A 56,052-nucleotide genomic window follows, 5' to 3' on the forward strand; every position below is an offset into this window, starting at 1 on the left:
TCGGCGCCTGGGTGGGCATGCAGCTCCTGATGCGGCGTCCGGAAACGGACGGATTCATCTCGGTCTCGCCCCCGACCAACGCCTACGATTTCAGCTTCCTGGCCCCCTGCCCGGCCTCGGGCCTGATCCTGCACGGCCAGAACGACACCGTGGTCCCGCCCATCGACGTGGAACGCGTGGTCTCCAAGCTGCGGACCCAGAAGGGCATCGTCATCGACTACGACGTGGTCGAGGGCGCCAGCCACTTCTGGATGGAAAACCTGCCCGACGTCGAAAAGCGGGTCGGCGACTATCTCGACAAGCGCCTGGAATCCAACCCGGCTTGAGGCCGGTCGCTTGGCCACGCCCGACGACGCGGTCCGCGCCCGCCGGCGCCTGACCAACAAGCTGATCGCAGCCCATGACGCGGCGCGCCTGCGCCCGTTCTTTGCGCCGGACGTCAAGCTGATCGTGGGCGATGGCGAACTGATCCTGGGCGTCGCCGCCGTGATCCAGGCCTTCGCGGCCCAGTTCGCCGAGCCGGACTTCGTCACCTATGTCCGCGAGACCGCGTCGGTCGAGGTGGACGCCGACGCCGCGCGCGCCGCCGAACATGGCCGCTGGACCGGGCGCTGGAAGGATCGCGAGATGGGCGGGACCTATCTGGCCGTCTGGCGCAAGGTCACCGGCCAGTGGGTCATCGAGAGCGAGCTCTACGTCACCCTCGCCTGAGTAGATGGGCCTAGAACCTGCGCCGGTGGGTCCGGTGCAAGGCCGACACCACGAGCCCAGCGAAGGCGGCTGACCGGCGCGCTGCGTTGGGGTCGGGGGCAAGGCCCGCAACGCTCGCGCCCTCTGGAGTGGTCAGCCGCCAGGACCAGGCCTCGCCTTCTAGAGCGAGGCGGAGACCGTCTGGGGTGGGGAGAAGCGGCCTGTCCATTGGACCATCGTGCCGCCCGGCCATGCAGCCGGTCCGGCGGCCGGTGTCGAGATTCCGTGCAGAGGCTAGCGTTCGGCCCGCGGAAGGCTGACCCGGAAGGCCGCCCCCGAGCCGGCATCAACCAGCTCAACGCGTCCCAGGCTGGCCTGCAGCAGCGAGCGGGCGATGGGTAGGCCCAGACCGGTGCCTCCCGACGCCCGGCGACTGGTGAAGAACGGCTCGAACAGGCGCTCGCGATCGGCCTCCGGCACGCCGGGGCCGTCGTCGGAGACCGTCAGCACGACCTCGTCGCCCTCCAGGGCGCTGGTGAGCCAGGCGCGGGTCGCGCCCGCCTGACGGGCGTTCTGCAGCAGGATGGTGAGCACGCTCTCGACCGTGGTGGCCGGCGCCGCCACCGGCGGCACGTCGCGCGGCGCCGCAACCTCGATGGCGAAGTCGGGCCGGGTCTGGCCGTCGACGGCGCGGCGGATGGGCTCGGCCAGGTCGGTGGCCACGCCCGCCTCCGGCGTGGCCATGTCGGCCCGGGCCAGGTCCAGCAGGCGGGTCACCAGCTGCGACAGCCGCTCGGAGTCGCCGGCGATGTTGTCCAGGAACCGCTGCCGCTCGTCCGGCGACATGGTCTCGTAGTGGTCCTGCAGCAGCTCGACCGCCCCGGTGATGCCGGCCAGCGGCGTCTTGAACTCGTGGCTCACGGCGGCGGCGAAATCGCGCAGATAGCCTGAGCGTCGGTCAATGGCCTCGGCCATCACCCGGAAGTCGGCGTAGAGGTCGCGGATCTCGATGGCGGCGGTGCGCGGCGTGCGCGGTATGCGACCGTCGCCCTGGGCCACGCGGCGGGTCGCGGCGCTGAGCGTCAGGATCGGCCCCGTGACCCCACGCGCGATGAGGCCCGCCATGATCATCACCATCCCGAGGATCACTGCGCCGGCTAGGGCGTACTTGCCGCGATCCTCATAGAGCCCCCGGAACAGGGCCCGGGGCGAGCGCGACAGCAGCAGCACGCCCTGGGTCCGCCCCGCAACGACGATGGGCCGGGCGTGGTGCAGCCGGATGCCCGACGCCTTGCTCAGCCACTCGAAGCTGGCGACAGGTCGGTAGTCGCCGTTCACGCGCAGCACCGTCCGCGGCCGCCCCGCCAGCGCCGTCTGCACCTCGGGCAGCCGGGAGAAGTCCCCGCCCCGCCCCGGTCCGGCCACGGCGATGCCCCGCCGGTCCAGCATGATCACCGAGGCCAGCGTCGTGCGGGTCGTGCGGTCGATGATGGGGGTGATCCGGCGCGCGACCACCAGGGCGTCCGGATCGGGCGCCCTGCGGGCCGGGCGTGGCGGCGGGCGTTCGCCCAGCACCGGGCCGCCGCTGAGATCGATGGTGGTGAATTCGGGCCGGTAGTAGCCGTCGGGCGGTTTCACCGGCCGCGGAACGGGCGGCGGCGCGCCCGGCCAATCCACCGAGGCGACCGCGGCCAGCGCGGCGCCCTGGGCCACCAACTCGGCCTCCGTCTGGCGCACCAGGGTGTTCTCGAAGACCCGCAGCGCGATGGCCCCGATCGCCGGCATCACGGCGGCAAAAAGCAGGACGCCGAACAGGATCACCTGCAGGCGCAGCTTCGGCCAGAACGGCGCGATCAGGTCCTTGAGCCGCTCGATCACGCGCTTCAGGTGGTCGGCGGCGCGGGCTGACCCTGGCAGGGCCCCAGGCGGTAGCCGACGCCCGCGCGGGTCTCGACGACGTCATGGCCGCCCAGCACGGCGAACTTGCCCCGCAGGTTGCGCACGTGGCTGTCGATGGTGCGGTCGGTGATCGCGAAGCCGGGGCCGTGAAGCCGGTCGATGATCGCGTCGCGGCTGAACACCCTGGCGGGCCCGCTCATCAGGATCTTGAGAATGCCAAACTCGGTCACGGTCAGCGGAACCTCGACGCCCGACCAGCGGGCGATCCAGCTGTCGCCGTCCAGAGTGAGGCGGCCGTGGCTGAGCGCCGCGGCGGCGGGCTCGGCGGGCTTGGATGCGCGGGCGCGGCGCAGGATGGCCTGGACGCGGGCGACCACTTCGCGGGGACTGAACGGCTTCACGACATAGTCGTCGCCGCCCAGCTCGATGCCCAGCACCCGGTCGATCTCGTCGTCGCGCGACGACAGGAACAGGATCGGCAGGTCGCCCTTGGCGCGCAGCCGACGGCAGACCTCCAGTCCGTCCAGCTTGGGCATGTTGATGTCGAGGACCACCAGGTCGGGGGCCAGCTCGGCGACGGCGCTCAGCGCCGCCTCTCCGTCCTCGGCCTCGCGGGCGCTGAGGCCGGCCTTCTCCAGGGCGAAGACCAGGAGCTGGCGGATATGGGGATCGTCGTCGACGACGAGGACCTGAGGCATGAAGGTCATGTTCCGGGGTTCGCAGCTGGGGTCAATGGAAGGGTTGCGAACAGGCGCCCGCCGCGTCAGCGGCCACCGCAATCGTCGTGAGTATCGGCCGTCGCGCGCGCATCGGCGGAAGTCCCCTGTTCGAGGCGACTTTCAGGCCCGGGCGGTGTCGGCGATAGGTGAGCGGCGCGCTGAGGCGAAGCTGTTCATGTGCAGATTTCGTGCAGCCGTTCAGCGCGGTGGCAGGCTGTAGCCGACCGCCGCCCCCGGACCCACCGGCAGGTCGAGCGCCACCCATGCCGCCGTCAGCGCCATGCCGCCGATGTAGAATGACGCGGCCAGCGGCAGCATCAGCGCCAGCATCGTCCCCTGCCCGAAGCCCGGAACCCACCGACGGCAGAACGTCAGGGTGAGGACGAAGTAGGGGTTCATCGGCGAGATCAGGTTCGTCACCACGTCGCCGATCCGGTAGGCCGCCGTGGTCATCTCGGGCGAGATGTCGAGCAACATCAGCATCGGCACCACCACCGGCGCCACCGCACTCCACTTGGCCGACGCCGACGAGATCAGGAAGTCCAGCCAGGCCGACATGGTCGTCAGGATCGGCAGCAGCAGCGCCGGGGGCGCATTGAGGGCGCGAAGCTGCTCGGCGCCGCGGATGGCGGTTATCGGCCCCAGGTTGGACCAGCCGAACATCGCGACGAAGTGCGCCGCGAAGAACATCAGCACGATGTAGGGCAGCAGCGGCTCGAGCCCCTCCACCATCGACCGGACTATGTCGCGGTGGGACCGGATCGCTCCGACGGCGGCGCCATAGGCCCAGCCGCTCGCGAAGAACAGCAAGGCCAGGCCGCCTGCGAGGCTGCGGAACAGGGGCGTCATCCGAGCCGCCCCGACCGCACTCTCGTCTAGCAGCGGGGTGAAGCCCGGCCAGACGGCGAGGCCGACCATCAGGCCGACCACGGCCAGGGCCGCGAGGCCGGCCGCGATCAGGCCCCGGCGCTCATCCGACGCGAGCGGGCCGACGTCCAACGGCTCGCCCTCCGCCGTCCATTCGCCCAGGCGCGGGGCCATGATCCGCTCGCCCACCAGCCAGACCAAGCCCGTGCAGATCAGCGTCAGGACCGCGGCGAACCACCAGTTGCCCAGCGGGTTCATCGTGTAATCGGGCACGAGTAGGCGCGCGCCGACCTCGGTGATCGTCAGCAGCAGCACGTCGACCTGCCCCGGCAGCAGGTTGCCCGCCAGGCCCACGGCGACGCCCGCGAAGCCCACCAGCAGGCCCAGCACCGGATGGCGTCCGGCGGCGGCGAATACCAAGCCGGCCAGCGGCACGTAGACGAGGAAGCCCGCGTCGACGGTGTGGCAGGTCATGCAGCCGACCAGGAAGATGACGGGGACCAGCACGCGCCGACTGACGCCAAGCAGGCTGGCGCGGATCAGCGCGGCCATCAGCCCGCTGCGCTCGGCCACGGTGGCGCCCAGCATGATGGTCAGCGCGATCCCGAATGGCGCGAACCCGGTGTAGGTCCGCGGCATCTCGACGAAGAGTCGCTCGATGTTCGCCGCGCTGAAGAGGCTCTGTGCGACCAGGGTCTCGCCGGTGGCGGGGTTGACGGCCGACCATCCCTGGGCCGCGCCGAGGCCCGAGATAGCCGCCAGAGCGACGATCAGCCCGATGAAGATGAAGACGGGATCCGGCAACGCGTTGCCGACCCGCTCGACCACGTCGAGCAGGTCACGACGCCTCGGCCCCGCCGGCACATCCCCCATACCTGCATGTCAGCACGCGGGGTCGCGGGCGTCCATGCGCAAGCGTGGCTTTAGGTGTTGAGTTCGAGCCCCTTGAGCGATCCTTCGGCGCGCCAATCCTCGAGCACCTTGGCGAAGGCCACCGGACCGGCGCCGTATGAGGTGTTCTTCTTGTTCATGAGCTCGACCTTCCCCTCGTTGTTGTAATAACCGGGGGTGCATTCCTTGAGGAACGCGTCGCGCATCACCGACAGCTTCACGATCGTGTCGACCCAGGCGCTTTCGGCCTCGGCCGACGCCTCCAGGGTGCGGACCTGGCGATCCAGGGCATGCCGAACGATGTAGGCCAGGTGCTGGGACTGCTCGTTCAGCATGTGTGGGAAGTTGGCCGAGAACCCGGACTGTCCGGTCGAGACGACGAACAGGTTGGGGAAGCCGCGGACGTGGAAGCCGTGGAAGGTCTCCATGCCGTTCGCCCACTTGCCCGACAGGGTCTGCCCGTCCTTGCCGTAGACCTGATAGCCCGCGCGGCGGGCGTAGTCGGTGCCCACCTCGAAGCCGGTGGCGTAGATCAGGCAGTCGACCTCGTACTCCTGGCCGTTGGCCACGATCCCGGTTTCGGTGATCCGGTCGACGCCACGACCCTGCGTGTCGATGAGGTGGACGTTCGGGCGATTGAACGTCGCCAGATACTCGTCGTGGAAGCACGGCCGCTTACAGAACTGGTTGTACCAGGGCTTCAGCGCCTCGGCGACGGCGGGGTCCTTGACCTCCTGGTCCACACGGGCGCGGACCTGCTCCATCTTCTTGAAGTCGGCCAGTTGCATCAGGGCCGCCGGGTTATCCACCGGCTCGCCCCGCTCGGCCTTGCGGCGGGCGAGCAGCAGGATGTTGCCGATGATGTCGGTCCAGCCGTCGTTGACCAGATCCTCTTCGGCGAAGCCGCCCGAGACCAGGATGTTGAAGTTGTCCATCCGGTGCTGATGCCAGCCCGGCTGCAGGGTGGCGGCCCAGTTCGGATCCGTGGGCCGGTCGTTGCGCACGTCGATCGACGACGGCGTGCGCTGGAAGACGTAGAGTTCCTTGGCCCATTCGCCCAGGTGCGGCACGCACTGAACGGCGGTCGCGCCCGTGCCGATGATGCCGACGCGCTTGTCCTTCAGATTGACCAGGCCGCCCAGCGAGTCGCCGCCGGTGTAGTCGTAGTCCCAGCGGCTGGTGTGGAAGCTGTGGTGCTTGAAGCTCTCGACGCCCGGGATGCCAGGCAGCTTGGGCCGGTGCAGCGGGCCGTTGGCCATGATCACGAACTTCGCCTTCATGGCGTCGCCGCGGTTGGTCTCGATGATCCAGCGCGCCGCGTCGGCGTCCCAGCGGACGGCCTTCACCTCGGTCTGCAGACAGGCGTTGCGATAGAGGTCGTACTTCTCGGCGATCTTGCGGCTGTACTGCATGATCTCGGGCGCGCGGGAGTACTTCCGCTCGGGCATGAAGCCCACTTCTTCCAGCAGCGGCAGGTAGACGTAGCTCTCGATGTCGCAGGCCGCGCCGGGATAGCGGTTCCAGTACCAGGTGCCGCCGAAGTCGCCGCCCTTCTCGATCACCCGCAGGTCCTGGACGCCGGCCTCGCGCAGCCGCGCGCCGGCCAGGAGCCCGCCGAACCCGCCGCCGATGATCACCACCTCGGTGTCGTCGGTGATAGGCGCGCGCTCGATCTTCGCGACGTAGGGGTCTTCCAGGTAGTGCGCGAACTGCCCGGCGATCTCGACGTACTGCTCGTTGCCCTCGCTGCGGACCCGGCGGTCCCGCTCGGCGCGATACTTCTCGAGGAGCGCGTTGGGGTCGAAGCCCAGGTCGTCAGCGCCCGAGATTTCCGGCTTGTCGTCCGCCATAGCATCCTCCCGCATTCCTTATCGGCGTTCAGCGTGCCGAACATCCGTTTGACCGACAAGTATGACCTTGGGTCACGTCTCCCCCCCCTTCATGGGGAGGGTGGCGAGGCGAAGCCGAGACGGGTGTGGAAGTCACGATCCTCCCCAAGATCAGCACTCCGGCCCCCACTGCCTCACCCTGACCGCTGCGCGGTCTGTCCCTCCCCATGAAGGGGAGGGAAATCACCTCTTGCGGCTGGCCAGGTAGTCCAGCGCGGTCAAGGCCTGGGCCCGCACGCCGACCTCCAGCGCGCCTTCGTCCATCACATTGAAGAACGGCGAGTGGTTCACCCCCTTCGGGAAGCCGATGCCCAGGTCGTAGAACACGCCCGGGACCTTCAGCTGGTAGTAAGAGAAGTCCTCGGCGCCCGTGATGAAGTCGATGTCGTCCTTCACCTTGCCCCTGGCGGCGCGGCTGAGGGTGGACTTCATCTTTGCGGTCAGCGCCGGGTCGTTGCTGGTCACCGGATTGGGGGTGCCCCATTCCATCCGGCCCGAGCCGCCGTAGCGCGCGGCGATGCTCTCGACGGCCTTCTCGGCGCGGGCGATGACGTCCTTGCGCAGCTCAGGATCGAACGTGCGCAGGGTGCCCGACAGCTCGAAGTCGTCGGGAATGATGTTGTAGCGGACGCCCCCGTGCACCGTGGCCACCGTCAGGATGGTGGGCGTGCGCGTCACATTGATCTGGCGCGCAGCGATCTGGTTGAAGGCCAGCACGATCTCGGCCTGCATCGAGGCGATGTCGATGCCCGACCAGGGGTTGGCGCCATGGGTCTGCCGGCCCTTCAGCTTGATCTGCCAGCGGTCGGACGCGGCCATCATCGGACCCGGCCGCCACATCAGCAGGCCGGGCTCGCCAGGCACCACGTGCAGGCCGAAGACCGCATCGACCTTCGGATTATCGAGGGCGCCCTCCTTGATCATCAGCGGCGCACCGCCCTCCTCGCCGACGGGCGGGCCCTCCTCGGCCGGCTGGAAGAGGAAGACGACCGTCCCGGGGATCTGGTCCTTCATCTTGGCCAGGACTTCCGCCGCGCCCATCAGGATCGCGACGTGGGCGTCGTGGCCACAGGCGTGGGCTACCGAGACCGTCGCGCCGTTGTAGGTCGCGGTGACCTTGGAGGCGAAGGGGACGCCTGTGTCTTCCTTCACCGGAAGCCCGTCCATATCGGCGCGCAGAGCCACCACGCCGCCCGGCTTGCCGCCCTTGAGGACGCCCACGACGCCGGTCTTGGCGACGCCCGTGCGCACCTCGATCCCCAGGCTGCGCAGATGGTCGGCCACCAGCTTGGCGGTCCGCACCTCGCTGTTGCCCAGTTCCGGATGCTCGTGGATGTCGCGCCGCCAGGCGACGACCTTGGGCTGGAGCGCCTTGGCCGCGTCGAACACGGGCTTGTCAAAGGACTGGGCGCCCGCCGGCGCCGCAGCGGCCATCGCCACGACGGCGACCGCCGCCATCCACATATGCTTGCCCATGGAACTGCCCCTCAAGGTCTGATGATGCGCCCGCCGGTCGTGGGACTGGCCACGCCCGTTGTGCTCGGGAAGGTGATGGGCAGCCCGCGCTTCACACGGGCGCCCAGGAAGGCGAAGGCCTCGGCCTCGATGGCGTCGCCGCGCCAGCCATGGTCCTCGGCCGGCCGCACGGGGGCCGACAGGCGCTCGGCCAGCGCCTTCATGATCTCGGGATTGTGGCGTCCGCCGCCCGTGACGATCACCTGGTTCGGCTGGCCGCCCAGGGCTTCGAAGCCCAGCTTCACGGCCTCGGCCGTGAAGGCGACGAGGGTCGCCGCGGCGTCCTCGAGCTGCAGCGCCTCCAGCGGCTCCAGAGAAAAGTCGTGCCGGTCCAGCGACTTCGGCGGCGCCCCCTGGAAGTACGGATGCGCCAGCAACGCACGCACCACGCCCTCGTCGGCGCGCCCCACGCTGGCGTACTTGCCGCCGGCGTCGTAGCGCCCCGCCCCGCGCGCCTGAACCAGCAGGTCGAGCATGCCGTTGCCGGGGCCTGTGTCGAAGGCGGTGAAGTCGTCGCCGCCGGCCCACCAGGTCACGTTGGCCACGCCGCCGATGTTCAGCACCGCCAGCGGCGGCGAAAGCTTCGAATACCTTGCCCTCACCACGTGATAGACGGCGGCCAAGGGCGCGCCCTCCCCGCCCGCCGCGACGTCGGCGATTCGGAAGTCGCAGGCCACCGGCCGCCCGCAAAGCTTGGCCAGCATGCCGGCGTCACCCAGCTGGACTGTGCGACCGACCACGCCGTCTCTTGGCCGCTCATGCAGCACCGTCTGGCCATGCATCGCCACGAGGTCGAGGTCGGGCCACGCCAGGCCGTTCTCCTGCAGGAAGGCCTCGGCGGCGGCGAAATGCTCCTCGGCCACCATCTCGGCGGCGTGCAGGAAGATCGGCGGTTCGGGCGCGCCGCGCTCCCAGGCCAGCGCCTGGCGGGTCGCGGCCTGGACGACGTCGCGCGTGGCGTCGGTCAGCTTGCGCTCGCCCGCCGGCCCGAAACCGAAGATCGTCTCGCCATCGGTGTCGAGCACGGCCATGTCGACCGCGTCGAGCGACGTCCCCGTCATGAATCCCAGCACGAGCATGGCCGACTTGACTGCCATGTCCGCGAACCGCTAGCTAGCCCGCGATGATCGGACCTGCCGCCCGCACTGGCCGCTATTACCGCCTGCCCCTCTAGCAGGCGTCCGATCCCACGCGCCTGCCACCCTGGCCGGCGCGCCTTCCCAAATCCGAAGACCGCCGGCTCTCCTCAAGTCACCCGGAGCCTGCCATGTCCCTCGATATTGCGTCCCTCGCTGTGCTAGAGCGCCCCGCGCCTGGCCCTGATGCGCCCGACCAAGAGATTCCAACTGCGATGACCGAGACCGCGTTCAAGTCCGACTTCCTGAAGGTCCTGCAGGAGCGCGGCTACATCCACCAGATCACCCATCCGGCCGAGTTGGACGAGCTCGCGGCGAATGGTGTCGTCACCGCCTACATCGGGTTCGACGCCACGGCGCCGTCGCTGCACGTGGGCTCGCTGATCCAGATCATGATGCTGAAGCGTCTGCAGGAGACCGGCCACAAGCCGATCGTGCTGATGGGCGGCGGCACCACCAAGATCGGCGACCCGACCGACAAGGACCAGTCGCGCCCCCTGCTCACCGAGGCCCAGATCCAGGCCAATATCGCCTCGATCAAGACCGTGTTCGCCAAGTTCCTGACCTTCGGCGACGGCCCCACCGATGCTGTGATGGTCGACAACGACGAGTGGCTGTCGAAGTTCGGCTACGTGGAGTTCCTGCGCGACTACGGCGTGCACTTCACCGTCAACCGCATGCTGGCGTTCGACAGCGTCAAGGCACGGCTCGAGCGCGAGCAGCCGATGACGTTCCTCGAGTTCAACTACATGCTGATGCAGTCGGTGGACTTCCTGGAACTGGCCCGCAAGCGCGGCTGCGTGCTGCAGATGGGCGGCTCGGACCAGTGGGGCAACATCGTCAACGGCGTGGAGCTGATCCGCCGCGTCGAGGGCAAGCCCTCGTTCGGCCTGACCACGCCGCTTCTCTCGACAGCGTCGGGCCAGAAGATGGGCAAGACGGTGGGCGGGGCCGTGTGGCTGAACGCCGACATGCGCAGCCCCTACGACTACTGGCAGTTCTGGCGGAACACCGAGGACGCCGACGTGGGCCGCTTCATGCGCCTGTTCACCGACCTGCCGCTCGACGAGATCGCGCGCTTGGAGAAGCTGCCGGGCGCCGAGATCAACGAGGCCAAGAAGGTGCTGGCCAACGCCGCCACGACGATGCTGCACGGCGCGGCCGAGGCCGAGAAGGCCGCGGCCGCGGCGCAGGCGGCCTTCGAACAGGGCGCGCTGTCGGCCGACCTGCCGACCGTCGAGGTGGCGACCGGCCTGCTCGAGGCCGGCGTCCAGCTGGCCGATCTGGCGGTCACCGCGGGGCTGGCCGGCTCCAAGGGCGAGGCCCGTCGCCTCGCCCAAGGCGGCGGCCTGCGCGTGAACGACAAGGCCGAGCCGGACGCCAACCGCACGATCACGTCCGCCGATCTGGCGAACGGCGTCGTGAAACTGTCGGCCGGCAAGAAGAAGATCGTGCTTGTGAAGCCAGTGTGACGCCCTTCCCTCCCTTGATGGGGAGGGACAGGCCGCGCCAGCGGCCAGGGTGAGGTAGTAGGGGCCGGGACGCAGGCGTGTGGGATGATCGGCACTCCCTCACCCTGCTCGCCTCCGGCGAGCTGTCCCTCCCCATCAAGGGAGGGAAAAGGAGACGCGATGACGACCGTGACCGAAGGGGCCGCCGCGCCCGACTTCAACCTCGAGACCCCGGACGGGCCGGTGCGCCTGGCCGACTTCGCCGGCAAGATGGTGGTGCTCTATTTCTACCCCAAGGACGACACCTCGGGCTGCACCAAGGAAGCCCAGGAGTTCACGGCGCTCGCGTCCGAGTTCGCCAAGGCGGGCGTGACGGTGGTGGGCGTGTCCAAGGACAGCGTCGCCTCGCACAAGAAGTTCGCCGCCAAGTACGACCTGGGCGTCAAGCTGGGGTCGGACCCTGAGGGCGTCGTGATCGAGGCCTACGGCTCGTGGGTCGAGAAGAGTCTCTATGGCCGCAAGTACATGGGCATCGATCGCTCCACCTTCCTGATCCAGGACGGCAAGATCGCGAAGGTCTGGCGCAAGGTCCGCGTGCCCAACCACGCCCAACAGGTTCTGGATGCCGCAAAAGCGCTCTGAAGCGTGGCTGTAACCGATAAACGATGTTCACCTGCGGCCGCTGGTCGCTTTGGGGTCGATTGGCCCCTTAACCACCTTGCATGCCCGAAAAAAGTCGTCGCATATCGCGGCCACCGAGGGATGGGGACTCCGGCGGCAGTATGAAGAGCTTCACGCAGCTTCGGCGCTCGCTTGTAGAGCTATTTCCTGAGCGGCACCTCTACGTCCGCTCGGGCGGGGCCATGAAGGCCTTCGTTCTCACCACCAAGAAGCAGATGGTCCTGGCCGGCGGCGTCGCCGCGAGCGCGCTCTGGATGGGCGTCTGCACCGCCGCGATGCTGGTCAATCTGATGTCGGCGTCGGCCGCCGACCGCGAGATCGCCAAGCTCAAGTCCCAGTCCGAGCGCTACGTGGCCGACCGCCAGGCCCGGCTGGACAGCGCGATGGCCCGCCTGAACGCGGCCAGCGGCTCGAACACCGACATGGCCGCCTCGATGGAGAAGCGCCACGCGGCCCTGGCCCTGCTGCTCACCGACATGAAGGGCGCGCCCGGCGCGGCCGAGGCCCTGACGCCCGCCATCACCCGCGCCCTGGCCCAGGCCGACGCCAGCCCGGTTCGTCGGGTGGAACAGGTACGGATCGGCCAGGAACAACTGCTGGAAGCGGCCGACTCTTTCGCCAAGAGCCGCGCCGACCGCCTCCGCATCGCCTTCCGCATGGCGGGCCTCTCGCCGTCGACGTTCGTCGACCGCGGCGCCGCCCTCGGCGGGCCGTTGATCGAATCGAAGGATCCCCGCGCCCTGGCCGCCGTGCTGGACGTGGACGAGGACTTCGCCATCCGCATCCATCGCGCCGCCCGCGACCTGAACGAAGCCGAGTCCCTCGCCGAGGCGGTCGACGACCTGCCGCTGGCCCGACCCACCGCCGGCGGTCCGCAGACCAGCGGCTTCGGCGTCCGCTTCGACCCATTCACCCGCCGACCGGCCTATCACTCGGGCCTGGACTTCTCGGGCGCCCACGCCACGCCGATCTATGCGACCGGCCCGGGCGTGGTGGCCTACGTCGGCCGCCGGTCAGGCTACGGCAACGTTGTCGAGATCGATCACGGGCGCGGCCTCAAGACCCGCTACGCTCACCTCTCCGGCTTCTCCGTCAGCCCAGGCCAACGCATCGGCGTCGGACAGCGCATCGCGGCGATGGGGTCGACCGGGCGATCCACTGGGACCCACCTCCACTATGAGGTATGGGTGAACGGACGGGCCCAGAACCCGGGCCGTTTCCTCAAGGCCGGGCAGTATGTTCTCCAGAACGACTAAGGACGCCGCTCCCGAAGCCCCATCCCAGCCGCGCAAGCTGTCGGCCGCCTCGCTGGTGGCCGAAGACGTCCGCATCACGGGCAATCTCGAGACCGCCGGCGATCTGCACCTGGACGGCACGGTGGACGGCGACCTGCGCGTGGGCCTGCTGGTGATCGGCGAGACGGGCAGCGTCTCGGGCGCGATCCACGCTGACGCCGTCGAGGTCCGCGGACGCGTCACAGGCGTGATCTGCGCGCGCCGCGTCAAGCTGTGGTCGACCGCCCGCGTGGACGGCGACATCAGCCACACCGAACTCTCCATCGAAGCCGGCGCCCACTTCGAAGGCCGCAGCCTGGCGCTGGTCCCGCCCGTCCAGCAGGCGCTGGAAGGCCCCGCCGCGCTCAGCGTCGCGGCGGAGTAGCTACTCCCGCGTCGCGCCCACCCGCTGCGCCAGCGCGGCGCCCATGAACTGATCCAGGTCGCCGTCGAGCACCCCTTGCGTGTCCGAGGTCTCCACCTCGGTGCGCAGGTCCTTCACCATCTGGTACGGCTGCAGGACGTAGCTGCGGATCTGGTGGCCCCAGCCGATGTCGGTCTTCTGGTCTTCCACCGCCTGGGCCGCGGCCTCGCGCTTGGCCAGCTCGGCCTCGTAGAGCCGGGCCTTCAGCTGCTTCCAGGCCTGGTCGCGGTTCTGGTGCTGCGAGCGCTGGTTCTGGCAAGCCACGACGATGCCGGTCGGGATGTGCGTCAGGCGGACCGCCGAGTCCGTCTTGTTGACGTGCTGGCCGCCCGCGCCCGAGGCCCGGTAGGTGTCGGTGCGCACGTCGGACGGGTTGATCTCGATCTCGATGGTGTCGTCCACCACCGGATAGACCCACACCGACGCGAAGCTGGTGTGGCGCTTGGCGGCGGCGTCGAACGGCGAGATGCGGACGAGGCGGTGGACCCCGCCCTCGGTCTTCAGCCAGCCGTAGGCGTTCGTGCCCTTGATCTGCAAGGTGACCGACTTGATCCCGGCCTGTTCGCCCGAGGTCTCTTCCAGGAAGTCGACCTCCATGCCGTGCGCGTTGGCCCAGCGGGTGTACATGCGCAGCAGCATGCCGGCCCAGTCGTTGGACTCGGTGCCGCCGGCGCCGGAGTTGATTTCCACGAAGGCGTCGTTGCCGTCGGCTTCGCCCGAGAGCAGCGCCTCGAGTTCGGCGCGGCTGGCGCGCTCCTTGATCGCCTTAAGCTGTGCGATGGCCTCGGCGTAGCTGTCCTCGTCGCCCTCGTCCTCGGCCATCTCGGCATAGCCGATGGCGTCGGTGAGGTCGCGCTCCAGCGACTGCACGGCCTCGACCTGGGCGGCCAGGCGCGAGCGCTCGCGGCTCACGACCTGGGCCTCGGACGGCCGGTCCCACAGGCTCGGGTCCTCGACCCGGGCGTTCAGTTCGTCGAGTTTGCGGAGGGCAGGTTCCCAGTCAAAGACGCCTCCTGAGCAGTTCGATCGACTGCTCGATGTCGGCCTTGGCGGCCTCGACATCCGCTCTCATGGAGAGACTCCCAAAACGTGAGCCGCGGGCTCTAGCCTGCGCTGCCCGTCAGCACAAGCGGCCCGCCGCCATCTTCGCCGCCGTGGGCGCCTCATGATTCAACCGCCGAGAGCGCGGAGATCCGCAGAGCGGCCATGCGGTCCGGGTCTCTCGGCATGTCTCCGCGCGCTCCGCGGTTTCGATAGCGACGCCCAAGCGACCTCAGAACAGGTCGGACAGGTCGTCCTTCTTCTTCGGCGGCGGCGGGGGCGGCGCGACGGCCGCGGCGGCGTTGGGCGCGCCGGTCACCTGGCCGTTGCCGAACACCTTGTCGTAGGGCTGCGGACCCGAGGGCGTCCCGGCGGCGCCCAGTCCCACGGTCGAGGCCGCCGGCTCGGTGCCCGGCCGGAACGCCTCGCGGATGCCCCGGATCGAGGCGTACTTCGCGTTCGACGGCGCCTTGAACGGCTCGGCCGGCTTGTCCTTCAGCGCCTCGGTCATGAATTCGGTGAAGATCGGCACGGCGGCGACGCTGCCGGTCTCGTTGTTCCCCAGGCTGCGGTTGTCGTCGAAGCCGATGTAGACGCCCACGACGAGGCGCGGCGAGAAGCCCATGAACCAGGCCGAACGGTAGTCGTTGGTGGTGCCGGTCTTGCCGCCCAGGGGCTTGCCGATGGACGAGGCCTGGGTCGCGGTGCCGCGCAGCACGACGCCTTCCAGGAACGAGGTGACCTGATAGGCGGTGATCGGATCCATGACCTGCTCGCCGCCACGCGGAATCCGCGGGCTCTCGCCGCCGGTGAAGCCACTGGTGCAACGGTCGCACTCGCGACGGTCGGCGCGCCAGATCACCTTGCCGTTGCGGTCCTCGACCACCTCGATCAGGCGGGGCTGCACCATCTTGCCGCCGTTGACGAAGGTCGAGTACGCGCCGGCCATCCGGTAAACCGTGGTCTCGCCCGACCCCAGGGCCATGGCCAGGACCTTGTCCATCTTCTTGGTCACGCCCATCCGGATCGCGAGATCCGAGATCTTGGTCATGCCGACGCTCTGGGCCAGGCGCACGGTCATGGTGTTGCGCGACAGCTCGAGACCCCGGCGCAAGGTGAGCGCGCCGTAGTAGTCGCGGCTGTAGTTCTCGGGGCTCCAGGACTGACCGCCGAAGCCCTTCAGGGTGATCGGCGCATCCATCACCGTGCTGGCCGGCGTGTAGCCACTCTCCAGGGCCGCGGCGTAGACGATCGGCTTGAACGACGAGCCGGGCTGGCGCAGCGCCTGGGTCGCGCGGTTGAAGCTGGACAGCGAGAACGAGTACCCGCCCACCATCGAGACCACCCGGCCGGAGTACGGCTCCATCGCCACCAGCGCGCCGTTCACCGCCGGCACCTGCTTCAGCCGCCACGGGCCTCCGTCCTTGGCGGGTTCGACGAACACCAGGTCGCCGACGCCGATGCCCTTCCCGGCCCGGGCCCAGCTGATGTCCTGGCCCGCGATCTGGCCTTCGTCGCCCTCGATCGTGCGCACCCGCACGGCTCCGCCCGCGACGCTCACCACCACCGAACGCTTCCAGTCCTGGCGCTCGCGCGGCTTGGTGGTCTTGCGCGCGACATCCTCCCAGCCGTCCAGCGTGGTGACGTGGCCGAAGGCGCCGCGCCAGCCGTGACGGCGGTCGTAGGTCTCCAGCCCGTTCATCAGCGCCTGCTTGGCCGCGCTCTGCAGGCGCGGGTCCAGCGTGGTGCGCATATAGTAGCCGCCGGCGTTCAGCCGCTCGTCGCCCAGCTCCTCCATGTTGAGGGCGATGCGCCGCACCTCCTCCACGAAGTAGTCGGCGTCGCGGTACTGCGAGCGGGACGGCGCCGGCTGGACCGTCAGCGGTTCCTTCATTGCCGCATCCGCCTCGGCGCGGGTCACCCAGCCCAGATCGGCCATCTGGTCGATCACCCAGTTGCGGCGCCCGATGGCGGCCCCGGTGCGGCGGATCGGATGGTAGTTGTCCGGCCCCTTGGGCAGGGCGGCCAGATAGGCGCTCTCGGCCAGGGTGAGCTCGCTCAGCGACTTGCCGAAGTAGTTGTAAGCGGCCGCGCCAACGCCATACGAGCGGTAGCCCAGCCAGATCTCGTTCATGTACAGCTCGAGGATCCGCTCCTTGGAGAGCGTCTGTTCGAGCTGGGAGGCCAGGATCGCCTCCTTCAGCTTGCGACCGATGGTCTGGTCGCTGGTCAGCAGGATGTTCTTGGCCACCTGCTGGGTGATGGTCGAACCGCCTTCCAGGCGCCGACCCTGCGCCAGGTTGATGACGTTCTTGGCCATCGCTCGGCCGAAGCCGCCGACGTCGACGCCGCCGTGTTGGAAGAACCCATGATCCTCGGCGGCCAGAAACGCCTGGGCCGTCTGGGCCGGAATGGCCTCGTAGGGCACGAAGATTCGGCGTTCACGCGAGAACTCGCCGATCAGAGTGCCGTCCCAGGCGTAGGCGCGGGTCGCGGTGGGCGGATGATAGTCCACCAGGTCGCCCGCATCGGGCATGTCGTGGAACAGCCACGCCGCATAGACGCCCATGGCCACGGCGGCGACGGCAATGAAGCTCAGCACCGCAATTCCGGCGATACCGAACCACCGCGGGGGGCTGGCCCGCTCGGGATTAGGCCGTTCCGGACTGCTGGGGGACGTCAAAACTGGGATCGGGCTCTCGGCGCTAGACCTGTCGTCTAGCCTGTGTCGTCGCGGGCGCCAACGGCCCGGCGACGATCCGCGTCAGCGCGACGCGACCTTCATGGGTTCGCCGAAGTGCGCGTCGATGGCCTGGGACACCGCCCGCATCAGCCGCGTGCGCGCCGCGGGATCGCGCAGCCGGGCCTCGTCCTCGGGATTGTTGACGAAGCCCATCTCGAGCAGCACGGCCGGAACGTCGGGGGCCAGCAACACCATGAACCCCGCGTCGCGGTGGCTGCGACGCAGCATGGGCGCCTTGCCCTCGATGTTGGCCACGAGCGTCTGGGCGAACACCGCCGAGCGGTTCCGCGTGGCCCGCTGGGTCAGGTCGAAGAGGATGTCGCGCACACCCTGATCGCCGGCCAGGCTGGCCTTCATGAACCAGTCGTCGCGGCTGACGAACCTGGTGGCCCGCGACGAGGCCTTGTCCGACAGCGTGTAGACCGAAGCGCCCTTGAGGTTGGTCTCGGGCGCCGAGTCCGAATGCAGCGAGATGAACAGATCGGCGTTGGCGCGCTGCGCCACGCGCACGCGGGTTTCCAGCGGCACGTAGACGTCGGTGGAACGGGTCAGCACGACCTTGTAGCGGCCCGAGCGGCCCAGCTGATCGGCCAGGGTCAGGGCGGCGGCGAGGTTGACATCCTTCTCATAGCCCATGGCGCCCTTGGCGCCGGCGTCGCGGCCCCCATGGCCGGCGTCGATCACCACCACCTTCTTCAGCGGCAGCGCGGGCTTCTTCACGGGCAGGAACTGAGCGCGGATCGCCGGCGACGGCTGGATCTTGGTCGGCGCAGAGGTCATCACCGCGCCCGGCGCGGCCGGCGCAGCGGACGCCACGTCGATCACATAACGATAGCTGGTCACGCCGTCGGCGGGCGGCAGCAGGAATCGGCGCTTGACCGACGCCGGGCCCGCCAGGTCCATCTGCAGCAGCGCCCCGCCCTGCCCCTTCTCGACCGTCCAGGCCTTCACGACGCCGCGGCCGGCGCCCTGCTGGGCCACGACGGTGTCGACGCCGTTCAGCAGCACCGCCACGCGGCGGTCCGCGGTCCCGTCGGACAGCACCTTGGCGCTGGTGACCCCGTCGAGTTCGATGACGAGCCGGGTTTCACGGGAGTCTCCCCCCATGCGAACCTTGAGCAGGCCCACGTTCTCGGTGGCGGCATGACCCACGGCGAAGACGGCGAGACCAACGGCCACGACGGCGCCGGCGACCAGCGCCCGCCCCCGCATCCGACCTGTCTCGCGCTTGTTGCCCCGCACCGTCCTAAAGCCTCGAAAAGACGAAGATTCGCAGAAAGCGATCGCAGACGCCATATAGAGGCGCGGCCCGTGGACAAAGGGTTAACGAGGTGTTGCGGCCCCGCACACCTCTTCTCTCCCATAACGCGAGCACTGGCTTTCCTTTTGACGCCCAGTGTTGCAATGTCCGGCCGCGCCGCGCCGGAGCGCCCGTATCGGGCCCGAACGCGACGCGCCATAACCAACCGGCGTCGGCTCCGGCCGTGTACTCGGCAGCGACGCCCCCTCCGATCCGCGCCCCTCGGGACACGGCCTAGGAACACACCCGATGAGCTGCGCAGCTCGAGCCACCTTTGGCCCCAAGGCCGACCGAGACGCCGTTTCCGGCGCGCTCGCAGGTCACGCGCGCGCTCGTCCCATTTGCCGGCAGCGCCGGGCTTCAAACGCCCCCGCGCGCCGCGGAGAGACTTATGCCCAAGACGATGTTGATCGACGCAGCCCACGCGGAAGAGACGCGTGTGGTGGTCGTCGACGGGAACCGCGTTGAAGAGTTCGATTTCGAGAGCCAGAACAGAAAGCAGCTCCGGGGGAACATCTACCTCGCCAAGGTGACGCGCGTTGAGCCGTCCCTGCAGGCGGCTTTCGTCGAGTATGGCGGCAATCGCCATGGCTTCCTGGCCTTCAACGAAATCCACCCCGACTACTACCAGATCCCCCTCGCCGACCGCGAAGCGCTGCTGCGCGAAGAGGCCGAGGACCATGACGACGACGAGCGCCCCGCCCGCGGCCGTCGCGGCAGCCGCAATGGCGACGCCGAGGCGGAAGCGCATGGCGACGACGACGATGACACCGAAGCCCTGGGCTCGGACGACGACGACGACGTCATGGAAGAAGAGCTGGCGCGCCGCCGTCGCCGGCTGATGCGCCGCTACAAGATCCAGGAAGTGATCCGCCGCCGGCAGATCATGCTGGTCCAGGTCGTCAAGGAAGAGCGTGGCAACAAGGGCGCCGCCCTCACCACCTACCTGTCGCTGGCCGGCCGCTACGGCGTGCTGATGCCCAACACCGCCCGTGGCGGCGGCATCAGCCGCAAGATCGACACGGCCACCGACCGCAAGCGCCTGAAGGGCGTGGTCGCCAGCCTGGCCGTGCCGCAGGGCATGGGCCTGATCGTGCGCACCGCCGGCGCCAAGCGCACCAAGGCCGAGATCAAGCGCGACTACGACTATCTGCTGCGCCTCTGGGAGAATATCCGCGAGACGACGCTGCACTCGATCGCGCCCGCGCTGATCTACGAGGAAGAAGACCTCGTGAAGCGCACGATCCGCGACCTCTACGACAAGGATATCGACGAGGTCTGGGTCGAGGGCGAGGCCGGCTACAAGGAAGCCCGCGACTTCATGCGCATGCTGATGCCGTCGCAGGCCAAGAAGGTGATGGCCTATCGCGAGCCGACGCCGCTGTTCGTGAAGCACCGGGTCGAGGACCACCTCAGCCAGATCTACTCGCCCACCGTGCCGCTGCGCTCCGGCGGCTACCTGGTGATCAACCAGACCGAGGCGCTGGTCGCCATCGACGTGAACTCGGGCCGCTCGACGCGTGAGCGCAACATCGAGGCCACGGCGCTCAAGACCAACCTGGAAGCGGCCGAAGAGGCCTGCCGCCAGCTGCGCCTGCGCGACCTCGCCGGCCTGATCGTCATCGACTTCATCGACATGGATGAGTCGAAGAACAACCGCGCCGTCGAGAAGAAGCTGAAGGACGCGCTGAAGGACGATCGCGCCCGGGTCCAGATGGGCAAGATCAGCCCGTTCGGCCTGATGGAGATCAGCCGCCAGCGTCGCCGCACCGGCGTTCTGGAAGGCACCACCCACGTCTGCGAGCACTGCGCGGGCACCGGCCGGGTCCGCTCGGTCGAGTCGAGCGCGCTCGCATCCCTGCGGGCGCTGGAGATCGAAGCCCTCAAGGGCGGCGGCGAAGCGGTCCTGCGGGTTCCGCGGGCCGTCGGCCTCTACATCCTCAACGAGAAGCGCGCGCATCTGGCGCGGTTGCACGCGGCGCTGGGCCTGTTCGTCACGATTGTCATCGAAGACGAGATGTCGCACGCCGAGCACGTCATCGAGCGCACCTCGATGGAAACGCGGCCCGACCACGTCCCGCCCGCCGTCACGTCCGCCCAGGCCTATCAGCCGCTGACCGACGACGACGAGTTCGACGACGAAGCGGTCGATGAGGACGAAGACGAAGACGAAGAGGACGTCGAAGACGATCTCGAGCGCGAAGACACCGACGACGACGCAGCCCATGCGCGCAATCCGCGCGAGGAGCGTGGCCGTGACGACGACGAGGGCGCCCGCCGCGGCCGCCGGCGTCGGCGTCGAGGGCGTCGCGATGGCGAAGAGCGTCCGGAACGCACCAGCGAGCCCCGTGGGGATCGCGAGCCGCGCCCGGCTCGCGCCGAGAGCGACGAGGACCGCGAAAGCCGCCGCCGCCGCCGTGGCCGCCGCGGCGGCCGCCGGTCGCGCGACGAGTCCCGTCCGGTCGACGCGTTCTCGTGGGTGCGCCCCTGGGTGCCCTACGGCGACGATCCCTTCGTCTGGTACGACCCCGCGGAGGATCTGAAGCCGATCGCACCGTCGTCGGTCGAGCCGCCCCGCGCCGAGGCCGCTCCGGTCGCAGCCGAGGTCGCCGCCGCTTCACCGCAGGTGAAGGCTCGCGCCGCGGACGAGGACGACATCTGGGTGGAACTGCCCGAGGTCGAGGAAAAGCCGAAGCGCAGCCGCCGCAGCCGCAGCCGTGGCCGTGGACGCAGCGAGGAGGCTGCGGCCGTGGCCGAAGAGGTCCCGCCGCCGCCTGAGCCGGAGCCCGAAGCCGAAGTCGCGGTCGTCGAGACCGTGGCCGAAGCCCCGCCGGCCAAGCCGAAGCGTTCGCGCAGCCGCAAGGCCGCGGCTCCCGCAGCTGAGGCCGTCGCCGAGGCCCCCGCGCCCGAGGCGGTCGCCGAAGTGATCGAGGTCGCTGCGCCCGCCGCGGCCGAACCCGCTCCGGAACCCGAGCCTGCGCCTGCGCCCAAGGCGCCGGATCCGGCCGAGATCAGCGGCCCCGCGCCGACGCCGCGCAGAGGGTGGTGGCGACGCGGGTAACGGATTAGCATCCGGCCGGATCGGGGGGTGTCGGACTTAAGAGTGTCGAGCATGAATTCCCCTTTCCGGTCGGTTTCGCGTCTGGCGCTGACGGCGGCGCTCGCCGTCGGCTTCGCCATCGCGGCGAGCCCGGCCGCGGCCCAGTCGTTGATCCGTGACACCGAGATCGAGGAAATCCTGGCTCGTGACGCCGAGCCGATCCTGAAAGCCGCCGGCATCGACGCGAAGAGCGTCGAGATCGTGCTGATCGGCTCGAAGGAGTTGAACGCCTTCGCCGGTCCGCGGGTGATGGGTTTCAACACCGGCCTGATCCTGGAATCCGACGACCCCAACGAACTGCAGGGCGTCATCGCCCACGAAGTCGGTCACCTCGCCGCCGGGCACTCCGCCCGGCGCGGCGAGATGAGCTCGGCGGGCATGAAGCCTTTCCTGCTGACCATGGGCCTGGGCGTCCTGGCCGCGCTCGCGGGCTCGCCCGAGGCGGCGGCCGGCCTCGCCGGAAGCGCCAGCTACTTCGGGACACTTGGGGCCCTGGGCTACAGCCGCGAACAGGAAGGCCGCGCCGACCAGGCGGGGGCCGCCCTGCTCGACAAGGCCGGCCTGTCGGGCAAGGGCCTGGCCGAGTTCTTCGACAACTTCCGCTACCAGGAGGTCTTCGACGAGGCCCGGCGCTTCGCCTACTTCCGCAGCCACCCGATCTCGTCCGACCGGATCGAGTCCCTGCGCCGCAAGGTCGAGGTCCAGCCCAACTACAACAAGAAGGACAGCCCCGAGGCGATGGCCGAGCACGCGGTCATGAAGGCCAAGCTGGACGGCTTCCTGAACCCCGGCGTCGCAATCACCAAGTACGACGAGAAGGCCACCGACTATCCGTCGCGCTACGCCCGGGCCATCGCCTACTACCAGCTGAAGGAGCCCGACCGGGCCCTGAAGCTGGTCGACGCCCTCCTCCAGGAGCAGCCGACCAATCCCTACCTCTGGGAGCTCAAGGGCCAGATCCTGTTCGAGTTCGGCCGGACCGAGGAAGCCGAGACGCCCCAGCGCAAGTCGGTCGAGCTGAAGCCCGAGGCCCCGCTCCTGCGGGTCAACCTGGGCCAGACCCTGATCGCGCTCGACGACAAGAAGAAGGTGCTGGAGGGCGTGGCCGAGCTGAAGCGGGCCCTGACCCACGAGGAAGACAACGCCGTTGCCTGGCGCCTGCTGGCCGAGGCGCACGACAAGCTGGGCGAGGACGGCCTCGCCCGCCTGGCCACTGCCGAGTACAACTTCTACATCGGCGACAAGCGCCAGGCCCGCGTGTTCGCCATGCGCGCCCGCGAGATGCTGGCGCGGGGCACGCCCGAGTGGCGGCGCGCCACCGACATCGTGCTGGTCGCCGAGCCCACCCGCGAAGACCTGCGCGACCTCGCCCGCGAGGGTTCGGTGGCCGACAACCGGCGGTGAGCGCCCAAGCCTGTTCCTATCGGAACAGGCTTTGAACCCAAGTAAATGTGAGCGCGTCTTGGAACGGAAAACCGGCAACCACTTTTCCGCGACGCGCTCGCCCCTCAGACCTATCTGGACCCGATGAAGCGCTACGCCCCCCTCGCCGTCGCCATGACGGCCGCCCTCGCCCTTTCCGCCTGCCAGAAACAAGCCGACGCCGAGTTCGGCGCGAAGGTGCGCGCCTATCTGCTGGAACACCCCGAGGTTCTGGAGGAGATGGCGCTCAAGTTGCGCGAGAAGCAGACCCTGGCCGCCGCCAAGGCCAGCGCGGCCACGGTCAACAAATACCGCCAGCAACTCGAGCGCGACCCCCGCGACGTGGTGATCAACCCGAACGGCGAGTTCACCGTCGTCGAGTTCTTCGACTACCGCTGTGGCTACTGCAAGGTCGTGGCGCCAGAGATGGTCACGCTGATGCAGGAAAATCCGGACGTCCGCTTCGTCTTCAAGGAATTCCCGATCTTCGGCGAGGTCTCCGAGACCGCCGCCAGGATCGCGCTGACCGCCGAAGGCAAGACCAAGGGCCTGCAGCTCTACAAGGCCTTGATGGAGGATCGCGGCCTGGACGAGGCGGCGCTGGACCGTCACATGATAGAGGTCGGCCTGGATCCGGCGGCGGCGCGCAAGGCCGCCGCCAGCCCGGCGATCACCGAACAGCTCGACGACGTCCGCACCCTCGCCCAGGCGCTGGGCCTGCAGGGCACCCCGGCGTTCATCATCGGCGACTATGTGATTCCCGGGGCCGACCTCGACGCCGTGAAGGCGGCCATCGCCAAGGTGAAGGGCCAGAATCTGAAACGGCCCCCCGCCACGGCCCCAGGCTCCCCGACGTAAAGATCGGCCTCTGGTAGACTGCTTCGCGAAGAACCTCTCAGGGGAGTACGATGAGCGAACGGGTCGTGGTGATCGGGGCCGGAATGGCCGGGCTCTGGACGGCGATGGCGCTGGCCGGGCCGGATCGCGAGATCGTGGTGCTGGATCGCGACCCGCCGCCTCCCGAAGGCGGCGCCGATGCGGCCTTCGACGACTGGCAGCGCCGCGGCGTCGGGCACCTGCGCCATAGCCACGCGTTCCTGGCCCGCCTGCGCACCATCGTCCGCGACCGCCATCCGGCCCTGCTGGACGCCCTGCTGGCCGCCGGCTGCCGCGAACTGGGCTTCGAGGGCGGCCTGACGCCCAAGCACAAGGAAAACTACGTCCCGGCGCCCATCGACGCCGACCTGGCCATCCTGACCAGCCGTCGCACGACGCTGGAACTGGTGATGCGCCGCTACGCCGAGGGCCTGCCCGGCGTGACCATGCGGCCGCAGACCTTCGTGAAGGACCTAATCGTCGAGGCCGGCGCGCCGCCCCGCGTCACCGGGGTGCGCCTCGAGGACGGAAGCGAGCTGTCGGCCGATATCGTCGTGGACGCCGCGGGCCGCACCTCCAGCGCGCCTGATCACCTGGCGGCGGCCGGCGTGACCATTCCTGAGCAGTTCGAGCCCTGCGGAGTCATCTACTTCACGCGCCACTACCGCCTGAACCCCGGCTGCGAGGAGCCGCCGCGCACGCGGGCGGGCGCCACGGGCGACCTGGGCTACCTCAAGTTCGGGGTCTTCCCGGCCGACAACGGCTGCTTCTCGATCACGCTCTGCGCCCCCGAGGTTGAAGAAGAGATGCGCAAGGCGATCGTCGATCCCGAGATTTTCGACGCCATCTGCCGCGAACTCCCGGGCGTCGCGCCCTGGATCGATCCCGAGCGCGCCAAGCCCACCAGCAAGGTGTTCGGCATGGGCCAGCTGCAGAGCCGCTGGCGCGAGCTGACGCCAGGCGGCAAGCCCACCGTGCTGGGCTTCTATCCTGTGGGCGACAGCGTGGTGCGGACCAACCCGCTCTACGGACGCGGCTGCTCGTTCGCGGCGGTCAGCGCCTACCTGCTGGCCGACGCCCTGGCGGCGGCCCAACATCCGGCGGCGCGCCTTGCGGTCTATCGCGACGGTCTCGAGCGCGAGCTGCGGCCCTACTACGACGTGATGCGCAAGGCCGACCAGGGCGCCATCAAGCGCGCCCGCGCCGCCCTCCTGCCCGCCGGCAAGCCCAGCCTGCGCAGCAAGGTGATGCGGAGCTTCCTGGAGGACGGCGTCGCCATCGCCATCCGCGAGGATGTGGAGCTGATGCGCGCCTTCCTGAAGGGCTTCCACATGCTGGAGCACCCCGAGGCGTGGCTGAAGAAGCCGGCCAACCTGGCGCGGATCATGAAGGTCTGGGCCCGCGGCAAGGCCCGGAACGCCGACCTCTACCCGGCCAAGGGCGGCCCGGATCGCGAAGAGATGTTCGAAAAGGTGGGCGTCTCGGCGAACGCCGACCGCGAACGGCTGCAAGCCGCCGCGTAATCTTCCTCTCCCACTCCGTGGGAAAGGAAGCGGCTCGGCTTGACCGCCCTGACGTAAGGGGCGTTCCCTCCCTCCCGAAGACTTCCCCGGGAGGAACGAGATGTCGGACTACAAGCTCTTGATCAACGGCGCCCTGGTGAACGGCGACGCTATGCTCGACGTGGTGAACCCGGCCACCGAGGCGGTGTTCGCCACCTGCGCCCGCGCCTCGAAGGCCCAGCTGGACCAGGCCGTCGCCGCCGCGCAGGCCGCCTTCCCGGCCTGGAGCAAGACCTCGATCGACGAGCGTCGCGCCCTGCTGCTCAAGATCGCCGACGCCATCCAGGCCAACCTCAACGACCTCGCCCGCCTGCTGGTCCAGGAACAGGGCAAGCCGCTGCAGGACGCCATGGGCGAGATCTTCGGCGCCGCGGCCTTCTTCCGCTACTTCACGACGCTCAGCCTGGATGCCCGCGTGGTCAGCGACGACGCCACCAGCCGCGTCGAGGTGCGTCGCAGGCCCCTGGGCGTCGTGGGCTGCATCGTGCCGTGGAACTTCCCGATGATCCTGATGGCGTTCAAGGTCCCCGCGGCCCTGCTCGCCGGCAACACGGTGATCGTGAAGCCCGCGCCGACCACGCCGCTGACTGCCCTGAAGCTGGGCGAGATCATCAAGGACATCGTCCCGCCGGGCGTCGTGAACATCATCGCCGACAACAACGAGCTGGGCGGCGAGATGACCAAGCATCCGGGCATCCGCAAGATCAGCTTCACCGGCTCGACCGAGACCGGCAAGAAGGTGATGGCCAGCGCCGCCGACGCGCTGAAGCGCATCTCGCTCGAGCTGGGCGGCAACGACGCCCTGATCGTGCTGGACGACGTCGACCTCAAGGAAACGGCCCCCAAGGTTCTGGGCGCGGCCATGCAGAACGCCGGCCAGGTCTGCATCGCGGCCAAGCGCATCTACGTCCACGAGAGCATGTACGACGCGATGTGCGATGAGCTGGCCCGCTTGGCCGGCGAGATGGTGGTGGGCGACGGCCTGGAACAGGGGACCCAGATGGGCCCGCTGCAGAACAAGGCCCAGTTCGAGAAGGTGCTGGGCTTCATCGAGAGCGCCAAGAAGGACGGCAAGGTCATCGCCGGCGGAGGCCGCAAGGGCGACAAGGGCTATTTCATCGAGCCCACCATCGTCCGCGACATCACCGACGGCGCCAAGCTGGTCGACGAGGAGCAGTTCGGCCCGGTCATGCCGGTGATCAAGTACTCCGACCCGGCCGAAGCGGTGGCCCGCGCCAACGCCTCGATCTACGGCCTGGGCGGCTCGATCTGGGCCAAGGACACCGAGAAGGCCTGGAGCCTGGCCGAGCAGATGGAGTCCGGCTCGGTGTGGGTGAACAAGCACGCCGACCTGCAGCCCCACCTCCCCTTCGGCGGCTCGAAGTTCTCGGGCATCGGCTCCGAACTGGGCGAGGAAGGCCTGAAGGAGTTCACCCAGGTCCAGGTCCTGAACATGGCCCGCTAAGGGCCCAGGCGGGCGGCGCTGCAGGCGCCGCCCTCCGCTGCCGCCACACCGTTGTCAGCAGCCCCGCCCTAGTGTCTCGCCCACGGCAGACATGAGGGAGACCCGCCGATGCTCACCGGACGTTGCCACTGCGGCGCGATCACCTACGAGATGGGCGAACAGACAGTCCATCACACCCTGTGCCACTGCACGGACTGCCGCCGCTCGGCGGGCGCGCCCATGGTGGCCTGGGGCATGGTCCCGGCGGACCAGATCACCATCCATGGCGCGCCGCACGTCTACGCCTCGTCCGAACACGGCCGCCGCCACTTCTGCCCCGCCTGCGGCACGGGTCTCTTCTACACGAACGACGAGATCTTCCCTGGCCTCATCGACGTCCAGACCGCCACCCTCGACGACCCCGCCGCCCTGCAACCCACCGCCCACATCCAGGTCGCCGAACGCATCGCCTGGATGGCGACCGCCCACGGCCTCCCCGCCTTCGACCGCTATCCGGGCTGAGCGTGCGGCTCGGTCAGGGTCCCGGGGCTTCGGAGGCGGACACCGGGGCGGACCCTCGGAGCTCCGGGTCGAGCGGCCTATCGCCGCCGCCGCTGCGCCACCATCGGATGCAGGAGACCGCCGTGATAGGTCACCACCCCGCACATCCGGTCTGCCGCGCCTGAGAGCGCTGCGTTGTAGATAACGTCGCCCTCGCGCGATCCCACGACCATCCGCACCGTCTGGCCGCTGACGGTGAGGCTTCGCACCACGACCGGCGCGGTCCGCACGGGTGTCAGGGTCCCGGCATACTGCCCGTCGAGCCGGCCGACCGTCAGCAGGCCGAAGCTCGGGATGCCGCCCACGTCCATATAGACGTCCCACAATCCGGTCAGGTCCGGTTCGCCGGCAGGCGCCGCGGCGCTGGGGCCGCAGGTCGTCTTCAGGACCGTCGCGTCCTGCGCCAAGGCCGCGGCGGGAAGCGCGGTGACGAGCATGAGGGCGCAGGCAAAGAGTTGGTTTCGCATCTGATCTCCGATGGGGTTGCAGTCGCCCCGTCTCGATCAGCTCCTCCGGCCGGCGACAACGGCCCATTCCGCCAATGCCATTGGCGGGCCCAGGATTTGCGGCAATGCCACACGCCGCCTGGGGCCGTCGCGTCGACATCGCCTCCCGGGCCCGGTCAGGCGTCGCGCGTCTCCAGGCCCGAGCGGACGGCCGCGAGATAGGTTCTGCCCACCGGCACCGTCAGGCCGCCGGCGAGATCGATGAGTGTCTGGTGTCCCTCGCGGCGCAACCCCGCGACCGCCTCGCGGGCGACCCACCAGCGCCGGTGCGCCTGAAGGCCGAGCTGCGACGGGAGCAGTTGTATGGCCTCGCTGAGCTGCATGGAGACGAGCGCCGAACCGCGGCGGGTGTGGACCATCACGTAGTGATCCTGCGCCTCGAGGGCCACCAGGTCGCGGCCCAGCCGCTCGGGAACCCGCGCGAAGAACCGGTCGACGTTCAGGTCTTCCGCCGGCGGCGCGGGCCGGGCCTGCGCCAGCGAAGGCCACGACGCGATGCCGCTGATGACCAACTGGACCGACGCGACCGAGGCGTAGAGCGACACCAGCTCTCGCGGCGGCGTCGACCGGGCAAAGACCATATCGAGCGCCCAGGCCACGACGAACATCATCGGCAGGGTCGACACCAGTCCCACGATCACGATCGCCGCCACGATCGGCAGGCGCGCGAACGGCCGCGCCGGACGAAGGAACTGCAGGGTGGCGACCGCCAGTCCGTAGCCCACCGCCACGAGCGCGAACCAGAAGGCGTAGCGTGCGGGCGCCGCCAGCGACTGGAACGAGCCGAACGGCCCCGCGAATCCCAGGAACGTCCCCAGCGCGATCGCTCCGTAGGCGCTGGCGAAGCGCGGAGAGGTCCAGGCTCGAAGGAAGGTCGATGACATCTTACGCCCTGACAGAGGCGACCGAAGGACCTTAGATCAGCCCGCTCAGCGGAGACGACGGATCCGCGTACATCCGCTTGCCCATGCGGCCCGCCAGGAAGGCCTCGCGCCCGGCGATCACCGCGTGCTTCATGGCGACCGCCATGCGGATCGGGTCCTTGGCCTCGGCGATGGCCGTGTTCATCAGCACCGCGTCGCAGCCCAGCTCCATGGCCACCACCGCGTCCGAGGCCGTGCCGACGCCGGCGTCCACCAGCACCGGCACCTTCGTCTGCTCGATGATCAGGCCCAGGTTCAGCATGTTCTGGATACCGCGGCCCGAGCCGATCGGGGCCGCCGCCGGCATGATCGCCGCGGCGCCCGCGTCCTCCAGCTTCTTGGCGTAGACCGGGTCGTCCGAGCAGTAGACCATCACCTGGAAGCCGTCGGCGATGAGCAGCTTCAGCGCCCGCAGGGTCTCTTCCATGTCGGGCAACAGGTGCGCCGTTTGCGACAGCACCTCCAGCTTCACCAAGTCCCAGCCGCCCGCCTCGCGCGCCAGGCGCAGGGTGCGGACCGCGTCCTCACCGGTGAAGCAACCCGCAGTATTGGGCAGATACGTGAAGCGCTCGGGCTTCACATAGTCGGCCAGCATCGGCTGGTTGGGATCGCTCAGGTTCACCCGGCGCAGCGCCACGGTGACGATCTCGGCCCCGGCCGCCTCGGCGGCGGCGGCGTTCTGAGCGTAGTCCTTGTACTTGCCCGTGCCCACGATCAGGCGCGAGGTGAAGGTGCGGCCGGCGACCGTCCAGGTTTCGTTCGAATTGTGGGTCGAGCCGTCCACGTCAGCCGCCTCCGATGAAAGCTACGATCTCGATCCGGTCGCCGTCGGCTACCGGGGTCTTCTGATAGGCCGACCGGGGCACGATCTCCAGGTTTCGCTCGACCGCCACCTTCTTCGTATCCAGCCCCAGCGCCGCCACCAGGCCCGCCACGTCGGAAACACCCGAAAAGGCCCGGCTTTCCCCGTTGATCGTCAGTTGCACGCGTATGCTCCGTTCGCCTTGCTTGTGACCTTGGCCGGGGCCCGTTACAAGGGCCCGGAATCGCGCGGCGGAGCCGAATGCCGAAACCGATCTATGTGCTGAGCGGGCCGAACCTCAATCTCCTGGGGACCCGCGAGCCCGAGATTTACGGACATCAGACCCTGGACGACGTTCGTGGCCTCTGCGAGGCGCGCGCGAAGTCCAAGGGCTATGACGTCGTGTTCCGTCAGTCCAACCATGAGGGGCAACTCGTGGACTGGATCCAGGAGGCCCGTGAAAAGGCCTCGGCCCTCGTGCTGAACCCGGCGGCCTACGGCCACACCTCCATCGCCATTCTCGACGCCCTGAAGATGCTCGCCATCCCCATCGTCGAGTGCCACCTCTCGAACCCGGCCGCCCGCGAGGCGTTCCGTCGGGAGACCTATGTTTCGCTGGCCGCCACCGGGGTCGTCTCCGGCTTCGGGGCAGCGAGCTATGAACTGGCCGTCGAGGCCGCCGCGGGCCTTGTGGCCCGCTGAACCGAAGCAAGAACGGCGGGCCTCGCGGCCCGCTGGCACAGACTGAAAGACAAGGGCTGAACCATGCCGACCTCTTCCAAGGCGCCCGCCGATCCGTTCGACGCCCGCCTCGTGCGCAAGCTGGCCGACATCCTCACCGAAACCGGCCTCTCCGAGATCGAGGTCGAGCAGGGCGCGCTGAAGATCCGCGTGGCCAAGCAGGTGACCGCCGCGGCCGTGCATCACGTAGCGGCCCCCGCCCCGGTCGCCGCCGCGCCCGCCCCGGCGCCCGTCGCCGCTGCGTCCGCGCCGGCGGCTGACGCCGCGCCCGCGGTCGCCAAGGGCGAGCCGGTGAAGTCCCCGATGGTGGGTACGGTCTACCTGCAGTCCAACCCCGGCTCGCCCGCCTTCGTGAAGGTCGGCGACACGGTCGAGGCCGGCCAGACGATGTTCATCATCGAGGCCATGAAGACCATGAACCCCGTGCCGGCCCCCCGGTCCGGCAAGGTCGTCCAGGTCCTGGTCGACGACGCCACCCCCGTCGAGTTTGGCGAAGCGCTCGCCATCATCGAGTAGTTCGATGTTCGACAAGATCCTGATCGCCAACCGGGGCGAGATCGCCCTGCGAGTCCACCGCGCCTGCAAGGAGATGGGCATCTCCACCGTCGCCGTGCACTCCGAGGCCGACTCGTCGGCCATGTGGGTGCGTCTGGCCGACGAGAGCGTCTGCATCGGCCCGCCGCCGGCGGCCAAGAGCTACCTGCACATCCCGGCCATCATCGCCGCGTGCGAGATCACGGGCGCGCAAGCCGTACACCCGGGCTACGGCTTCCTGTCCGAGAACGCCCGTTTCGCGGAGATCGTCGAGGCCCACGGCTTCACGTTCATCGGGCCCAAGCCCGAGCACATCAAGATGATGGGCGACAAGATCACCGCCAAGCAGGCGGTGAAGGCCGCCGGCATCCCGGTCGTGCCGGGCTCGGACGGCGCCGTGACCACCGAGGAAGAGGCCTATGCGGCCGCCAAGGAGATCGGCTTCCCCGTCCTGATCAAGGCGGCGGCTGGCGGCGGCGGGCGCGGCATGAAGGTGGCCAAGACCGAGGCCGACCTCGTCGAGGCGGTGCAGACCGCCCGCGCCGAGGCCAAGGCCGCGTTCGGCGACGACGCGGTCTATATGGAGCGCTACCTCCAGACCCCGCGCCATATCGAGCTGCAGGTCATCGCCGACAGCTTCGGCAACGTCTGCCACCTGGGCGAACGCGACTGCTCGCTTCAGCGCCGTCACCAGAAGGTGCTGGAAGAAGCGCCCTCGCCCGCCATCGACGCCGCCGCCCGCGCCAAGATCGGCAAGGTGGTCGTGGATGCGGTGAAGGCCATCGGCTACCTCGGCGTCGGCACCATCGAGTTCCTGTACGAGAACGGCGAGTTCTTCTTCATCGAGATGAACACCCGCCTGCAGGTCGAGCACCCGGTCACCGAGGCCATCACCGGCATCGACCTGGTGCGCGAGCAGATCCGCATCGCCGCGGGCCTGCCGCTCAGCTTCAAGCAGTCGGACGTGGTCTTCGAAGGCCACGCTATCGAGTGCCGGGTGAACGCCGAGAACCCCAAGACCTTCGCGCCCTCGCCCGGCCTGGTCACCGACTATCACGCGCCCGGCGGCCTCGGCGTGCGCATGGATAGCGCGCTCTACGCGGGCTATTCGATCCCGCCCTACTACGACAGCCTGATCGGCAAGCTGATCGTGCACGGCCGCGACCGCGCCGAGTGCATCGCCCGCCTGAACCGCTGCCTGGGCGAGATCGTGGTCGGCGGCATCGACACCAACATCCCGCTCTTCCAGGACCTGCTCCACCAGCCGGACATCCTGAACGGCGACTACAACATCCACTGGCTCGAACGCTGGATGGCCAGCCAGGCTAGCTAGACGGCTTCCGGAAATCTGACGGTGACGCGGAGCCCCGGCTCCGCGTCGGTCAGTGTGATCTTCGCCCCGTGCCGCTCGACGGCCGCGGCCACAAGGCTGAGGCCCAGGCCGAACCCGTTCGGGTCATTGTTGCGACGATAGAACCGCTCGAACACGCGTTGGCGGTCGGCCGCCGGCACGCCCGGCCCGTCGTCGGCGACCATGACGGTGACGCCCCCGAGCTCGCGCACCGCCGACAGGCGCAGGCTGCCGCCGTTCGGAGCGTACTTCACCGCGTTGTCCAGCAGGTTGCTGACCATTTGGAATATCAGGTCGGGATCACCCTCGATATTCAGCCCAGGGGCAATGTCCGAGGACATGACCTGCCCCTTTTCCTCGGCGGCCGGCGCGTACAGTTCGGCCGCATCCTCGAGCAGCGCCGACAGGTCCACCTGCTCTTTCGGCAACGCGGGACCGCTTTCCAGACGCGCGATCCGCAGCAGCGCCTCGAACATCGACTGCAGCCGCCCCACCTCGTCCAGCGCCGCGCCGGAGCGCGCCCGGATCGTCTCTGGGTCATCTTCGCCCGCCAGCTCCTCCAGCTCGGCCCGCAGGCGCGTGAGCGGCGTGCGCAGCTCGTGGGCGATGTTGTCCGAGACGCGGCTGATCGAGGCCACCAGGCCCTCGATGCGCTCCAGCATCTGGTTCAGCGTGGCCGACAGCTGGTCGAAGTCGTCACCGCTGCCACGCAGCGCGACGCGGCCCGACAGATCGCCGGCAATGACGGCGCGCGCCGCGCGGTTGATCGATTCCAGGCGCTGGGAGACTGCAAAGGTCATCACAAGGCCCCCCAGCAGGCCCAACGCCAGGCTCATGCCCGCGCCCCACGACAGAACCTCCACGATGAGATCCTCGCGCTCGTCCAGGTCTTCGGTGTCCAGGCCGACCAGCAGGCGATAGCCGCCCTTCAGCGCCAGGTCGCGGACGACCGCCTCGTGCTCCTCCTCGGCGCCCGTGGCGTAGGTGCCGAATTCGTATCGGCGCCACTCGGGGCCGCGCACCTGGGGCCAGTCGGCCAGGTTTGCCGCGACGACCGCGCCGTTCGGCGCGATCAGCACGTGATACGGCATGCGCCCGATCGCCGCCGCGCGGCGATGCTCCAGCGCGCGGATCAAGGCGTCCCGGCCGCGGGCGTCGTAGGTGGCCACCAGCGCGTCGCTTTGGAGACGGATCGTCGTCTCAACCTGCCGCAGCGGCTGCCAGACTCCGGCGACGAAGGTCAGCCCCAGCATCAGGGCGACCGACACCGTGAAAACCGCCATGTAGCCCAGGGTCAGGCGAAGCGTCAGGCTGCGGAGCGGGTTGCGCCAGATCATGCGCGCAGGCTGTAGCCCATGCCCCGGATGGTCTGGAGCAGCGGCGGTTCGAAGTCCTTGTCGATCTTCTGACGCAGCCGGCTCACATGCTGGTCGATGATGTTGGTCTGCGGATCGAAATTGTAGTCCCAGACCGATTCCAGCAGCATGCCGCGACTGACCACCCGGCCGGCGTTGCGCAGCAGATACTCCAGCAGTGCGAACTCCCGCGTCGTGAGATCGATGGCCTGGCCGCGCCGCGTGACCGTGCGGGTCAGCAGGTTCATCTGCAGGTCTGCGAGGGTCAGTTCGGTGGTCTCCTGCACCACGCCCTTGCGCCGGCCCAGCGCCTCGACGCGGGCGATCAGCTCGGAGAGGGCGAAGGGTTTGGAAAGGTAGTCGTCGCCACCTGCCCGCAGGCCCTTCACCCGATTGTCCACGTCGCCCAGGGCCGAGAGGATCAGTACGGGTGTGCTGTCTCCCGCGGCCCTGAGCGTCTGCAGGATCTTCAGGCCGTCGACATTCGGCAGCATGCGGTCGAGGACGATGACGTCGTATGTCTCGGCGACGGCCTGGAACAGCGCCTGGCGACCGTCGGCCACGTGATCGACCAGCAGGCCCTCGGCTTTCAGGCCCTTGACCACGTGGCTGGCGACCCGTTCGTCATCTTCCACGACCAACACATGCATGGACGAACTCCGGCTGGCCCCTAGTCGCCGATCAACGGCGTGATCGCGCCGGTGCGCACATCGACCAGGACATCTCGGTCCTGCGCGCCGACCAGTTCCACCTCGTAGTAGTGGCGACCGCCACGGCGCTCCAGGCCGATCTCCGCGACTGTGCCCTTGGTAGCGTCCTCGACCATGGCGATGGTCTCGCTGAGCGTGCGCGGCGCCGTCTGGGCCGCCTTCAGCTGTTCGCCGATGACCGGCAGGCGAGCCGTGATGGGAGCCGACTGACTCACGATCCGCCCGGTGGACGCGTCGACCTTAGCGTGGATCGGCTTGCCGTTCTTCACCAGCTCCACCTCATAGACCATGTCGCCCAGGTCCATGTCGAACTCGGCGTCATAAGCCCGGGCGCCCAGTTCACGCTCAGCTGTGGCGACCGCCTGGGCCAGACTCACCTTGGGCCGGACCACCTGCGCGGCGGCCGGGGCCGACAGAGCCGCGAGGGCGGCGGCTGTCATGAAGATCATTCGAAACGTCATTGTGAATACTCCGCTTTTGTCCCCCACATCCCCGAAGATAGCGGCTCCAGATGGCCGCCGGCTTCGGGCCGCATGTGATTTCCGTCATGTTCGAGCCGCGCCGCCAGGACGACGGCCGAGAGGCGCGAAACGACTGCGTCGAGAGATAGTTCGTCCGCCCGCGCGGCCGGCAGAACCCGGGTGCGCGGGTCGAGTTGCAGAGCGATGGCGGCGGCGAGGTCGTCGACGTCCGTAGGCTCGGCAAGCACGCCATAGCGCCCGTCGCCCAGGACATCGGCCGCGTTGCCGGCCTTGCGCGAGGCCACCACCGGGACACCGCAGGCTATGGCCTCCAACAGGCTGTTTGACGCGCCTTCCCATAGCGACGGCAGCACATAGGCCACGGCGTGACGAACCAGTGGGAAAGGGTTGGTCACCTCGCCCTCGAAGCGGACGACCTGCGACAGGCCCAACATCCGCGCCCGCGCCGTCAGAGCGGTCTGCGCCCTAGGCGGCGCCGCGCCCAGCACCAGCAGGCGCAGGTGGGGATGGCCGGACGCGCGCAACTGGGCCAGGGCGTCGATGAGCGCCTCGTAGTTCTTCTGCCGGTGCAGACGGCCCACCGCCACGAGGTAGGGCGCTCGCTCCACAAGCCAGGGATGCCACGCTTGCGCGCCCGCCAGCCCCCGCACCGCCTCGGCGTCGACGCCGTTCGGCAGGATGTCGAGCCGGCGATCCCGCCGCGCGCGGCGAAACAGGCTGGCGGCGGCGATCTGGCGCGAGACGCAGACCAGCCGCGTGGCGTCGGCGGCCACCAGGCGCAGCCCCAGCATGCGCCCGAAGGCCTTGCCGTGGCTGACGTCGTTGCTGATCCGGTAGATGCGCGGCACGTCGGGCAGCCCGCGGAGCGCCGCCCACAGCGCCAGGTGCGCGTGGTTGCCCATGGAGACCGCCAAAGAGGCGTCGATCGTCCGCAATCGGCGGCGCAGGGCGGGTATGGCCGCTGCCAGGGCCAATGGGCGGGGCATGTCCAGGCTGCCGAGACACGTGATGTCCGGGCCGCGGAGGTCGGCGGCGAGCGCGCCGCCACGCAGGCAGACCACCTCCACGGGCACGCCACGCCGGCTCAGCGCATTGGCGAGATGGACGGTGTTGCGCGCGACGCCATCGCCGGCCAGGGCGCCGCAGAAGAGGACCACGGGACGAGAAGGAAGCATGCGCGTCCATGCCCCGCCCTGACTGACAGGCGCATTCGGGCAACATTTGATTTTGTCCATGTTGCGCGTCGCGGACCCCAGCGCCGCGAGCGTCGCGCCAATACTGATCCGGACGTCTGGCCCCCTCCCCGTCGGCCCACGCCCGCGCTAGACCGGGATCATGTCCGCGTTCGACGCCAGCGACCTGCTCGACTGCTACGCCCGCGGCGTCTTCCCGATGGCGGACGCGCGGGAGGACGCGCGGGTCTTCCTGATCGATCCTGAGCGGCGGGGCGTGCTTCCGCTGACGGGGTTCCATGTGCCCAAGCGTCTGGCGCGCACGGTGCGCGGCGATCAGTTCGACGTGAGAATCAGCTCGGCCTTCCATCAGGTGGTGCTGGCCTGCGCCGCATCCGGCCCGGGCCGCACGGAGACCTGGATCAACCGGCCGATCGAGCAGCTGTACCTGGAGCTGCACAACGTGGGTCACGCCCACAGCGTCGAGTGCTGGCAGGACGGCGAGCTGGTGGGCGGCCTCTATGGCGTCTCGCTGCGCGGCGCCTTCTTCGGCGAGAGCATGTTCTCCCGGCGGCGCGACGCCTCGAAGGTGGCGCTGGTGCACCTGGTGGCCCGACTGATCGGCGGCGGCTTCCGGCTGCTCGATGCCCAGTTCATGACCGAGCACCTCTCGCAGTTCGGCGCGCAGGAGATCTCGCGCGCGGCCTATCATCGCCGGCTGTCCGAGGCCCTTGAGGCCGACGGCGACTTCTACGTGGTGGGCGGCGCGGCCGCGTCGGCTTTCGGCGCGGGCTCGGACTTGGGCGCCGGCGTCGGGGCGGCGGGCGGCGTCACCTTCGGCGCGGGCGTGGCAGACGACACTGCCGCCGGCGAACCGGAAGCGGCCGGCAGGTCCAGCACCTTCGGCGCCTCGGTCACGGCCTTCGGCGCAGGCGTCGCGCGCGGCGCTGCGGCGGCGACCACGGGGGCGGAAGCCCTGCAGCTGATCGCCCAGGCGTCGTAGGTCGCGTGCTGCACCGGGTTGAGGCCCGGCGAGGCGGCGAACATCCAGCCCTTGAACGCCTGCTTAGGGGCCGGTGTCGGGCGGCCGGGCTGCGGCCGCGGCTGCGCGTCGATGGTCAGGTAGACGATCGAATCCTCGATCGGCTCGTCCGGCGCGGACCGCTCACAGGCTCGAACCGTGAAGACCAGGCCCTTCCAGCGCACCGGCGTGTTCACCCGCGCCTCGAACCGCAGGGTCTCGGCAGTCACCTTGTCCAGGGCCTGGATGACGGCGATGTCGTAGCGGTTGCGGCGGATCGGGGCGGCGACCGGCTTCTCGGCCACCTGCTCCTTCGGCGCCACGGCCGGGGCGACATCCTTTGCCTCCACCGGGGCGGCGGCGGCGGGCGCTGGGGCGGCGACGGTGGCGGGCGGCGCCTCTTCGGCGGCAGGGCCGGCGGGCGCGGGCGCGGCCTCAGGCGCGAGCGGCGCGGTCGGCGCCGTGGGCTGAGCGTCCACGATCCCCGCCGCCAGCAACGCGCCCAGCGCGACGCCCAGGCCGGCGCGACGCAGGTGATGCGGCGGGATGCGGTGCGCGCCCATGGGGCTTACTCCGGGGTCCAGGCCTCGTAGTCGCCGGTCGCGCGCTGGCGGTCGCCGCCGCGCGAGATCGCGCCCTGCGGCCGGCGGGCATAGATGGTGCCGGTCAGGTTGGGGAGATGCTCTTTCTCCCAGGGCTTGATCTTGAAGGGTTCGACCGTCGGCGGCTCGTCGAAGGTGTAGCGCAGCCAGCCGTGCCAGTCGGCCGTCACCTTCGAGGCGTCGGCATAGCCCTTGTAGATCACCCAGCGGCGCTTGCGGCCCTTGTCGTAGGCGTCGCGGGCGTCGCGCGCCTCGTAGTACTTGTTGCCCAGCTCATCCTGACCGACGAAGCGGCCGCGGCGGGCGACGGTGAAGTGGATGCCGGTCGTGGCGCCGTTCCACCAGGTGAAGATCGTCTTCAGTACGGACAAGTTGCGAGGCCTCTGGGGTCCTGAATGCGGCGCGACTATAGGCGGGCGCCCCAACAGCGTCCAGCACTCGCCCCGCGGCCTTTCGCCTGCAACATGTTGGGGATGAAGGGATCACGACACCCAACATCTATTGCCCGTTCACCACGAGCGCCCCTAGGCTAACCCGGTCAGGGAGTCGGGGCGCATGGGTAGCGAAACATCGCGCGCGGGAATCGAGGGGCGGATCCTGGAGCTGGGCGACCGGCTCGTGGAGGTGGCCGCCCCAGCGCATTTCTCCAATGCCCGGGTCGAAGCCTGGGTGGACTGGGCCGGCGGCAAGACCGACCTGGCGACGGCCATCCTTCACTATGCCTACGGCCTGGCCGGCAAGGCGCAGACCCAGGGCCTGACCAAGGACCTCAAAACCCGCACACGCTTCCGCGAGGCGATCACCGAGGCGATGATGCTGGGCGTCGTGGCGATCAAGCCCGCTGGCGCGGCCCTGAAAGTGCTCGAGCCGGGCGCGGCCGCGCTGGAGCGGATGACGGCCGCCCACCGCGGGCGCGAGGCCGCGCAGGCGGCGGCAGGCCTGATCTCGGCGCGCCTTCAGTCCGTGATGGACGCGGTCCTGCGCTGCGACGGCGACCCAGAAGCCTGCGCCGACCCGGCGCGCAACACGTCGCTGGCGCGCGCCGCTGAAGCGGCTCGCAGCGCCGGCGCGCCGGACAGTGCGATCCTGGAGGCCATGGCGCTGGCTCGGGCGGGCGAGGACGCCTGGATCTGTGCGCCTCCGCCCCCCGCCCCCGCCGCGCCGTTCGTGGCGCTCGCATCCGAGGGGCCGGCCGCGACCCGCGCCGCGTGGACGACCGGACGGCTGATCGCCGCGCCTGACGCCGCCCAGGCCGCCGCCATCGCCGAGGCCGCGGCGATGCCGACGGCCGGCGTGGAACTGATGGGCTTCTGGCGCGACGGCGCGTTCGACGAGGCCGCCTTCGCGGCCGCCGCCAACGCGGCGGCGATCGCCGTCGGCGCCGAGGCGGCGGGCGGCCCCGCGGTCCTGGCCCTGGCCGGCCTGGGCGAATGGCTGGTGGCGCACGGTTTCGACTACGACAGCGACGAGGGACGCGCCGCGGCTCGCAACCTGTTCCAGCTGGCGCACGACGCCATCCAGTCCCTCGACATCGACCTGCGGCTCGGGCTGGTGAACGACCCGGAACTGGCGCTCCGCCTCGGCGTCCGCCTCGACGGCGCGCCGTGGCCGGGTCCCGTGACCGTCGCCGAGACGGCCGACGGCGAGACGGTGCGGGTGATGGCTGAAGCCGCGATCCTGGGCCTGAAGGCTCTGGGCGCAGACCGGGCGGTGGCCCAGGCGGCGCTGCTCGGGTCGCGCAGCCTGGTCGATGCGCCGGCCATCAACACGGAGACCCTGGCCGCCCGCGGGTTCACCAGCCTCGAGATCGAAGCCGCCCAGGCCGAGCTGCCCTTCGCCCGCTCCCTACGCGATGCGTTCACTGTCCACGTGGTCGGCGAAGGCTTCCTGCGCGACGTCCTGGGCGCCGATGGCGACCAGCTGACGATACCCGGCTTCGACGTCCTCGGTTTCGCAGGCTTCACCGACGCCGAGGTGGCGGCGGCGGAAGCACACGTCCTGGGGTCCGACAGCCTGGCGCAGGCCGAGGCGCTCACCGAGGACCAACGGCGCGTGTTCCGCAGCGCCAGCGAGGTCCCCCTTGAGGCGCAAGCCGCCATGCTGCGCGCGCTCGCGCCCTCGCTGGACGTGACGCCGATGCTTGATGTCTCACTGCCCTGGGCCGCCACCCTGGCCGACGTCGAAGCCGCTCTCACAACCCCTGACTTGGCCGTACGGGTGCGGCGTGGCGCCGCGCCTGCCGCCCTGGCGCTGGCGATTCCGAGCGTCCCCGAGCTGCCCGTCCGCATGCAGGCGCCGATAGAGGAGCCCGTCATCCAGGAGCGGATCGTCGAGCGCGTGGTCGAGCGCGAGCGCAGCCGCCGGAAGCTGCCCGACCGGCGCAAGGGCTACATCCAAAAGGCGGCGGTCGGCGGCCACAAGGTCTACCTGCACACCGGCGAGTACGACGACGGCGAACTCGGCGAGATCTTCATCGACATGCACAAGGAAGGCGCCGCCTTCCGGTCGCTGATGAACAACTTCGCGATCTCGGTGTCGCTGGGCCTGCAGCACGGCGTCCCGCTGGAGGAGTTTGTCGACGCGTTTGTGTTCACCCGCTTCGAGCCGGCCGGCCCCGTGACGGGAAATGACACTGTAAAATCAGCGACTTCCATCCTCGACTACATCTTCCGAGAACTCGGTGTCAGCTACCTCGGCCGCAACGATCTCGCAAGCCCGGACTCGGCCGAACTGAACGCCGACGGGCTGGGCCGCGGCAAGGCTGACGGGGTCACCGCCGAAGAACCGGAACCCCAGCCGGCCTCACGGTTCATCAGCCGCGGGTTCGCCCGCGGCGCAGCGCCGGACAACCTCGTCTTCCTGCCGTCCGCAGGCCGCCCGGCCGGCCCGGCGGTGCTGGCCGAGGCCGAGGTCTGCGCGGCCTGCGGGGATATCGCCGTGGTGCGCAAGGGGCAGGCGCTGATCTGCGAAACCTGTGGCGCGCGGGCCGGCCGACGCGCGGACGACCAGACGGGCTAAGCCCTTCGAAGTTACCGCGATTTAAGTGGCGCCCGAGGCGGGATGCAGGCACAGGTGACGGCCTGACTGCAGGGATTGCCGAACGTCATGACGCGTTTCACCAAGTTCCTGGCCCCGACGGCCGTTCTCGTGGCGATCAGCGCGATCGCCGGGAACGCCGTGGCCGGCGACAAGGAGATTCCCCGTCAGAACTCGTTCGGCGGCAGCTGCGTGAAGTGCGAACTGGCGGGCCGCAACATGCAGGGCGCGCGGATCGTGGGCGCGAACTTCTCGGGCGCCAACCTGACCGGCGCCAACCTGCGCGACGCCAGATTCCATGCCTCGGTCTTCTCCGGCGCCGACCTGACCAAGGCCGACCTGTCCGACGCGGCCATGGCCGGCGCGGTGTTCTCGGGCGCGAACCTCACCAGCGCCCGCCTGCGCTCAACCGAGGTGAACGGGGTGGTGTTCTCCACCGCCAACCTGACCAAGGCCGACCTCAGCGACGCCGAGGCTTCGGGGGCAGTGTTCCGCAAGGCGATCCTGGTCGGGGCGTCGTTCCGATCGGCCAGTCTGCGCGGCGGGGTGTTCGAACTCGCCGACCTGTCGCGCGCCAACATGAGCGACATCGCCGCTCAGGGCGCCAACTTCTACAAGGCGCGGATGTCGGGCACGGTGCTCAAGTCGGCCGAGCTTCAGTACGCCAACCTGAGTCGGGTCGAGGGGCATGGCGCAAGCTTCCAGGACGCCGAACTGACGGGCGCGAACCTGAGCTACGCCACGTTCAGCCACGCCTCGTTCCGCGCCGCCGACCTGACGAACGCGCAGCTGACGGGGGCCGTGTTTGATGGCGCCGACTTCCGCGACACCGACCTGACCCGCACCTCGCTGCATGGCGCCGACCTGGCGAACGTGCGCGGCCTGACCCAGGACCAGCTGGACGAAGCCTGCGGCGATGCGCGCACCAAACTGCCGAGAGGCCTCGCGGTGCGGAGCTGCGCCAGCGTGCGAATGATCGTGAAGCCGGACTACACCCGCACGATGCGGATGGTGCCCGCGATGCCCGCCCTCCCGGTCGCGCCGGCGCCGCCGCCGGCTCCGCGCTACCTTCTGACGATCCACCCGTAACCCCGCGGGCCCAGGCGGGTGACCCGGCGCTCGCGAGCGCCGGGCTTCTCCTTAGACCTTGATCGGCGGGGCCAGGCGAATGTGCAGCTCTTTCAGCTGCTTCTCGCTGACTTCCGACGGCGCGTTCATCATCAGGTCCTGGCCCTGCTGGTTCAGCGGGAAGGCGATGACTTCGCGGATGGCCGTCTCACCGGCCAGCAGCATGACGATGCGGTCGATGCCCGGCGCCAGACCGCCGTGCGGCGGCGCGCCGTGGCGGAACGCGTTCAGCATGCCGCCGAACTGCTCCTCGACCACGTTGCCGCCGTAGCCGGCGATCTCGAACGCCCGGACCATGATCTCGGGCAGATGGTTCCGGATCGCGCCCGAGCACAGCTCGTAGCCGTTGCAGACGATGTCGTACTGGTAGGCCAGGATATCCAGCGGATCCTTGCTGTTCAGCGCGTCCAGCTCGCCCTGCGGCATCGAGAACGGGTTGTGGCTGAAGTCGACCCGCTTCTCGTCCTCGTTCCACTCGAACATCGGGAAGTCGACGATCCAGACGAACTCGAAGCGGTCCTCGTCGACCAGCTTCAGGTCCGTGCCCACCTTGGTCCGCGCGTTGCCGGCGAACTTGGCGAACACCTTGGGGTCACCCGCCACGAAGAAGGCCGCGTCACCCTGCCCCATGCCCAGCTGGCCCATGACCGCGTCGGTCTTCTCGGGGCCCAGGTTCTTGGCGATCGGGCCGCCCCAGCCGCCCTGGTCCTCGGACCAGAAGATGTAGCCCAGACCCGGCTGGCCCTCGCCCTGCGCCCAGCTGTTCATGCGGTCGCAGAACGCCCGGCTGCCGCCCTTCGGCGCGGGGATGCCCCAAACCGCGTTCTTGGCGTCCTCCAGGATGCGGGCGAACAGGCCGAAGCCGCCGCCGCGGAAGTGGTCAGACACCTCCTGCATGATGATCGGATTGCGCAGGTCGGGCTTGTCGGTCCCGTACTTGCTCATGCACTCCCGGTACGGGATGCGCGGGAACGGGTAAGGCGTGACCGGCTTGCCGTTCGCGAACTCCTCGAACACGCCGTGCATCACCGGCTCGATGGCCGCGAAGACGTCTTCCTGAGTGACAAAGCTCATCTCGACGTCGAGCTGGTAGAATTCCAGGCTGCGATCGGCGCGCAGGTCCTCGTCGCGGAAGCAGGGCGCGATCTGGAAATAGCGGTCGAAGCCCGACACCATCAGCAGCTGCTTGAACTGCTGCGGCGCCTGCGGCAGCGCGTAGAACTTCGTCGGGTGCAGGCGCGACGGCACCAGGAAGTCGCGCGCGCCTTCCGGCGAGCTGGCCGTCAGGATGGGCGTCTGAAACTCGAGGAAGCCCTGGTCCATCATCCGGTTGCGGATCGAATGGATCACCTTCGAACGCAGCACGATATTTTTGTGCAGGGTCTCGCGGCGCAGATCGAGGTGGCGGTTCTTGAGGCGGATTTCCTCAGGGTAGTCGGGCTCGCCGAACACCGGCAGCGGCAGTTCCGAGGCTTCCGATAGCACCGTCACCGCCACCACCTTCACTTCGATCTCGCCGGTGGGCAGGTTGGGATTCACCGTTTCAGGCGTGCGGGCCACGACCTCGCCATCCACGCGGATGACGCTCTCGGCGCGCAGGCGATCCACGGCGTCGAAGCCCGGCGTGCCGGGGCTCAGGACCAACTGCGTCAGGCCATAGTGGTCGCGCAGGTCGATAAAGATCAGGCCGCCGTGATCGCGCTTGCGGTGAATCCAGCCCGAGACGCGAACGGTCTTGCCGGTATCGGCGGCGCGAAGCGCGCCGCAGGTGTGGGTGCGGTAGGCGTGCATTTTCTTCAGAAATCAGGGTGATTTACGAGGCGCGGAAGGGCGCATGGGGGCTCACGAAAGTCAAGGCGCGTGGCCGCCTGCGACGGCTTGACAGCAACCCCGGGCAGGGCTCGGATCGCAGCTTCCATTCGGGGAATCCAGTGAAGCACGTCCTCAAGGCGGCCCTCGTGGCCGCCGCCGCCGCGAGCCTTGCCGCTTGCGCCACGACCGCGCCCAAGCCGGCCGACAAGCCGAAGGGCGAGTCTCAGCCTGCCGCGCCCCTGGCCAAGGGGCTGGATCCGGCCGCCAACAAGGACCCCTTCCCGTCCACCTATCGCGCCCTGCCCGGCCGCAATGTGGCGATCGTGGGAGCGACGGTGCTGACCGGCACGGGCGCGCAGATCGAGAACGGCGCCGTGCTGATCAAGTCCGGCCGCATCGAGGCGGTGGGCGCCGGCGTCGCGGTTCCCGCGGGGTATGAAACGGTGGACGCTCGAGGCAAGTGGGTGACGCCCGGCCTCATCGATACCCACAGCCACCTGGGCGTCTATCCCGCGCCAGAGGTTCAGGCGCACTCGGACGGTAACGAGGCCACCGATCCCAACACGGCCCAGGTGTGGGCCGAGCATTCGGTCTGGCCGCAGGACCCGACGTTCAATCTGGCCCGCGCCGGCGGGGTGACCACGCTGCTGGTGCTGCCGGGTTCGGCCAACCTGTTCGGCGGCCGCGGCGTCACCCTGCGCAACATTCCCGCCCGCACCGTCCAGGACATGAAGTTCCCGGGCGCGCCCTACACGCTGAAGATGGCCTGCGGCGAGAATCCCAAGCGCGTCTACGGCAACCGCACCCGCAGCCCGTCCACCCGGATGGGCAACGTCGCCGGCTACCGCGCCGCCTGGATCAACGCCGCCGAGTACGCCCGCAAGTGGGACGACTACCGCGCCAAGGCCGCCCGGGGCGAGAAGGCCGAGCCGCCCAAGCGCGACCTGCAGCTCGACACCCTGGCCGGCGTCCTCAAGGGCGAGATCCTGGTCCAGAACCACTGCTACCGGGCCGACGAGATGGTCCAGATGATCGATATCGCCAAGGAGTTCGGCTACCGCATCACCGCGTTCCACCACACGGTCGAGGCCTACAAGATCGGCGACATCCTGGCCGCCAACGACATCTGCGCGGCCACCTGGACCAACTGGTGGGGCGGCAAGCTCGAGTTCTACGACGCGATCGAGGCCAACGTGCCGCTGGTCGAGGCCGCCGGGGCCTGCGCGATCATCAAGTCGGACGACCCCGACCTGATCCAGCGGCTGAACCAGGAGGCGGCCGAGGCCATGGCGGCTGTGCGCGCAGCGGGGCTCAACATCACCGAGGCCCAGGCGATCCGCTGGATCACGGCGAACCCCGCCAAGGCGCTGGGCATCCTCAAGGAAACCGGCACGCTGGAGGCCGGCAAGCGGGCCGACGTGACCCTCTGGGACGCCAATCCGTTCTCGATCTACGCCCGCGCCCAGCGGGTCTGGGTGGACGGCGGTCTCGCATACGACCGGAGCGATCCGCGCTACCAGTCCAAGTCGGACTTCGAACTCGGCCTGGAGGGCCGCTGACCATGAAACGCCTGGCCCTCCTCCTCGCCACCACCGTGCTTGCGGCGGCCTCGGCTGCCCAGGCCGCCACGGTGGCCATCATCAACGCCCGCATCCTTAACCCCGGCGCGGCCGAGATCGCCAACGGCGTGGTCGTCGTGCGCGACGGCAAGATCGTCGCGGTCGGCGCGGGCGGCGCGACGCCCGCGGGCGCCCAGGTCGTCGACGCCAAGGGCGGCGTCGTCACGCCGGGCTTCGTGGCGGTCAACAGCAGCCTGGGCGCGGTCGAGATCTCGGCCGTCGGCGACGATGCGTCCGTCAGCTCCAAGGATCTCGGCGCGGCGTTCGACATCCAGTACGCGCTGAACCCGGACTCGGTGGTCATCCCGGTCGCCCGCCTGGGCGGCATCACCAGCGCCATCGTCACGCCCCGCGCCGAGGGCGGCCAGGGCGGCGCGGGCGAGCATGACGACAGCGGCGCCGAGGGAACCTCGGGCGCGGCCACCTCCGACCACGCCCACAGCCTCTTCGCCGGCCAGGCGGCCGTTATCCAGCTGGCCAAGGGCCAGGAGATGCTGGTGAAGCCCAGGGTGGCCATGGTCAGCCCCTTCGGCGAGGCCGGCGCCAAGGTGGCCGGCGGCGCGCGCGGGGCCAACTTCGTGCTGCTCAAGGAAGCGCTGGGCGACGTGCGCGCCTACATGCGCAACCGCGCCGCGTTCGAGCGCGCGGGCTACCGCGACCTCTCGCTATCCCGCGCCGACCTGGAAGCCCTTATCCCCGTGGTCGACGGCCGCATGCCGCTGGTGGCGGTGGCCAATCGCGCGTCCGACATCCGCGCCGTCCTGAAGCTGGCCCGCGAGGAGAAGCTGAAGCTGATCCTGACCGGCGCGGCCGAGGCCTGGCGCGTGGCGCCGGAGATCGCCGCCGCCGGCGTGCCGGTGATCCTGAACCCCGTGCTCGACCGGCCGACCAGCCTGGAGACCCTGGGCTCGACGCTGGAGAACGCCGCGCGCCTGGAGAAAGCCGGGGTGGTCGTCGCCATCGAGGGCAACTCGGGCGCCCATCGCGCCCACGAGATGCGCTACAACGCCGGCATCGCGTCGGCCAACGGCATGACCCGCCAGGGCGCGCTCGCCGCCATCACCCTCAACCCGGCCCGCATCTTCGGCGTCGCCGACCGCCTGGGCTCGCTGGAGCCCGGCAAGGACGCCGATCTGGTGATCTGGTCCGGCGACCCCTTCGAGCCGCTGTCGCGCCCGCAGCTGATCCTGGTCCGCGGCGAAGCCCAGCCCCTGCGCTCGCGCCAGCTCGACCTGCGCGACCGCTACCTGGACCTCAAGCGCCCGATGCCGCCGGGGTATACGTACTAGCGGCGCGCCGGGCCTCGGCGGCGAGCAGCCCCGCGCCCAGCCACAGACCGATGATCGGGCTCATGCTCATGCCGACGAGCGGGACCGGGAACCAGCCCACGAGCGGCATGAGCGCGGCCAGCACCGCATAGGCGGCCAACGCCAAAGCGGCGGGCATCCGCCAAGCCCCCACCGAGAGGCAGGCCCCAGCGAGCGCCATCCACGCAGCGACCGCCGCAAACGGCGTCACCGCCCACGCAAGTCGCATGATCTCTTCGACCTCGGCGACCGGCGCCAGCGGGTCGGGGCGGCTCCAGGCCACGGCAATGACCGCGACAAGGCCCAGGAGGCCGCCGGCCTTCGCCCAGCCGTGCCCCCGGCTCATCGCGATCAACACCCCCAGAGCGCCGCCCCATGCCGTCGCCTGCGATGCGTCCGGCTGCAGCACGAGCAGGACCATGACCGCACCGGCGACCAGCCACCGCCGCGCGTCCGCCCGAGCCGTCATCGCGACGATTGCCGGCGGCAGCAGCACCTGGGCGACGTTCAGGTGAAGCGGGCCCAGGTCGACCCACCGATGCACCCCCTGGAGGTCCGCGCTGAGGAAGGTCGCCGCAAGGCCCAGTGGCGCCAGCGTGAGGAAGACGAGCTCCGCCCGCGCGCCAGCCCGGCGAGCGAGGCCAACCGCCATCGCCAGGCCCAAAGCCCAGGCGATGAGGTTGCGCAGCCAGACGCCGGCCGGAACGCCGCTGGTCGCGGCGACGGCGCAGCCGACGGCCACCGCCGCCAGCGACAGCCCGCCGAAGAGGAGGAGCGGTCCGTACCGCCTACTTCTCAGGATGCACCAGCGCCTGATAGGTCAGCGTCCGGGACATCTGGCCCAGGTCGTCGCCGCCCGTGCCGCCGAGGCGCTGGATCATGCCCACGAAGACCACGTCGTTCGTCGGATCCACCCAGAACCAAGTGCCGGCCGCGCCGCCCCAGCTCATCGAGCCCTGGCCCTCGAGCGTGCCCGCCCGCCGCGGATCGTTGACCACCATGAAGTCGAGGCCGAAGCCGACCGCCTCGTTGAAGCGGAGGCCGCTCGTGCCGTTCGAGTTCACCAGCACGTTTCGGGGAATCGCGTTGGTGCCCATCAGCTCCACCGAGGCCGGCGACAGAATGCGCACGCCGTCGAGTGCGCCCTTGTTGGCGATCATTTGGGCGAAGCGGGCGTAGTCCATGGTCGTGCCGACCAGGCCGCCGCCGCCCGAGGGCGCCGTGGGCGGGATCAGGTACGTCGGCAGCGGATTGCCGAAGATGATGTCGGCTTCCTCGATCTTCCGCGTCTCGCGGTTGAGCGCATAGACGGCGGAGAAGCGGGCCTTCTTGTCAGCAGGCACATAGAAGGCGGTGTCGTTCATCTTCAGCGGCTTGAAGATGCGCTCGTCCATGAACTGGGCCAGCGGCTTGCCCGACAGCTTCTCGACGAGATAGCCCTGGATATCGACGCTGATCGAATAGCGCCAGGACTCGCCCGGTTGGTAGACCAGTGGGATCGTCGCAGTCGTGTTGATCATGTCCTGCAGCGTGCCCGCGCCCAGCGCACGCTTTTCACGGAAGATCTTGTCGACCGGATGCTTATCCTGCAGGCCGTACCCGAAGCCGGCGGTATGGCTCATGATCTCGCGCATGGTCGGGGGACGCTTCATGGGCACGAGCACCGGGGTCCCGTTGCCCTCCTCGTCCACGCCGGTCATGACCTGCAGGTTCTTGAACTCGGGGATGTAGCGGGTGACCGGATCGTCCAGCCGCCACTTGCCCTCTTCGAACAGGATCATCATGGCCACGCCGGTGATCGGCTTGGTCATCGAATAGATCCGGAAGATCGTGTCCTCGGTCATCGGCGTGCCGGCGGCGAGGCTCTTCTTCCCGTAGGTCTTGAAGCTCACGACCTTGCCGTGGCGGGCCAGCAGCGTGGTCATGCCCGCCACGCGGCCCTCGGCGACCACGCCCTGCATGTACGTATCCAGCTTGGCCAGTCGCGCGCTGTCAAAACCCACGGACTCGGGACTGGCGGCGCGACTCAGCGCCGGCGCCGAGGCGCTTGCGGCCGGCTTCCGAGCCGTCTGCGCCGACACCTGGACCGGCGCGAGCGCCAGCGAAATAGCGGTCAACGCCGCCGTAAGCCGCGCACCTTGACGAAGCAGCATCCCAATCCCCTCCCCAATACCTGTTGCGTTCGAGCTTAGGGTACGCTGTGGGCCACGCAAGCGCGGGTGAGTTTCAGGTCGGCAATCCTGAGCGAAAGCCGCTAGCCTCGAACTCATGAAGCGGCTCCTGATCATCTGGCATTCGCGCACCGGCGCGGCCCACGCGATGGCCGACGCCGCGGCCCGCGGCGCGACCGGCGAGCCCGCCGTCGAGACGGTCACGCTCCCGGCTCACGAGGCGAACCCGGAAGACCTTCTCGCGGCCGACGGCTTCATCTTCGCCTGTCCCGAGAACCTTGCGGCGATGTCCGGCGCGATGAAGGAGTTCTTCGACAGGACCTACTATCCCGTCCTGGAGCGCCTGAACGGCCGACCCTACGCGATGCTGATCTCGGCCGGCAGCGACGGGACCGGCGCCGCGCGCCAGATGGCCCGCATCGCCACCGGCTGGCGGCTGAAACCGGTCGCAGAGCCGATCATCGTATGCACCCAAGCCCAATCGCCCGAGGCGATCCTGGCCCGGAAGACCGTGACCACCGCAGACCTCGTACGCTGCGAGGAACTCGGCGCCGCCCTGGCCGCCGGACTTTCGATGGGGGTCTTCTGAGCTAGAATGGCCCACGATGGACGCGGTCGCCCTCCCCTTCAAGGTCGAGCCCCTGACACCTTCGTTCGGCGCGCGGGTCACCGGCCTGCGGCTGGCCACGATCGACGAGGCGACCTTCGCGGCGCTCTACGCGGTCTGGCTCGAGGCGGGCCTTCTGATCCTGCCCCGCCTGCATCGCCTCGAGCCCCTGCCCGCGTTCGCTGAGCGCCTCGGGCCGCTGGAGTTCAAGCTCATCCCGATCAGCAACGTCCGCGACGACGGCGGCGTGCGCCAGTCCGATGACGCGTGGGTGCGTGTTCTGAAGGGCGTACAGGGCTGGCACATCGATTCGACCTTCGTCGCCATCCAGGCCAAGGCGGCGGTGCTCTCCGCACATGTGGTCGCAGCCGAGGGCGGCGAGACCGAGTGGGCAGACACCGCGGGCGCCTACGAGGATCTGCCGGACGACCTGAAGGCGAGGATCGCGTCTTTGTCGGCCTACCATTCCATCCGTTACAGCCAGAGCCGAATCGGCGACGACTATCGGGCCGGCGCCGACCACGGGGGCTACGGCGCCGACGTTGAGCCGCCGCTGCGGCCGCTGGTGAAAGTGCATCCGGAAACGGGCCGCAGGGCCCTTGTCATTGGGCGGCACGCGTATGGCGTCACCGGCCTTTCCGAGCCGGAGTCCGAGGTCCTGTTGCTCGAACTGATCGAGCGGTCGTCCAAGCCGCCCTTTGTCTACCGCCATCGATGGCGGCCCGGCGATGTGGCGGTGTGGGACAACCGTCGCACGATGCACCGCGGCCACCCCTGGAACCTGGCGCTGCCGCGGGTGATGTACCACACCCGGGTGGCCGGCGACCCGGCGACGGAGTTCGCGCCGCCCGGCTAGGCTTCCCGGCGCGCCGGGGTGATCCCGAAGACGGCGTCGTCACCGACGACGACGATACTCGGCGAAGCTTTGGGAGGAAGCTGCATCAGCGCATCCAGATACCGGGTCAGTTCGGCCCGTTTCGCGCCGTCCGGGTCGTCGTCGCGCAGGCTCCGTGTGTCGTCCGTCATAGGCGCTCCTCGCCGCAAAAAGACGCATCGCCCCGCTTCGGTTCCATCGTCCGAACCGTGATGTCGGACAATAGCCGTGCTACAGGCTAGGGACTGGCGACGCGCCGCCCATGCGGCGCCTAGGGCGGGCTTTGGGTATGCTGCGCATCGAACTGTCGGCGCTGAGCGCGCAGGAGCTGAAGCGGCTTCTCGACATGGCGCGCGCCCGCAATCAGACCGCCCTCATCCACCAGTTGAACGCCGAGCTGCAAAGCCGTCCGACCCGGATCGAGGACTGGTCGCCGTTGCCGATGAATTGCGCCCGGCCGGATTACGCTGCGGCCGAGGTGGATGTGGCGCCCCCGCGTCGCAACGGGATGATGGCCGCCACCGCGGCGCTCGCCGCCTTCGTATCCGCCGCCGTGACGTGGGGCCTCAGCGTGCCGCCGCCCCAGCGTGCGGCGATCGAGGCGCCCCGCGCGGCTGTCGTCCTGGCGTCGCTGGCGCCGGTGGGCCCGCCCGCGGGATTCAGCGAGGCGCCGCCGGGAGGGACGTTGGCCGACCCTGAACCCGCGCCCGTGCAGGTGGCGCGCGCCGAACCGGTCGTCCGCGGTCGCAGCAGCGGCAACCGCTGTTACGACCTGCCGACCGCGGCCGATCGTCTGGTCTGCGGCTATCCCAGCCTCGCCGAACAGGACCGCCAGCTACGCGGCGCCTATGACCGTGCCCTCGCCGCTGGAGCAGACCGCCGCGATCTGGACCGCGCCCAGGCGCTCTGGCGCGCCGCCAGCGAGAACGTGTCGGACCGCGCGTCGCTGTCCGAACGTTACGCCCGCCGCATCCGCGAGCTGGAGGCCGCTGCCTCGCCGCCACCGCCACCGCCCGCCGACGAGCCGCCGTTCTAGCGTCCCCGCAGGATCGGCAGCGGCGCGCCCGCCGTCGGGTCGAACGCCTTCCAGTCCAGGCCCAACGCGGTCAGGGCCGTGGCGGCCACCTGCCCCAGCTTGCCGCACTCGGCCGGTCCGGCTCCGGGGACCACGTCCGGCCCCATCGCCGCCAGCCAGGTCTCATCCGACCGCGCAAAGGCGCCCTTGCCGTGATGGCGCCAGGACTCTCTGTTTCCCACCCCCCGACCGTGATCGGTCGTCACGATCAGGGTCGTCTTGCCGGCATAGGTCGGGTCGGCCTGCAGGGTCTTCCACAGCTCGGCCAGGAACGCGTCCGTGCGGCGGATGGCCCAAAGCATCTGGTCGTAGTGGCCCTCGTGGGCGAACTCGTCGGTGTCGCCGTAGGCGATGTAGAGGACCCGCGGCTTGGCCCGGCTCTTCAGCGCGTCGAGCGCCAGCAGGTGCGTGAAGGCGTCGAAACGCTCCACCGGCCACAACCGCGGCGTCTCGGCCTGTAGTCGCCCCAGCCGCGCGTCGCCGCCGTCATCCCAGCCGGCGTTCACGGGCACGCCGCTGCGGGGCGCGTTCAGGATGTCGTGAAACGCCTCCCACGAGCCGTAAGCCTGCACCTTGCCCCTGAAGCCCGGCTGACGGTTCAGCCACTCCAGCACCGTCACGTTGGCGTTGGGGCCGTGCGAGTTGGAGCGGATCGCAGGATCCGGCTTGCCGGTCAGCAGTTCGTTGTAGCCGGGGTACGAGAACCACTGGTCATTGCCGACCGCCATGCAACTGCCGTTGTCTCGGTCGCCCAAAAGGACACCCTGCTTGGCCATCACGCTGTTGAGGAAAGGCGCGAGCGCCTGGGCGCGGTCCGCCGGATCGAGGAAGTCCTTCTTGACCAGGCCGATCTCGTTCACAAACGCCCTGTCGGCGGCGCGGGCCGGATCGGCGCCCTTGAAGACCTCGGTCCACGGCACGCCGTCCAGCGTCACCAGCACCAGCCGCGCGTCCCTGGGCGCGGCCTGCGCCGGAATGTGAGAGAGCATGACGGCCAACGCCGCCGCGAGGATCATCCTGAACATGGCCCGACCGTAGGTCGCTCCGCCCGCACCGGCCAAGGTTTTCGTGGTTGGCGGATCACCGCGCGATCGTAGTGTGGCGTCCATGCAGACGACGCGCCGAGCCCTGGGGCTCTCCTCTCTCGCTCTGGCGGCCATGGGCGCGAACGCCACGGCACAGCCCAAGGTCAAACCTATGCGCCTGCTGATTCTGGGCGGGACCGGCTTCATCGGCCCGCATCAGGTGCGCTACGCGTTGAGCCGCGGCCACAAGCTCACAGTCTTCAATCGCGGTCGCCGCCCCGACGACTTTCCGCCCGACGTGGAAGAGCTGGTGGGCGACCGCAACACCGGCGACCTGAAGGCGCTGGAGGGCAGAACCTGGGACGCCTGCATCGACAATCCTACGACCCTGCCGTTCTGGGTGCGCGACGCCGGCCAGGTCCTGAAGGGCCAGGTGGGCCACTACCTTTTCGTATCCACGCTCTCGGCCTACGCCGACAACGACCAGCCGGGACAGGCCGAGACCGCGCCTGTGGCGGCGTACACGGGCGGCGACGTCATGGCCGAGCGCCAGCCGGTGAAGCCCGAGCTGTACGGCCCCCTGAAGGCCGCCAGCGAGGCCGAGGCGCGGAAGCAGTTCGGCGCCGACAAGGTGGCCATCGTGCGGCCGGGCCTGATCGTGGGCCCAGGAGACGAGACCGACCGCTTCACCTACTGGCCGGTGCGCATGGCGCGCGGGGGCGAGGTGCTGGCGCCGGGCGATGGAACCGATCCGCTGCAGTACATCGACGCCCGCGACCTGGCCGAATGGACCGTGCGCCTTGCCGAGCAGAAGGCGTCGGGCGTGTTCAACGCCATCGGGCCGGCCGGGATGCTCGACACCCGCACCATGATCAACGCCGTCGGCAAGGGCGTTGGGGCCCGGCAGACGCGGCTCTTCTGGGTCCCCGCGACGTGGCTGGCGCAGAAGCAGGTCAGCGGCTGGAGCGACTTGCCACTGTGGCTGCCGGGTCAGGGCTCGACGGCGGGTTTTCATCGGCGCAGCAATGCGGCGGCCCTGAAAACCGGGCTCACGTTCCGGCCTCTTGAGGAGACCACGCGCGATACGCTGGCCTGGTGGAGCACCCTGCCGGAAGAGCGTCGGGCCAAGCCAAAGACGGGTCTGACCGCCGAGCGCGAGGCGGCACTGCTGGCCGAATGGAAGGCCGAAAGGGCAAAGGCCTAGAAGCCGAAGATGCTGGTGGACAGCAGGCTCGACATCGAGACGCCGACCAGGATCACCTGTCCGCCGGTCAGCGAGATGACGGTGTCGGCGCCGACCTGACTGACCGAGAACGTCGTGCCGGGATCGAGCTGAACCCGGTCCCCCTCGGCGATGCTGAAATCCAGGACGCGGTCGATCCCGGCCTCGTTGGACGAGTGGAAGTTGTCGGCCCCGGCCCCGCCGATCATGGTGTCGTCGCCGCGGTCGCCCGAGACGAAGTCTGCGCCGGCGCCGCCGCTGAGGGTGTCGTTGCCCTGGCCGCCGCGGATGATGTCGTCGCCCGAGCCGCCGTGGCAGGTGTCATTGCCGAGGTTGCCGTAGACGAAGTCGGCCCCGTCCTCGCCGAAGAGCAGGTCGTTGTCGCGGCCGCCGACGCAGAAGTCGTTCCCGGCCCCGGTGGAGACCGTGTCGTTGCCCATGTTGCCGTTGATGTCGTCGAAGTCGCCGCCGCCCATCAGCACGTCGTCGCCATCGTCGCCGCGCAGGTAGTTGCCGGCCGCGCCGCCCGCCCCGCCGACGACGGTGTCGGCCCCTGCCCCGGCCGAGATCGAGTCGGCGCCGGCGCCGCCCGACAGGCTGTTGGACGCGGCGTTGCCGATGATGGTGTCCGCGCCGGCGCCGCCGACGACGTTCTCGATCGTCGTCTCCTGCGAGGTCGCGACGTTGTTGCGCCAGGTGTAGGTGTCGGGCTTGTCCAGGAAGCTCGCGATGAAGCTGCTGAAGCCCGGAAAGCGCGCCGTCCAGAACGCGATCTGGTCCTGGACCGAGAAGATGGCGATCGACGAGAAGGCGCCCGGCGTCAGGTCGATGCTCGAGGCGCGCGTGTGGCTCGACAGGTCCAGCGTGTCGACGCCGCCGGTGTCGAACAGCGTCATCAGGATCGGGCGCGATTCATCGAAGGTATAGCTGTCGGCCCCGGTCGCCGCGCCCCGCGAGGCGCCGTAGATGCCCTGGATCGCGATGATGTCGAGCAGCATCGGCGTCGACGGGTTCACCGTCACGCCGTTGGCGAACAGCGTCGAGCCCTGCTGGTTGAAGGTCCGCAGCGTGCCGTCCGGCGCGTCGGTGTAGGACATCACCGTGTAGCGCAGGTTGTCGAACTCGGCGGGCAGCGTCGTGCCCTCGAACGAGTGCTTCAAGCCCAGCGTGTGGCCGATCTCGTGCAGGAAGGTCGAGTACAGGAAGCTACCCAGGCTGGCGTCGGCGGTCTTGTGCGCGTCGTCGATCCAGATGTCGCCGTTCTTCGCCCCGATGCCGAAGCCGGGCGGCGGCGGCGTGTAGGCGTAGGCGGCCGCGCCGGCCGAATCCTGGTTCGCCAGGTCGGTGAAGGCCACCCGGATCTGGCCCGACATGCCCGCGTTGTCCGGTGTCTCCATGAACATGATGCCGGTGACCCGCGACCAGGCGGTGAGCGCGGCGGTGAACTGGCTGCGCTGGGCGGCGTCCAGCACCCCGTAGGCCGCATCGAGGGGTTCCGAGCCCTGGCCGTAGGCCGACGGCGACCAGACCGAGCCGGTCGTCGGCAGGCTGTAGGTGATCACCGGGTCGGCCCATCGCGCGCCGTCGGCGTAGCGCAAACCGGCATAGATCTGTGCGAGCGTTATCGACACGACAGCTCTCCTACGAGCAGAACGAAGACGGCGAACCTTCTCCGATCTTTACGTACGCAACAGGCAGATGTCTTCGCCGGACGTAGGGTGCGCAATTTCGCCACTCGACTAGAGTGCGATCCGAACGACGGCGCCCGGCGCCGGTTGGAGGCGCTCGAGCCGTGACGGACTTCCTGGTGCGGCGGATCGCGCGGCAGCCGCGCGGGGCGATGGCGCGGATCGCGCTGGGCCTTGCGCTGGCCGTTCTGGCGCTGGGCATCCGGCTGTCGCTGGCGCCCCTGATCGGCATGGGCGCGCCGTTCACGGCCTTCATCCTGGCGGTTCTCGTGGCGGCGGTGTTCGGCGGGGTGATGTCGGCCATCACCTGTACGGCGGTCCTGGCGGCCGGCGGGATCGCCATGCTGGCGCCGTTCGAACAGCCGGTGGCGCTGCGCCGCGCCCTGCTGAGCGTCACGTTCTTCGCGGCCTCCAGCGGCTTCGTCACCTGGATGGTGGCGCTGCTGCGCGCGGCGCTGGCGCGCGAGGTGGCGGCGCGCGAGGCCGAGCGGCTGCTGAAGCTGGAGCTGCACCATCGGGTGAAGAATACCCTGGCCGTCGTCCAGTCGCTGGCCCACCAGACGTTCCGCGACACGGCCGACGTCACCACCGCCCGCGACCACTTCGACGCGCGGCTGTCGGCGCTGGCCGGCGCTACCGAACGGCTGGTCGACAGCGCCTGGCGGCCGGTGACCCTGGACGATCTCGCCGCCCGGGCGCTGGCGGCGTTCCGGCCCGCCGACCCGGCGCGGCTGGTGCTCGACGGGCCGGCCGTGCGCGTGCCGTCCGAGGTGGCGGTGGCGCTGGTGCTGTGCCTGCACGAGC

At 69.5% G+C, this 56,052-nt stretch carries 49 protein-coding genes and 1 pseudogene (2 of these 50 only partly in view); 25 read left to right on the plus strand and 25 right to left on the minus strand.

Features of this window, described 5'->3' with window-relative positions; genetic code table 11:
* Both ACQ66R_RS02245 and ACQ66R_RS02250 read left to right on the plus strand, forming a co-directional pair.
* Nucleotides 1-326, plus strand: partial view of an alpha/beta hydrolase gene (locus ACQ66R_RS02245; protein WP_430418859.1) — the 3' portion only. The gene continues 325 nt to the left of window position 1, outside the view; the window shows 326 of its 651 coding nt (coding positions 326-651); its start codon lies beyond the left edge, outside the window; the stop codon is at nt 324-326.
* Between the two features lie 10 nt (nt 327-336).
* Nucleotides 337-711: a YybH family protein gene (locus ACQ66R_RS02250; RefSeq protein WP_430418861.1), complete on the plus strand. Its 375-nt coding sequence runs from the start codon at nt 337-339 to the stop codon at nt 709-711.
* Nucleotides 712-984: 273 nt separating this feature from the next.
* Here the strand turns inward: ACQ66R_RS02250 and ACQ66R_RS02255 are convergent, their stop codons facing one another.
* The 6 genes from ACQ66R_RS02255 to ACQ66R_RS02280 all read right to left on the minus strand — a co-directional run bounded on the left by ACQ66R_RS02255 (nt 985) and on the right by ACQ66R_RS02280 (nt 9,567).
* A complete protein-coding gene (locus ACQ66R_RS02255; RefSeq protein WP_430418863.1) occupies nt 985-2,568 on the minus strand; it encodes a HAMP domain-containing sensor histidine kinase in 1,584 nt (527 codons plus the stop codon).
* A 5-nt stretch (nt 2,569-2,573) separates the two neighbouring features.
* Complete coding sequence (locus ACQ66R_RS02260) at nt 2,574-3,287, minus strand: response regulator transcription factor (protein WP_430418865.1); 714 nt, start codon at nt 3,285-3,287, stop codon at nt 2,574-2,576.
* A gap of 219 nt (nt 3,288-3,506) precedes the next feature.
* Nucleotides 3,507-5,048 (minus strand): AbgT family transporter, encoded by a 1,542-nt coding sequence (locus ACQ66R_RS02265; RefSeq protein ID WP_430418867.1) that lies wholly within the window; start codon nt 5,046-5,048, stop codon nt 3,507-3,509.
* Between the two features lie 50 nt (nt 5,049-5,098).
* A complete protein-coding gene (locus ACQ66R_RS02270) occupies nt 5,099-6,916 on the minus strand; it encodes a flavin-containing monooxygenase (RefSeq protein ID WP_430418869.1) in 1,818 nt (605 codons plus the stop codon).
* A gap of 222 nt (nt 6,917-7,138) precedes the next feature.
* Nucleotides 7,139-8,431 carry an amidohydrolase gene (locus tag ACQ66R_RS02275; RefSeq protein ID WP_430418871.1) on the minus strand — a complete coding sequence of 431 codons (1,293 nt, stop codon included), beginning with the start codon at nt 8,429-8,431 and terminating at the stop codon, nt 7,139-7,141.
* An 11-nt stretch (nt 8,432-8,442) separates the two neighbouring features.
* Entirely contained in the window at nt 8,443-9,567 is a 1,125-nt protein-coding gene (locus tag ACQ66R_RS02280) for an anhydro-N-acetylmuramic acid kinase (RefSeq protein ID WP_430418873.1), read from the minus strand.
* A gap of 254 nt (nt 9,568-9,821) precedes the next feature.
* On the opposite strand from ACQ66R_RS02280, the gene tyrS reads away from it, so the two are divergent.
* The 4 genes from tyrS to ACQ66R_RS02300 all read left to right on the plus strand — a co-directional run bounded on the left by tyrS (nt 9,822) and on the right by ACQ66R_RS02300 (nt 13,397).
* Nucleotides 9,822-11,078, plus strand: coding sequence for a tyrosine--tRNA ligase (gene tyrS, locus ACQ66R_RS02285; RefSeq protein WP_430418875.1), 1,257 nt, complete (start codon nt 9,822-9,824; stop codon nt 11,076-11,078).
* 159 nt (nt 11,079-11,237) lie between these two features.
* Nucleotides 11,238-11,699 (plus strand): peroxiredoxin, encoded by a 462-nt coding sequence (locus ACQ66R_RS02290; RefSeq protein WP_430418876.1) that lies wholly within the window; start codon nt 11,238-11,240, stop codon nt 11,697-11,699.
* A gap of 140 nt (nt 11,700-11,839) precedes the next feature.
* Nucleotides 11,840-12,994 carry a M23 family metallopeptidase gene (locus ACQ66R_RS02295; RefSeq protein ID WP_430418878.1) on the plus strand — a complete coding sequence of 385 codons (1,155 nt, stop codon included), beginning with the start codon at nt 11,840-11,842 and terminating at the stop codon, nt 12,992-12,994.
* Nucleotides 12,975-13,397 carry a bactofilin family protein gene (locus ACQ66R_RS02300; RefSeq protein ID WP_430418879.1) on the plus strand — a complete coding sequence of 141 codons (423 nt, stop codon included), beginning with the start codon at nt 12,975-12,977 and terminating at the stop codon, nt 13,395-13,397. The genes ACQ66R_RS02295 and ACQ66R_RS02300 overlap by 20 nt, the downstream gene beginning before the upstream one ends.
* On the opposite strand, the gene prfB is transcribed toward ACQ66R_RS02300, so the two are convergent.
* From prfB to ACQ66R_RS02315, 3 genes are all read right to left on the minus strand, one after another.
* A protein-coding gene (prfB, locus tag ACQ66R_RS02305) for a peptide chain release factor 2 (RefSeq protein WP_430418881.1) occupies nt 13,398-14,508 on the minus strand; the annotation gives its coding sequence in 2 pieces (ribosomal slippage) (nt 13,398-14,438 and nt 14,440-14,508; 1,110 coding nt in all).
* Nucleotides 14,509-14,709: 201 nt separating this feature from the next.
* The gene (locus ACQ66R_RS02310) at nt 14,710-17,046 is read right to left on the minus strand and encodes a penicillin-binding protein 1A (RefSeq protein ID WP_430426186.1); all 2,337 of its coding nucleotides are present in this window, start codon (nt 17,044-17,046) and stop codon (nt 14,710-14,712) included.
* Nucleotides 17,047-17,241: 195 nt separating this feature from the next.
* Nucleotides 17,242-18,432, minus strand: a complete 1,191-nt coding sequence (locus ACQ66R_RS02315; protein ID WP_430418883.1) for an N-acetylmuramoyl-L-alanine amidase family protein — start codon at nt 18,430-18,432, stop codon at nt 17,242-17,244.
* A 479-nt stretch (nt 18,433-18,911) separates the two neighbouring features.
* Between ACQ66R_RS02315 and ACQ66R_RS02320 the strand changes: the two genes are divergently transcribed.
* From ACQ66R_RS02320 to ACQ66R_RS02345, 6 genes are all read left to right on the plus strand, one after another.
* Nucleotides 18,912-21,581, plus strand: coding sequence for an Rne/Rng family ribonuclease (locus tag ACQ66R_RS02320; protein ID WP_430418885.1), 2,670 nt, complete (start codon nt 18,912-18,914; stop codon nt 21,579-21,581).
* A 51-nt stretch (nt 21,582-21,632) separates the two neighbouring features.
* On the plus strand, nt 21,633-23,024 hold the full coding sequence (locus ACQ66R_RS02325) for a M48 family metalloprotease (protein ID WP_430418887.1): 1,392 nt from the start codon (nt 21,633-21,635) through the stop codon (nt 23,022-23,024).
* A gap of 123 nt (nt 23,025-23,147) precedes the next feature.
* Entirely contained in the window at nt 23,148-23,900 is a 753-nt protein-coding gene (locus ACQ66R_RS02330; RefSeq protein ID WP_430418889.1) for a DsbA family protein, read from the plus strand.
* A gap of 50 nt (nt 23,901-23,950) precedes the next feature.
* Nucleotides 23,951-25,441 carry an NAD(P)/FAD-dependent oxidoreductase gene (locus ACQ66R_RS02335; RefSeq protein WP_430418891.1) on the plus strand — a complete coding sequence of 497 codons (1,491 nt, stop codon included), beginning with the start codon at nt 23,951-23,953 and terminating at the stop codon, nt 25,439-25,441.
* 100 nt (nt 25,442-25,541) lie between these two features.
* Entirely contained in the window at nt 25,542-26,945 is a 1,404-nt protein-coding gene (locus ACQ66R_RS02340) for an aldehyde dehydrogenase family protein (RefSeq protein WP_430418893.1), read from the plus strand.
* A 108-nt stretch (nt 26,946-27,053) separates the two neighbouring features.
* Nucleotides 27,054-27,446: a GFA family protein gene (locus tag ACQ66R_RS02345; RefSeq protein ID WP_430418895.1), complete on the plus strand. Its 393-nt coding sequence runs from the start codon at nt 27,054-27,056 to the stop codon at nt 27,444-27,446.
* A 77-nt stretch (nt 27,447-27,523) separates the two neighbouring features.
* On the opposite strand, the gene ACQ66R_RS02350 is transcribed toward ACQ66R_RS02345, so the two are convergent.
* The 4 genes from ACQ66R_RS02350 to thiS all read right to left on the minus strand — a co-directional run bounded on the left by ACQ66R_RS02350 (nt 27,524) and on the right by thiS (nt 29,900).
* Complete coding sequence (locus ACQ66R_RS02350; RefSeq protein WP_430418897.1) at nt 27,524-27,952, minus strand: hypothetical protein; 429 nt, start codon at nt 27,950-27,952, stop codon at nt 27,524-27,526.
* Nucleotides 27,953-28,107: 155 nt separating this feature from the next.
* A complete protein-coding gene (locus tag ACQ66R_RS02355) occupies nt 28,108-28,875 on the minus strand; it encodes a LytTR family DNA-binding domain-containing protein (RefSeq protein WP_430418898.1) in 768 nt (255 codons plus the stop codon).
* 31 nt (nt 28,876-28,906) lie between these two features.
* Nucleotides 28,907-29,698, minus strand: coding sequence for a thiazole synthase (locus ACQ66R_RS02360; RefSeq protein WP_430418900.1), 792 nt, complete (start codon nt 29,696-29,698; stop codon nt 28,907-28,909).
* Nucleotide 29,699: 1 nt separating this feature from the next.
* Nucleotides 29,700-29,900: a sulfur carrier protein ThiS gene (gene thiS, locus ACQ66R_RS02365; RefSeq protein ID WP_430418901.1), complete on the minus strand. Its 201-nt coding sequence runs from the start codon at nt 29,898-29,900 to the stop codon at nt 29,700-29,702.
* Nucleotides 29,901-29,977: 77 nt separating this feature from the next.
* Between thiS and aroQ the strand changes: the two genes are divergently transcribed.
* The 3 genes from aroQ to accC all read left to right on the plus strand — a co-directional run bounded on the left by aroQ (nt 29,978) and on the right by accC (nt 32,324).
* Complete coding sequence (gene aroQ / locus ACQ66R_RS02370) at nt 29,978-30,418, plus strand: type II 3-dehydroquinate dehydratase (protein WP_430418903.1); 441 nt, start codon at nt 29,978-29,980, stop codon at nt 30,416-30,418.
* Nucleotides 30,419-30,481: 63 nt separating this feature from the next.
* A complete protein-coding gene (gene accB / locus ACQ66R_RS02375; protein WP_430418905.1) occupies nt 30,482-30,973 on the plus strand; it encodes an acetyl-CoA carboxylase biotin carboxyl carrier protein in 492 nt (163 codons plus the stop codon).
* Between the two features lie 4 nt (nt 30,974-30,977).
* Nucleotides 30,978-32,324: an acetyl-CoA carboxylase biotin carboxylase subunit gene (accC, locus tag ACQ66R_RS02380; protein ID WP_430418907.1), complete on the plus strand. Its 1,347-nt coding sequence runs from the start codon at nt 30,978-30,980 to the stop codon at nt 32,322-32,324.
* Here the strand turns inward: accC and ACQ66R_RS02385 are convergent.
* Genes ACQ66R_RS02385 through ACQ66R_RS02400 form a run of 4 tightly spaced genes read right to left on the minus strand, consistent with a single transcriptional unit; the run spans nt 32,321 to nt 36,064 of the window.
* Nucleotides 32,321-33,679, minus strand: coding sequence for an ATP-binding protein (locus tag ACQ66R_RS02385; protein WP_430418909.1), 1,359 nt, complete (start codon nt 33,677-33,679; stop codon nt 32,321-32,323). The genes accC and ACQ66R_RS02385 overlap by 4 nt on opposite strands.
* Entirely contained in the window at nt 33,676-34,347 is a 672-nt protein-coding gene (locus ACQ66R_RS02390) for a winged helix-turn-helix domain-containing protein (protein WP_430418911.1), read from the minus strand. The genes ACQ66R_RS02385 and ACQ66R_RS02390 overlap by 4 nt, the downstream gene beginning before the upstream one ends.
* A gap of 20 nt (nt 34,348-34,367) precedes the next feature.
* The gene (locus ACQ66R_RS02395) at nt 34,368-34,868 is read right to left on the minus strand and encodes a PepSY domain-containing protein (RefSeq protein WP_430418913.1); all 501 of its coding nucleotides are present in this window, start codon (nt 34,866-34,868) and stop codon (nt 34,368-34,370) included.
* Complete coding sequence (locus ACQ66R_RS02400; protein ID WP_430418915.1) at nt 34,865-36,064, minus strand: glycosyltransferase; 1,200 nt, start codon at nt 36,062-36,064, stop codon at nt 34,865-34,867. Before ACQ66R_RS02400 ends, ACQ66R_RS02395 begins: the two co-directional genes overlap by 4 nt.
* Nucleotides 36,065-36,221: 157 nt before the next feature.
* Between ACQ66R_RS02400 and aat the strand changes: the two are divergent.
* Nucleotides 36,222-36,848: pseudogene (aat, locus tag ACQ66R_RS02405) on the plus strand (leucyl/phenylalanyl-tRNA--protein transferase); the annotation flags it as partial.
* Here aat and ACQ66R_RS02410 read toward each other — a convergent pair.
* Together ACQ66R_RS02410 and ACQ66R_RS02415 are read right to left on the minus strand one after the other, a co-directional pair.
* Nucleotides 36,812-37,645: a DUF2155 domain-containing protein gene (locus ACQ66R_RS02410; RefSeq protein WP_430418917.1), complete on the minus strand. Its 834-nt coding sequence runs from the start codon at nt 37,643-37,645 to the stop codon at nt 36,812-36,814. The pseudogene aat and the gene ACQ66R_RS02410 overlap by 37 nt on opposite strands.
* Before the next feature lie 5 nt (nt 37,646-37,650).
* Nucleotides 37,651-38,055, minus strand: a complete 405-nt coding sequence (locus ACQ66R_RS02415) for an NADH:ubiquinone oxidoreductase subunit NDUFA12 (RefSeq protein WP_421935679.1) — start codon at nt 38,053-38,055, stop codon at nt 37,651-37,653.
* 184 nt (nt 38,056-38,239) lie between these two features.
* Between ACQ66R_RS02415 and ACQ66R_RS02420 the strand changes: the two genes are divergently transcribed.
* Together ACQ66R_RS02420 and ACQ66R_RS02425 are read left to right on the plus strand one after the other, a co-directional pair.
* On the plus strand, nt 38,240-40,702 hold the full coding sequence (locus tag ACQ66R_RS02420) for a ribonucleotide reductase (RefSeq protein ID WP_430418919.1): 2,463 nt from the start codon (nt 38,240-38,242) through the stop codon (nt 40,700-40,702).
* An 87-nt stretch (nt 40,703-40,789) separates the two neighbouring features.
* On the plus strand, nt 40,790-41,809 hold the full coding sequence (locus tag ACQ66R_RS02425; RefSeq protein ID WP_430418921.1) for a pentapeptide repeat-containing protein: 1,020 nt from the start codon (nt 40,790-40,792) through the stop codon (nt 41,807-41,809).
* Nucleotides 41,810-41,860: 51 nt separating this feature from the next.
* Here the strand turns inward: ACQ66R_RS02425 and aspS are convergent, their stop codons facing one another.
* Entirely contained in the window at nt 41,861-43,648 is a 1,788-nt protein-coding gene (gene aspS / locus ACQ66R_RS02430; RefSeq protein ID WP_430426188.1) for an aspartate--tRNA ligase, read from the minus strand.
* Nucleotides 43,649-43,779: 131 nt separating this feature from the next.
* Here aspS and ACQ66R_RS02435 point away from each other — a divergent pair, with 131 nt between their 5' ends.
* Nucleotides 43,780-45,219 carry an amidohydrolase gene (locus ACQ66R_RS02435; RefSeq protein WP_430418923.1) on the plus strand — a complete coding sequence of 480 codons (1,440 nt, stop codon included), beginning with the start codon at nt 43,780-43,782 and terminating at the stop codon, nt 45,217-45,219.
* 2 nt (nt 45,220-45,221) lie between these two features.
* On the plus strand, nt 45,222-46,568 hold the full coding sequence (locus ACQ66R_RS02440; RefSeq protein WP_430418925.1) for an amidohydrolase family protein: 1,347 nt from the start codon (nt 45,222-45,224) through the stop codon (nt 46,566-46,568).
* On the opposite strand, the gene ACQ66R_RS02445 is transcribed toward ACQ66R_RS02440, so the two are convergent.
* Together ACQ66R_RS02445 and ACQ66R_RS02450 are read right to left on the minus strand one after the other, a co-directional pair.
* Nucleotides 46,534-47,328: a hypothetical protein gene (locus ACQ66R_RS02445; protein WP_430418927.1), complete on the minus strand. Its 795-nt coding sequence runs from the start codon at nt 47,326-47,328 to the stop codon at nt 46,534-46,536. The two genes, ACQ66R_RS02440 and ACQ66R_RS02445, sit on opposite strands and share 35 nt — an antisense overlap.
* Nucleotides 47,329-47,374: 46 nt before the next feature.
* Nucleotides 47,375-48,739: a serine hydrolase domain-containing protein gene (locus ACQ66R_RS02450; protein ID WP_430418929.1), complete on the minus strand. Its 1,365-nt coding sequence runs from the start codon at nt 48,737-48,739 to the stop codon at nt 47,375-47,377.
* A gap of 115 nt (nt 48,740-48,854) precedes the next feature.
* On the opposite strand from ACQ66R_RS02450, the gene ACQ66R_RS02455 reads away from it, so the two are divergent.
* Nucleotides 48,855-49,346, plus strand: coding sequence for a flavodoxin family protein (locus ACQ66R_RS02455; protein WP_430418931.1), 492 nt, complete (start codon nt 48,855-48,857; stop codon nt 49,344-49,346).
* Between the two features lie 16 nt (nt 49,347-49,362).
* Nucleotides 49,363-50,220, plus strand: a complete 858-nt coding sequence (locus tag ACQ66R_RS02460) for a TauD/TfdA dioxygenase family protein (RefSeq protein ID WP_430418933.1) — start codon at nt 49,363-49,365, stop codon at nt 50,218-50,220.
* Here ACQ66R_RS02460 and ACQ66R_RS02465 read toward each other — a convergent pair.
* Nucleotides 50,217-50,390: a hypothetical protein gene (locus tag ACQ66R_RS02465; RefSeq protein ID WP_430418935.1), complete on the minus strand. Its 174-nt coding sequence runs from the start codon at nt 50,388-50,390 to the stop codon at nt 50,217-50,219. The two genes, ACQ66R_RS02460 and ACQ66R_RS02465, sit on opposite strands and share 4 nt — an antisense overlap.
* A 137-nt stretch (nt 50,391-50,527) precedes the next feature.
* Between ACQ66R_RS02465 and ACQ66R_RS02470 the strand changes: the two genes are divergently transcribed.
* Nucleotides 50,528-51,274 carry a hypothetical protein gene (locus ACQ66R_RS02470; RefSeq protein WP_430418937.1) on the plus strand — a complete coding sequence of 249 codons (747 nt, stop codon included), beginning with the start codon at nt 50,528-50,530 and terminating at the stop codon, nt 51,272-51,274.
* Here ACQ66R_RS02470 and ACQ66R_RS02475 read toward each other — a convergent pair.
* Entirely contained in the window at nt 51,271-52,338 is a 1,068-nt protein-coding gene (locus ACQ66R_RS02475) for an alkaline phosphatase family protein (protein WP_430418939.1), read from the minus strand. The genes ACQ66R_RS02470 and ACQ66R_RS02475 overlap by 4 nt on opposite strands.
* 172 nt (nt 52,339-52,510) lie before the next feature.
* Here ACQ66R_RS02475 and ACQ66R_RS02480 point away from each other — a divergent pair, with 172 nt between their 5' ends.
* Nucleotides 52,511-53,542, plus strand: coding sequence for an NAD-dependent epimerase/dehydratase family protein (locus tag ACQ66R_RS02480; protein WP_430418941.1), 1,032 nt, complete (start codon nt 52,511-52,513; stop codon nt 53,540-53,542).
* Here the strand turns inward: ACQ66R_RS02480 and ACQ66R_RS02485 are convergent.
* On the minus strand, nt 53,539-55,191 hold the full coding sequence (locus tag ACQ66R_RS02485; protein WP_430418943.1) for a matrixin family metalloprotease: 1,653 nt from the start codon (nt 55,189-55,191) through the stop codon (nt 53,539-53,541). The two genes, ACQ66R_RS02480 and ACQ66R_RS02485, sit on opposite strands and share 4 nt — an antisense overlap.
* Nucleotides 55,192-55,352: 161 nt before the next feature.
* Here ACQ66R_RS02485 and ACQ66R_RS02490 point away from each other — a divergent pair, with 161 nt between their 5' ends.
* Nucleotides 55,353-56,052, plus strand: partial view of a sensor histidine kinase gene (locus ACQ66R_RS02490; RefSeq protein ID WP_430418945.1) — the 5' portion only. It continues 263 nt past the right edge of the window; the window shows 700 of its 963 coding nt (coding positions 1-700); its start codon is at nt 55,353-55,355; its stop codon lies beyond the right edge, outside the window.

Origin of the sequence: Phenylobacterium sp., from assembly GCF_965284355.1 — a bacterium.
Classification (GTDB): Bacteria; Pseudomonadota; Alphaproteobacteria; order Caulobacterales; family Caulobacteraceae; genus Phenylobacterium.

What these genes read in the sequence shown, in the direction of transcription:
- ACQ66R_RS02420 (WP_430418919.1), top strand. Translation starts at nt 38,240, where the DNA reads ATGGGTAGCGAAACATCGCGCGCGGGAATCGAGGGGCGGATCCTGGAG.
- ACQ66R_RS02355 (WP_430418898.1), bottom strand. Translation starts at nt 28,875, where the DNA reads ATGTCATCGACCTTCCTTCGAGCCTGGACCTCTCCGCGCTTCGCCAGC.
- ACQ66R_RS02410 (WP_430418917.1), bottom strand. Translation starts at nt 37,645, where the DNA reads ATGGGCGCGCACCGCATCCCGCCGCATCACCTGCGTCGCGCCGGCCTG.
- ACQ66R_RS02395 (WP_430418913.1), bottom strand. Translation starts at nt 34,868, where the DNA reads ATGACGTTTCGAATGATCTTCATGACAGCCGCCGCCCTCGCGGCTCTG.
- ACQ66R_RS02340 (WP_430418893.1), top strand. Translation starts at nt 25,542, where the DNA reads ATGTCGGACTACAAGCTCTTGATCAACGGCGCCCTGGTGAACGGCGAC.
- ACQ66R_RS02280 (WP_430418873.1), bottom strand. Translation starts at nt 9,567, where the DNA reads ATGGCAGTCAAGTCGGCCATGCTCGTGCTGGGATTCATGACGGGGACG.
- ACQ66R_RS02475 (WP_430418939.1), bottom strand. Translation starts at nt 52,338, where the DNA reads ATGTTCAGGATGATCCTCGCGGCGGCGTTGGCCGTCATGCTCTCTCAC.
- ACQ66R_RS02455 (WP_430418931.1), top strand. Translation starts at nt 48,855, where the DNA reads ATGAAGCGGCTCCTGATCATCTGGCATTCGCGCACCGGCGCGGCCCAC.
- ACQ66R_RS02460 (WP_430418933.1), top strand. Translation starts at nt 49,363, where the DNA reads ATGGACGCGGTCGCCCTCCCCTTCAAGGTCGAGCCCCTGACACCTTCG.
- ACQ66R_RS02320 (WP_430418885.1), top strand. Translation starts at nt 18,912, where the DNA reads ATGCCCAAGACGATGTTGATCGACGCAGCCCACGCGGAAGAGACGCGT.
- ACQ66R_RS02440 (WP_430418925.1), top strand. Translation starts at nt 45,222, where the DNA reads ATGAAACGCCTGGCCCTCCTCCTCGCCACCACCGTGCTTGCGGCGGCC.
- ACQ66R_RS02300 (WP_430418879.1), top strand. Translation starts at nt 12,975, where the DNA reads ATGTTCTCCAGAACGACTAAGGACGCCGCTCCCGAAGCCCCATCCCAG.
- ACQ66R_RS02265 (WP_430418867.1), bottom strand. Translation starts at nt 5,048, where the DNA reads ATGGGGGATGTGCCGGCGGGGCCGAGGCGTCGTGACCTGCTCGACGTG.
- ACQ66R_RS02260 (WP_430418865.1), bottom strand. Translation starts at nt 3,287, where the DNA reads ATGCCTCAGGTCCTCGTCGTCGACGACGATCCCCATATCCGCCAGCTC.
- ACQ66R_RS02345 (WP_430418895.1), top strand. Translation starts at nt 27,054, where the DNA reads ATGCTCACCGGACGTTGCCACTGCGGCGCGATCACCTACGAGATGGGC.
- ACQ66R_RS02470 (WP_430418937.1), top strand. Translation starts at nt 50,528, where the DNA reads ATGCTGCGCATCGAACTGTCGGCGCTGAGCGCGCAGGAGCTGAAGCGG.
- ACQ66R_RS02335 (WP_430418891.1), top strand. Translation starts at nt 23,951, where the DNA reads ATGAGCGAACGGGTCGTGGTGATCGGGGCCGGAATGGCCGGGCTCTGG.
- ACQ66R_RS02400 (WP_430418915.1), bottom strand. Translation starts at nt 36,064, where the DNA reads ATGCTTCCTTCTCGTCCCGTGGTCCTCTTCTGCGGCGCCCTGGCCGGC.
- ACQ66R_RS02330 (WP_430418889.1), top strand. Translation starts at nt 23,148, where the DNA reads ATGAAGCGCTACGCCCCCCTCGCCGTCGCCATGACGGCCGCCCTCGCC.
- ACQ66R_RS02465 (WP_430418935.1), bottom strand. Translation starts at nt 50,390, where the DNA reads ATGACGGACGACACACGGAGCCTGCGCGACGACGACCCGGACGGCGCG.
- ACQ66R_RS02385 (WP_430418909.1), bottom strand. Translation starts at nt 33,679, where the DNA reads ATGATCTGGCGCAACCCGCTCCGCAGCCTGACGCTTCGCCTGACCCTG.
- tyrS (WP_430418875.1), top strand. Translation starts at nt 9,822, where the DNA reads ATGACCGAGACCGCGTTCAAGTCCGACTTCCTGAAGGTCCTGCAGGAG.
- ACQ66R_RS02480 (WP_430418941.1), top strand. Translation starts at nt 52,511, where the DNA reads ATGCGCCTGCTGATTCTGGGCGGGACCGGCTTCATCGGCCCGCATCAG.
- accC (WP_430418907.1), top strand. Translation starts at nt 30,978, where the DNA reads ATGTTCGACAAGATCCTGATCGCCAACCGGGGCGAGATCGCCCTGCGA.
- ACQ66R_RS02270 (WP_430418869.1), bottom strand. Translation starts at nt 6,916, where the DNA reads ATGGCGGACGACAAGCCGGAAATCTCGGGCGCTGACGACCTGGGCTTC.
- ACQ66R_RS02295 (WP_430418878.1), top strand. Translation starts at nt 11,840, where the DNA reads ATGAAGAGCTTCACGCAGCTTCGGCGCTCGCTTGTAGAGCTATTTCCT.
- ACQ66R_RS02290 (WP_430418876.1), top strand. Translation starts at nt 11,238, where the DNA reads ATGACGACCGTGACCGAAGGGGCCGCCGCGCCCGACTTCAACCTCGAG.
- accB (WP_430418905.1), top strand. Translation starts at nt 30,482, where the DNA reads ATGCCGACCTCTTCCAAGGCGCCCGCCGATCCGTTCGACGCCCGCCTC.
- ACQ66R_RS02315 (WP_430418883.1), bottom strand. Translation starts at nt 18,432, where the DNA reads ATGCGGGGGCGGGCGCTGGTCGCCGGCGCCGTCGTGGCCGTTGGTCTC.
- ACQ66R_RS02350 (WP_430418897.1), bottom strand. Translation starts at nt 27,952, where the DNA reads ATGCGAAACCAACTCTTTGCCTGCGCCCTCATGCTCGTCACCGCGCTT.
- ACQ66R_RS02325 (WP_430418887.1), top strand. Translation starts at nt 21,633, where the DNA reads ATGAATTCCCCTTTCCGGTCGGTTTCGCGTCTGGCGCTGACGGCGGCG.
- ACQ66R_RS02450 (WP_430418929.1), bottom strand. Translation starts at nt 48,739, where the DNA reads ATGCTGCTTCGTCAAGGTGCGCGGCTTACGGCGGCGTTGACCGCTATT.
- ACQ66R_RS02425 (WP_430418921.1), top strand. Translation starts at nt 40,790, where the DNA reads ATGACGCGTTTCACCAAGTTCCTGGCCCCGACGGCCGTTCTCGTGGCG.
- ACQ66R_RS02390 (WP_430418911.1), bottom strand. Translation starts at nt 34,347, where the DNA reads ATGCATGTGTTGGTCGTGGAAGATGACGAACGGGTCGCCAGCCACGTG.
- aroQ (WP_430418903.1), top strand. Translation starts at nt 29,978, where the DNA reads ATGCCGAAACCGATCTATGTGCTGAGCGGGCCGAACCTCAATCTCCTG.
- ACQ66R_RS02310 (WP_430426186.1), bottom strand. Translation starts at nt 17,046, where the DNA reads ATGGGCGTCTATGCGGCGTGGCTGTTCCACGACATGCCCGATGCGGGC.
- ACQ66R_RS02275 (WP_430418871.1), bottom strand. Translation starts at nt 8,431, where the DNA reads ATGGGCAAGCATATGTGGATGGCGGCGGTCGCCGTCGTGGCGATGGCC.